The sequence below is a fragment of the Enterobacter sp. HSTU-ASh6 genome, from assembly GCF_026319105.1.
GTDB lineage: Bacteria > Pseudomonadota > Gammaproteobacteria > Enterobacterales > Enterobacteriaceae > Enterobacter > Enterobacter sichuanensis.
This window is the reverse complement of sequence record NZ_WSPD01000008.1, coordinates 1-57,671: the sequence shown is the minus strand read 5'-3', so window position 1 is coordinate 57,671 and position 57,671 is coordinate 1. Positions and strand designations below refer to the sequence as shown.

Sequence of the window (57,671 nt, the reverse complement as noted above, 5' to 3'; positions counted from 1 at the left end):
GCAGCGCGAATCCGCCTTCCGGGAACAGGGTTTTCAGCGGCAGCGTGCTCTGACTAAATGCCTGCAGGTGCTGCGCCCAGTAGACCTGAATCCCACCCTCTACCGCCGCCGGGCCGAAGATAAACGGACCGTAGACGAAGTGGTGCAGCCCGGTTGGGATCAGAATGCGTTCCAGGAAGGTATAGACCCAGACGCCCAGCGCACCGGCAGAGCGCAGGAACGCCTGCAGGGACTCGATGCCCATCTGCACTTTTGGCCAGCCCAGCAGCGTCAGCCAGGCGCAGGGGATCATGACGAAGAACGCGAGGATAACGACAAACGAGCTGCCCTGAAAAATTCCCAGAAACACCGGCAGCGGCTTGTCAAAATAGCGGTTGTGGATGGCGGTAACGATGCCCGAAATGACGATGGCACCGATGATGCTGGTATCGAGCGTTTTAATCCCGGCAATCATCGCCAGCCCGCTGCCTGCCGTCGGTTCGGCGGTGAAATCGACGCCAAAAAAGTGGCCCCAGGTCATGCCCATTGCGTTGATGAAGTAGTTCCAGGTGAGGAAGCTAATCAGCACCGCCAGACAGGCACGGCCCTGCGCCTGCTTCGCCAGGCCAATCGGCAGGCCAACGGCAAAAATCAGCGGCATATTACGAAAGACCGCCCAGCCGCCCTCTTCAATGATGTGAACGATCTGCGCGAAAAGGTTATCAGGGGCCGTTAAGGCTTCGCCGACAAACAGCGGATTGCGAAGCATAATGGCGATTCCCACCACGATCCCGGCGAACGGAAACAGCAACACCGGGGTAAACATGGCACCGCCAAAACGTTGTATTTGACTGAGCATTTTTAAATCCTCGCGTAACAACCTGTAGGGGAGAGAGGCCTTTATGGTTTTTTGCTGGCCTGAGGTGAGCATAAGAACTTACTGATGCGCGAACATGGCGTGCCGCTGCGATTCGTGATCGCATTCATGGTTTTATTTTGACCAATCAGGTCTACTTTTTGCGGTAAATATGGACATATCAGGACGCCAGCCACGCCCTGATAAGGGCAGAGAGGTCTACTGGTGATCTACAAATCTATCGCCGACAGGTTGCGGCTGCGGCTGAATTCGTCGGACTACAACATCGGCAGCCCGTTGCCGGGCGAAAAAGCGCTGGCGCAGGAGTTCGGCGTGGCGCGAATGACCATCCGCAAAGCGCTGGATCTGCTGGTGAGCTGGGGCCTGGTTGAGCGGCGGCACGGCAGCGGAACGTTTGTCGCGCGTAAAGACGTTCACCATGAAACCACAAACCTCACCGGGCTGGTGGAGGTGTTGCGCCAGCAGGGGAAAGAGGTGCAGAGCAAGGTGTTGCAGTTCGAAGTAATGCCCGCGCCGCCCGCCATCGCCAGCCAGTTGCGGATTCAGGTGGATGAGCGGATCTACTTTTCCCGGCGGGTGCGCTACGTGGACGGAAAACCGCTCATGCTGGAGGACAGTTTTATGCCGGTGAAGTTGTTCCGTAACCTCTCTCTGGCGCATCTTGAAGGGTCAAAGTTTGATTACATCGAGAAGGAGTGCGGGATCACCATTAGCGGCAATTACGAGAGCCTGACGCCGGTGCTGGCGGATAAACAGCTGGCGGGTTATCTGAATCTTCCGGAACAGACGCCGCTGCTGCGAATCACGTCCCTTTCCTACAGCGACAGCGGCGAGTTTCTCAACTATTCCGTCATGTTCCGAAACACCAGCGATTACCAGGTGGACTACCATCTGCGGCGCATCCACCCGGACGACCTGTTAGCTCATCCCCCAGAACAGCACCGCCAGTAGCTGCGGGGTGATAATGCGCAGGAACATTACCAGCGGATAAACCGTGGCGTAGGAGAGCGCCGCCGCGCCGCTGGTGGCGTGCAGGTTATTGGCAAAGGCCAGTGCGGGTGGGTCCGTCATCGAGCCCGCAAGCATGCCGCAGAGCGTCAGGTAGTTCATTTTAGCGAACATACGCGCCAGTATGCCTACCGTCAGCAGCGGGATTGCCGTGATGAATATGCCGTAGCCGACCCAGCTCATCCCTTCCCCTCTGACCAGGGTATCGACAAAATCCCCGCCGGACTTCAGCCCGACCACCGCCAGAAACAGCACAATACCCAGCTCGCGCAGCGCCAGGTTGGCGCTCGGCGGCATAAACCAGTAGAGCTTACCGATGCAGCCAATACGTCCGAGGATCAGCGCCATAATCAGCGGTCCGCCCGCCAGGCCGAGCTTGAGCGCCACCGGGAAGCCCGGCACATACAGCGGAATGGAGCCGAGCAGTACACCCAACCCGATACCGATAAACACCGGCAGCATCTGCACCTGCTGCAGTTTTTGCTGGGCGTTACCGACCATATCCGCGACGGCGTCAATGGACGACGGCCGCCCGACCAGGTTAAGGATATCCCCAAACTGCAGGCTGGCCTCCGGGCTGGCGACCAGTTCCACACCCGCCCGGTTAAGGCGGGAGATCACGACGTCATAACGCTCTTTCACCTGCAGATCGCGGATTTTCTTGCCGAGAACGTGCTCGTTTGTTACCACCACGCGCTCCACGCGCATATCGGTGCCGCGGGTGGAGAGCGAGGTGTCTACTTCCTGACCGATCACCAGCCGCGCGTTGTTGAGATCGCCGGGCTGGCCGACCAGGTGCAGCAGATCCCCCTGCTGAATAACGGTGCCCGGCGCGGGCACCATCAGCATATCGTCGCGCTTAAGGCGCGAGCAGATAATGTTGGCGCTGTTCAGGATCGGCACGTCCTGAATCGCCATATTGTTCAGATTGGGGTTATCGACCCGAATATTGATGGTTTTGATCGGCATATGGCCGTTGGTGAGCGTGGTTTCGTGGTCTTTCGCCTCTTTATCGACGTTAATGCGAAACAGGACGCGCACCAGCCACATGGAGAGCAGAATGCCGCAAATGCCAAACGGATAGGCCATGGCATAGCTCATCCCCATCTGATCAACAATGCCAGGTTCGATACCCAAATCACGCAGGATTTGCTGCCCCGCACCGAGCGCAGGCGTGTTGGTCACCGCCCCGGAGAAAATGCCCAGCACCACGGGAAGCGGGATTGCGAAAAGTTTGTGCAGAAGCGCGGTCACCAGCCCGCCCATCACCACAATAGCGAGGGCAAAGAGATTGAGACGCAACCCGGAGACCCGAAGGGAAGCGAAGAAGCCCGGCCCCACCTGAATGCCAATGGTATAGACGAACAGGATCAGGCCAAATTCCTGAATAAAGTGGAGCATTTCGGCGCTGAGGACCAGCCCGAGCTTGTCGGCGAAGTGCCCGACAAAAATACCGCCAAACAGCACCCCGCCAATACCAAACCCAACGCCGCGGATTTTGACGTTGCCAATCCATAGCCCAACGACGGCGACCAGGGCCAATACGCTGACGGTTAACGCGATATCACTCATGATCCCCTTCCTTAGCATAACCTTAGTTATGCTAAGGATTCTCTCAGAGCCGGGGGCGGTTGTATGGGCGATGGCGCACAAAAAAGCCGAAGGTAAAAGCAAAACGGTCACCCTCGGGTGACCGTTTTTAGTGTGTGCACCCTCTCCCTGTGGGCTGAGGGATCCCCAGTAATTTTTTACCTGAAGCGATGAACGTTGCTTCAGCAAAATTAATGACTTACAGCGACACCCTGGTCCGGCTGTAAATCGCCGAAGCGTTTCCGTAAGGCCGGGGCGAGGCGCAGGGATGCGCCGAGAGGGCGTGGCCTGCAGGGATGCAGGCTCATGCCCGACCCGATAGCCTGGAGGAATAAGCTGAGGGTACCGCGAAGCGGCGATTTACCGCCGGGAGCCCGGGTCGCCAGGGCGGTGGCGATTGAGCCGCCCTGGCACGTTCACTGGTCATGTTGTTACAGAGTAGCAATGAACATAAAGTGAACGGAATGTCCACCAGAGCCGTATGTTCCCCCCTCACCCCAGCCCTCTCCCTCAAGGGAGAGGGGGTTGTCTGTGCAGACATTATTTTATGGGGATCCCTCAGCCCTGTGGGAGAGGATCGGGCATCAGCCCGCACAATGCTAACTGTTCAACGCCGGTCGGTCGCTAATGGCGATACGCTGCGGCGCGATAGCTTCCGGCACGTTACGGGTCAGATCAATATGCAGCAGCCCGTTAGTAAACGTTGCGCCGGTTACATCCATATGGTCTGCCAGAGTAAAGCTCAGGCTAAACGGCTGATTAACCAGCCCCTGATGCAGCCATTTGGTCTCGGTCTCTTGTTTTTCCGGCGTACCCTTAACGGTCAGGCGCGTGCCTTCAAGCTGGATATCCAGATCCTCCTGACGGAAGCCGGCCAGCGCCAGGGTGATGCGATAGTGGTTATCGTCGCTTTTTTCGATGTTGTACGGCGGAAACGTCTGTTGCTCAGCGGTGTTTTGCAGGGCATTCGCCAGTTTGTCAAAACCAATCCACTGACGCAGTAAGGGGGATAAATCATAGTTACGCATACTAAATCTCCTTCTGAGAAGCGAGTTCGGCACAGTTTAATTTTGTGCGCAGTTGTTCCTGCAAATCCTGATGGATTCGCATATGCTCCCGTTACGGCAAGCAAGTCTGGGTGGGCCGCTCGGGCGACCCGCAAAATTAGTTAATTTCGATACGACGCGGTTTTTTCTCTTCCGGAATCACACGTTCCAGTTCGATAAACAGCAGGCCGTTAACCAGGTTCGCGCCTTTCACGTGAATGTTCTCGGCTAACTGGAACTTGCGTTCAAAGTTGCGCTCGGCGATGCCCTGGTAGAGGTAGGTACGCTCTTTCTGCTCAGCCGTATGGGAACCTTTCACCACCAGCAGGTTGTCCTGCGCGGTGATCTCCAGTTCGTTTTCTGCAAAACCGGCGACGGCAATGGCGATGCGGTAGTGGTTTTCGTCAACCAGCTCAACATTGTAAGGAGGGTAGCCGTTGCTCTGGCTTTGGTTATTTTCTAAATGGTTAAACAGGCGGTCAAAACCAATTGCAGAACGGTATAGCGGAGAAAGATCGAAGTTACGCATAAATAAAACTCCTGAAATCAGCGAGAAAATAGTGCCTTCCACCATGGACAGGCCTTTGCGCCCCCGAACACCCATCAGGCGTGTTCGTTATCGGGCCACATTCTTAAAATGGGTCTGCAAACAGGCTTTTCAAGCACGACAACTGCACTTTTTTTTGCACTTTTGTGCATCTCGCTTAGACTGGGACAACAGCACAAAGGGTTAAATTGCGATGGCTGCCACAGTGCGGGGTTATCGGGCTATCCATTTTGGATAAGGCTCGCTATAACCCTGAGTTGCAGGTCTATGCAGTGCCATTAACGATGACTGAGTGATGATGAAAAATGTTCTGATAAAGCTGACGACGTTCAGCGGGGTAGTTTTACTTTGCGGGTGTTCGAGCGTGATGTCTCACACCGGCGGTAAAGAAGGAACATATCCGGGGACGCGCGCCAGCGCGGCGATGATCTCCGATGACGATACCAACTGGGGCACCAAATCCCTGGTTATCCTCGATATGCCGTTTACGGCGGTGGCAGATACGCTTCTGCTGCCGTGGGATATATTTCGTAAGGACGACTCCGTGCGCTCACGGGTAGAAAAAAGCGAGCAGGAAAATCTGGCGACAAACGCCGTTATCCCGCCCGCGGAAATGCCTCCACGCTAGTTCTGCGCGGTTTCCGTTAACCAAAGCTGACGGAAACCGCCTGTCTCTTCCATCCACGCAATAAAGCGCCCGTCTGGCGAAAACACCACCGCATCAGCAGACGGTGGATTGCCGTGATCGGACGTCAAAAACGTCACCTCTCCGGTCCGTGCGTCGCAGCAGGCGATACGATCTTCCATGACAAATCCCAGGCGGTTGCCCGAAGGATGCCAGTTAAATGCCGACTGGATACCGTTTTCTGTATGCGTTAACTGGCGCGGCTCGCCGCCCTCGGGGGAGATCAGCCACAGTTGCACGATACCGTTATCATCGCGCATCAGGAACGCAATCTGCGTTCCTTGCGGATTGCTGCGCACCCAGTGACGCGGCACGTTCACCAGTCCCGGATGCCGGTTCTGATGGGTAAAGGTCAGACGACGCTGCTTCACGCCTGCAGGCGGAGCGGGCAGGGTTGCCGACGTACCCTGTAGCGGCGCATCGCCCGCACGCTTCCAGCCCTGTTCGTCTTCTGGCAGATCGACAACAAACAGTTCAGGCACTTTTTCGCCCTGCGCGGAGAGGGTGTCACCGATAAACGCCAGCCTGCCGTTGCCTACCCAGCCCTCTTCGTAGGCGCGGTTGATCTCATCGCTGCCCGGCTGCGGGTTGGGCGTCGTGCGGCTAACCAGCACGCTCCAGAAGGCACCCGAATAGGCCCGAGGATGGTTCCCCTTCGGCTTCACCGGGCCGTAAGGCGCAGCCACGCCGACGTTGCGTAAATCGAGCTTTGGATCGCGCTCATGCAACACATGGTCGTTATAGGTAAAGCTGACGAACTGCCCGTTCGGGCTAAAGACATGAACATGGGTGCCGCCACGCAGCGCGCCTGCGGTGTAGGGCGCGGTGATATCCATCGCATCCAGATTGCTCACCTGGCCGTGATGCGCAATCACCCCCTGGCGATGGTGAAAATCATAGTGCCAGTCTGCGTCCGGGTTTTTCGGGCCGTGGATAAAGACATATTTCTCTTGTGCGGGATGAACGGTCACCACGCCAACGTGTGCGCCGTCTGTGGCGCGATAAATCACCTCCACCTCGCCCGAATGGACGTTAACCCGCTCAATGGTTTCACCGGTGAACGACGCGCCTGACGGGCGCACGTCGTAGACCAGCCACTGGCTGTCCGGCGTCCAGGTATTGATATTGGTGAGCTGGTGGTTACGGGAAGCGAAGGTGATTTGTTTCATGAAGATACCCTGATGCGCGGTTTTCGCATCAGGGTAAAACATCCGGAAGAATTAGCCTACTCGTTTAACATCGCCTACCAGCAGGATGTAGGAGAGCGCACCGATCAATGCCACGGCGGAGATGTAGACCAGCGCCGGGCCAAAACCGTAATCCTGCGCCAGGTAACCGATGACCAGCGGCACGGTGATCCCGCCCAGCCCGCCAACGAAGTTGAACACGCCACCGGTCAGGCCGATCAGACGCATCGGTGCCAGCGACGACACCAGCGACCAGGTAATGGAGGCAAAACCGTTTCCGAAGAACGCCACGGCCATCAGGGTCATAATCCATACCGGATCGTTGGTATAGTTGGCGCCCATGATGCACGTTGAGATCAACAGCCCGCAGATAATCGGTGTTTTACGCGCAGCCCCCAGCGAGAAGCCTTTTTTCACCATTTTGTCCGCCAGCCAGCCCGAAAGCAGTACCCCGAAGAAGGCCGCAAGGAACGGTACGGTGGTCATAAAGCCCGCCTTCAGCGCGGTGATCCCCTTCTCCTGCGTCAGGTAGTTCGGGAACCAGGTGAGAAAGAACCACAGCGTCGACGTGACCGCAAACTGGCCCAGATACACCCCCACAAGCTTACGGTGGAAGACCAGCTTCCAGTCCGCTCTGGTGAGCGGCTGGCGCGCCTCTTTTTTCACCGGCGCATCGCCATCCACCAGACCGCCGCCATCGCGAATGTAGTCCAGCTCGGCTTTAGTAATACTTTTGGTCAGCCGCGGTGGTTGGTAGACCTTAAACCAAATTAGCGACCAGATAATGCCGATCCCGCCGGTGACAATAAACACCCAGTGCCAGCTCAGCAGCTCCTGGATCCAAATGAGCAGCGGCGTCAGGAACGCCAGGCCAACAAACTGCCCGGAGGTATAGAAGCCCACCGCAGAAGCACGCTCATGCTCCGGGAACCAGCTGGTCACCATGCGGTTGTTGGTCGGGAATGCTGGTGCTTCAAAAATACCGGTGATGGCGCGCAGGCCAATCAGCGACATCAGCCCGGTCGCGAAGCCCTGGAACAGGGTCGCCACGGACCAGCCTAAAATGGCGATGAAGTAAGTCAGACGTGACCCCACGCGGTCCAGGAACCAGCCGCCGGGGATCTGGCAGAGCGTATACAGCCAGGCAAACGCCGAGAAGACGTAGCCCATTTCCGCTTTGGTGATACCAAACTCTTCCTGAATATGAGCCGATGCCACGGCAAGGTTGGCGCGGTCGACATAGCAAATGACCACGGTAATAAAGATCATGATCAGCGTCAGGTAGCGGCGACGCCCGATTTTTGCAGCAGTAACTGGAATATCCATCGCAATCTGTCTCCAGATTTTGGGCATAGCGAAGCCGCTCACCATGCCCTGTAATTTACAGAGGGTTATAATTTTGTATGTATGTTTTTTTGCCCGGTGGCGCTTCGCTTACCGGGCCTACGGGAGGGCGATCACCACTCCGCTACGCTGCCGTCCTCATGACGCCACAGCGGGTTACGCCAGTCTGGCGCGTTTTTACTGAGCTCAATGACTTTGGCTTCGTCAATTTCTACGCCCAGGCCCGGCTTCGTTAACGGTTTAAAGAAACCGCCTTCCATGCTGAAGTCTTCTTTGTTTTTCACAAAGTCGAGCAGCTCTGCGCCCTTGTTATAGTGAATGCCCATGCTTTGCTCCTGGAACACGGCATTGCGGGAGACAAAATCCACGTGCAGACAGGCCGCCAGCGCAATCGGCCCGAGCGGACAGTGCGGTGCCAGCGCCACATCGTAGGCTTCCGCCATTCCGGCAATTTTGTAGCATTCGGTGATGCCGCCCGCGTGGGAGAGATCCGGCTGCAGGATCGCAATACCGCCCGCCTCCAGCACACGTTTAAACTCGAAGCGCGAGAACATGCGTTCACCCGCGGCGATGGGAATGTGCGTCTGTTCTGCCAGTTTCGGATAGTACTCAGCCTGCTCGGCCAGCACGGGCTCTTCAATGAACAGCGGGCGATACGGCTCCAGCTCTTTAATCAGCACTTTCGCCATCGGCGCGCTGACGCGTCCGTGGAAATCCAGCCCAAATTCAATCTCGTTGCCGAAGGCTTCACGGATTTGCGCCACGGTATTCACCGCGCGGTCGACCGCTCGCGAGTTGTCAATCACACCCATCTCTTCACAGCCGTTGAGCTTGAAGGTGTCAAAACCAATGTTGCGCAACTGCGTGATGCCGTCGATCACTTCCGCGGGGCGATCGCCGCCCACCCAGCTGTAGGCTTTGATTTTATCGCGCACCAGGCCGCCCATCAGTTGCCAGACCGGGGCATTCAGCACTTTGCCTTTGATATCCCACAGCGCCTGGTCGATACCGGCGATGGCGCTCATCAGGATCGGGCCACCACGGTAGAAACCGGCACGATACATTACCTGCCACAAGTCGTTGATACGCGCAGGATCCTGGCCAATCAGGTATTCTCCCAGCTCGTGCACGGCGGCTTCAACCGTGCGCGCACGGCCTTCGATCACCGGCTCACCCCAGCCGACAACGCCTTCATCGGTTTCGATTTTCAGGAACATCCAGCGCGGGGGTAAACGGTAAGTGGTAAGTTTGGTTATTTTCATTGCACTGCCTCTCGATACGCTTTCACAAATGCTGCCGCCTGCTGCGCGGTACGTTCTACGGACTGCCCGGCGCGATAAAGATCGCTGCCCAGCCCCGCGCCCACACAGCCTGCTTTTATCCACTGCACCAGGTTTTCTGGCGTGACGCCGCCCACGGCAAAGACCGGCACGCTGACGGGTAAGACCGCTTTCAGCGCTTTGATGTAATCCGGGCCAAAGGCCGACGACGGGAAAATTTTGAGCGACTGTGCGCCCGCATCGAGAGCGGCAAAGGCTTCTGTGGCCGTGGCGCATCCCGGGCAGACGGTCATGCCGTAACCCACTGCGCGACGAATCACCTCGGGATGAATGTTGGGGGTGACAATAAGCTTGCAGCCCATCTTTGCCAGCCGATCCACCTGCTCCGGTTTTAGCACGGTCCCCGCGCCAATCAGCGCCTTATCACCAAACGCCTCCACCACTGCCGGGATGCTTTTTTCCCAATCCGGCGAGTTGAGCGGGATTTCTACCGCGTCGAACCCGGCATCGATAACCGCCCCGACATGGGCTAATGCCTCATCGGGCGTGATACCGCGCAAAATCGCGATAAGGGGAAGGTCAGTTTGCCACTGCATGAGCGATGCTCCTTATTCCTGCCTGAAATGCCGTGTCACCGGATACCGTTGAGACGTCGTGCCCTGCGCGGCGTAAAGCCTGCTCGTAGCGTGAAGCCAACGATGACCCTGCAACAATCGTGATGGCCTGCCCCTGCGCAACAAAATCGCGCATGCTGGCGACTTCTGCGCCAATCAGCAGGCCGGAAAGAAACTCGCTGACCTGCTCGCGCGGGAGGGTTCCCAGCACATGCGAGGCGCGGATCTCAAAAAGAGACGGCAGAACATCAGGCGAGGCGAGGCCGCGCTCAAGACCGGCGGTAAAGGCCTCCGGGGACGTTTTCTGCTCGGGTAAGCCAGCACCCACCAGAGAATGATTGAGCAGCAAATGGTGCAACTCGCCGGTCATTACAGTGCGAAAATCGTGGATTTGCTCCGTGTCAGCCTGTACCCATTTGCAGTGCGTACCCGGCATTACGTAGACAGAAGAAGGAGAAAGCGTGCGCGCGCCGAGCAGTTGCGTCTCTTCGCCGCGCATCACGTTGTGGTTATCGTCACGCGAGACGCTCAAACCGGGAATAATCCAGATATTGTCGCCAACGGACGTTAACTGCTCGCCAATAGCGGAGAAATGGGCAGGAACAGGCAGATAAGGCGCAACCTTCCAGCCCACGTTACTGCCGACCATTCCCGCCATCACCACCGGCGTCGCGCCATCGCGCCAGTTTTGTGTCACCTCAGCTAACACCGCCTCGGGGGATTTCCCGTTCAGACGCGTAACGCCTGCTTCTGATTGCCTGCTCTCCAGGCACTGCTCGCCCTGGTATAGCCAGGCGCGCAGATTGGTCGATCCCCAGTCAATTGCGATGTAGCGTGATGTCATGTGATTTCCTTCAGCCTTCGTGTCGAGCTGGCAATCATGGTGAGTGCTGCCTGCTCTGCCGCATCGCCGTCCTGATGCCGTATCGCATCAAACAGCGCTTTATGTTCCTGAAGCGTTTTCGGCATGTTGGCCTCATCGCCCATCCAGGTACGTTCAAATACTGCTCGCTGTAGCGAGCTGATCGCCACGCTAAGCTGCTGTAACACCGGGTTATGCACCGACTGCAATACCGCCTCGTGATAGCGAATATCCGCCTCGTTGAACGCTTCCCGGTTCTGGTTATTGGCGATCATGTCGTTGAGCGCCGACTCAATCTGCGCCAGATCGCCTGACGTTGCGCGCTCTGCTGCCCAGCGGGCGATGGCGGGTTCGACCAGGTTTCGTACTTCACTCATCGCACCGATAAGCCGCGGGTCGTAGTCATTTTCCAGCACCCACTGCAGGACATCGGTATCGAGGTAGTTCCACTGGTTACGTGGTGCAACAAACGCGCCGCGATAGCGTTTCATTTCAATCAACCGCTTCGCCATCAGCGAGCGGAACACTTCCCGGATAATGTTGCGTGAAGTTTCAAACTCCTCGCACAGTTCAGCCTCTGCTGGCAGCGGCGAACCGGGAACGTATTTGCCACCCACAATCTGAGTGCCCAGCGTGATGACAATGCGATCGGTTTTGTTCAGCGTCATGGAGAGTCCTTGTGCTCTGTAAGTCCATCACTACTTTACCGCGACCGCCGAATTTCGCCTCACTTTTGCAGTACAAACGTGAACCCTTTCGCCTTTGCTGTAGTTGTAATGTAGTACAATCAATTAATGTTGTACTACAATCCAGATCACAAAAAGAACAATTCAATAAACTCAGGGCCAAAAAAAGCCCCGGTTGATAACCGAGGCTGATGATTGAGGGCAATGTGTTACCGGGACAGTACAAATTTCTCAATCGCGTAGGCCACACCGTCTTCGAGGTTGGATTTGGTAACAAAGTTAGCCACCTCTTTCACCGACGGAATGGCGTTATCCATCGCCACGCCCAGGCCTGCGAATTCAATCATCGCGATGTCGTTTTCCTGGTCGCCCAGCGCCATGATCTCGTCAGGTTTGATGCCCAACGCGTCGGCCAGCGATTTTACCCCCGTGCCTTTATTGACGCGTTTATCGAGGATTTCGAGGAAGTACGGCGCGCTTTTCAGCACGGTGTACTTCTCTTTCACCTCGGCCGGAATGCGCGCAATCGCTTTATCCAGGATCTCCGGTTCGTCGATCATCATCACTTTCAGGAACTGGGTCGCCGGATCCATCTTCTCGGCTTCGCAGAACACCAGCGGAATGGTCGCAACATAGGATTCATGTACCGTGTAGTAGCTGATATCACGGTTGGCGGTATAGAGCGTATTGCGATCGAGCGCGTGGAAGTGGGAGCCCACTTCACGGGACAATTTTTCCAGGAACAGGTAGTCGTCATAGCTCAGCGCAGTTTGCGCAACCGTACTGCCATCCGCGGCTTTTTGTACCAGCGCGCCGTTATAGGTAATGCAGTAGTCGCCAGGCTGATTCATATGCAACTCTTTCAGGTAGCTGTGTACGCCCGCGTACGGACGCCCCGTGGTCAGGACCACATTCACGCCCTTCGCGCGTGCCGCGGCGATCGCGTTTTTAACGGCTGGAGAGATAGTGTGGTCTGGCAGCAGCAGCGTGCCGTCCATATCGATTGCAATGAGTTTAATAGCCATGAGTTCCCCGGGATAAATGAGTGCTGCCTCATGCTAACGCGATTAAGCACACAAAAATAGAGCTACATTGCGCAACAGGAATACCCCTTTTACGCATCCCGGGGGAACGATGACTTACTCGCGGGTGAGAACGATTTTACCGAACGCGCCGCGATCGAGATGGTCGAGCGCCTGTTCAAGTTCATCAAAGCGGTAGCGGTGCTCAATAACCGGCTTCAGACTCGTGACATCAACAGCCCGGACAAAATCCTCCAGCGCCCGGCGATGTCCCACGCCAATCCCCTGAATGACCGGGGATTTCAGCAACAGCTCGCCAGCAGACAGTGAAATCTCCGCCCCCGCCAGCACACCAATGACCGATATCCGTCCATGAACGGCTACGGCGCGCAGGGAATGCTTCAGGTTCTCCCCGCCCACGGTTTCAATAATATGGTCGATACCGCGATCCTGCGTCAGTGCCAGCGTCGTTTCAGCCCAATCGCCTTTCAGGCGGTTGATGCCCTGGCTGGCCCCCAGATTTTTAGCCCGCGCCAGTTTTTCATCACTTCCCGACGTGACAAACACCTCTGCGCCGTGCGCTTTTGCAATTTGCAGTGCGAAAATCGCCACCCCGCCCGTGCCCTGTACCAGTACCGTTTGCCCGGCGCGCAAGTTTCCACGCTCGATCAGCGCGAACCACGCCGTAAGCCCGGCGCACGGTAAGGTGCTGGCCTCTGCGTCATCCAGGGTTTCCGGCGCGGCCACCAGCGCATCTTCCTTCACAATCACATACTCAGCCAGCATGCCCTGGAAGTAGCCGCCGGACGTTTTATAGGGCAGATTGCGTGCGTCCGCCTGCGGCTTACCGTCGAACCACTCAGGGAAAAAGGTGGATATAACGCGAGCGCCGGGCTGGAAACGGGTCACGCCTTCCCCCGTGCTGTCCACCACCCCCGCCATGTCCGAGGCCGGCGTAAACGGGAAGGAAAGCGGGATCGGCATAGTGCCTTCAATCACCATTTTATCGCGATAGTTGAGCGCAACGGCATTCACCCTTACGCGCACTTCACCCGGGCCAGGCTCGGGAACAGGCTCCTGAATAAGTTTGAGGCTTTCGCGCCCAAGGGCGTTCATGGACCAGCGTTGCATTGTCTCTGTCATTTTTCTCTCCTGCCATCCAATAAGTGTCAGGACTACAGTCTACCGTTGACGAAAGGTCGCCAGTGGCGATAAGTTTTCTCTTAATTGATGACTGAATAGATACAATCTATGACCGATACGCTGAAGGATATTCCTGTTTTTGTGGCCGCCGTTGAGGCGGGAAGTTTTGCGCAGGCCGCTATCCGTCTGCATTTGTCACGCTCAGCGGTCGGAAAAAGCATCGCTCGCCTTGAAGAGCGGCTGGGGGTACGCCTGTTTCAGCGCACGACCCGCAGCCAGAGCCTGACTGATAACGGCGCCCTTTTTTACGAGCGCTGCCTGCGCGCGCTGGAAGAAATCCGCGGCGCAGAATCGCTGCTGGAAACAGGAAAACAGCAGGTCAGCGGCCGCCTGCGTGTTGCTATGCCGGTGCTGTTTGGTCGCCAGTGCGTCGCCCCGCTGCTGATAGACCTGGCGCAGGAACACCCCGGGCTTGAGCTCGAAATGTCATTCAGCGACCGCGTGGTGGATCTTGTCGAGGAAGGATTTGATATGGCGGTACGCAACGGCACGCTGCAGGACAGCAGCGTTCTGGTCGCCAGAAGACTGGGAGAACACCGCATGGTACTGTGCGCCGCACCGGAGTATCTGCAGAAAAGAGGTCAGCCTGAAACGGTGGCTGATTTGCCCCACCATGCGGCCATTAACTATCTGCGGGCAGGCAGAGTGCTACCCTGGCAACTGATGGATAACGCAGGGGCCTCGCACACCTTTACCCCCCGCTCATCACTCAATATGGATGACTTGCAGGCGATCTGCGACGCGGCGCTGGCCGGACACGGCATTGCATGGTTGCCCTGCTGGATGGCCAGCCGGGAAATTCATCAGGGAAAACTCGTCCCGCTGTTAAAGCAGGCACCGGATGTGCGCTTCGACGTGCATGCGGTCTGGCAACAGACGCTGCATCTGCCACTGAGAGTCAGAATTGCCGTCGATACGCTCGCCAGCCGTTTACCGTCAGTGCTGTCGCAGGAAATGCCTGCGCCCATAAAAAAGCCGCGCTAAACGCGCGGCCTGAGTAAACCAGTCTGACAACGATTAAATATCGATATTCGCCGCTTTCAGCGCGTTCTCTTCGATGAAGGCACGACGTGGTTCCACCGCATCGCCCATCAGCGTTGTGAACAGCTGGTCAGCCGCAATCGCGTCTTTGACGGTGACACGCAGCATGCGGCGGCTCTCCGGATCCATGGTGGTTTCCCACAGCTGATCCGGGTTCATTTCGCCCAGACCTTTATAACGCTGAATGGAGAGACCACGGCGGGACTCTTTCACCAGCCAGTCCAGCGCCTGCTCGAAGCTGGCTACCGGCTGACGGCGCTCGCCACGCTCAATGAACGCATCGTCTTCGATCAGCCCACGCAGCTTCTCGCCGAGCGTGCAGATGCGACGGTATTCCGGGCCGGTCACGAACTCGTGCTCCAGCGGGTAGTCGGTGTCGACGCCGTGGGTACGCACGCGAACAATCGGCTCGAACTGCTGAGCGGCGTTCTGCTGAACATCAAATTTCCACTGGCTACCGTGCTGCTCTTTCTCGTTCAGCTCGCTCACCAGGGTGTTCACCCAGCGGGTAACGGCCTGTTCACTGCTCAGATCGGCTTCGGTCAGGGTTGGCTGGTAGACCAGCTCCTTCAGCAGCGCTTTCGGATAACGACGCTCCATACGGCCGATCATTTTCTGCGTGGCGTTGAACTCAGACACCAGACGCTCCAGCGGTTCACCCGCCAGTGCTGGTGCGCTGGAGTTCGCGTGCAGGGTCGCACCATCAAGCGCGATAGCGATTTGGTACTGATCCATCGCATCGTCATCTTTAATGTACTGTTCCTGCTTGCCTTTTTTCACCTTGTACAGCGGCGGCTGAGCAATGTAGACGTGGCCACGCTCAACGATTTCCGGCATCTGGCGGTAGAAGAAGGTCAACAGCAGCGTACGGATGTGAGAGCCGTCGACGTCCGCATCGGTCATGATGATGATGCTGTGATAGCGCAGCTTGTCCGGGTTGTATTCGTCACGGCCAATGCCGCAGCCCAGCGCGGTGATCAGCGTCGCCACTTCCTGAGAAGAGAGCATCTTGTCGAAGCGCGCCTTCTCAACGTTAAGGATTTTACCCTTCAGCGGCAGAATCGCCTGGTTCTTACGGTTACGGCCCTGCTTCGCAGAACCGCCCGCGGAGTCCCCTTCCACAAGGTACAGTTCGGACAGCGCCGGGTCACGTTCCTGACAGTCAGCCAGTTTGCCCGGCAGACCCGCGAGGTCCAGCGCGCCTTTACGACGCGTCATTTCACGGGCTTTACGCGCCGCTTCACGAGCACGTGCTGCATCAATGATTTTACCGACAACGATTTTCGCGTCGTTCGGGTTCTCCTGCAGGTAGTCGCTCAGCAGTTCGTTCATCTGCTGTTCAACCGCCGATTTCACCTCTGAGGAGACCAGCTTGTCTTTGGTCTGAGAGGAGAACTTCGGATCCGGCACTTTCACGGAGACAACAGCAATCAGGCCTTCACGGGCATCGTCACCGGTGGCGCTGACTTTCGCTTTTTTGCTGTAACCTTCTTTGTCCATGTAGGCGTTCAGGGTACGGGTCATCGCCGCACGGAAGCCTGCAAGGTGGGTACCGCCGTCACGCTGTGGAATGTTGTTGGTGAAGCAGTAGATGTTTTCCTGGAAACCGTCGTTCCACTGCAGCGCCACTTCCACGCCAATACCGTCTTTTTCGGTGGAGAAGTAGAAGATATTCGGGTGAATAGGCGTTTTGTTCTTGTTCAGATACTCAACGAACGCCTTAATACCGCCTTCGTAGTGGAAGTGGTCTTCTTTGTTGTCGCGTTTGTCGCGCAGGCGAATTGAGACGCCAGAGTTCAGGAACGACAGTTCACGCAGGCGTTTCGCCAGAATGTCGTACTCGAATTCGGTCACGTTGGTAAAGGTTTCAAGGCTTGGCCAGAAACGCACCATCGTACCGGTTTTTTCGGTCTCGCCGGTCACGGCCAGCGGGGCTTCAGGCACGCCGTGCTGATAGACCTGACGGTGAATTTTGCCTTCGCGCTGGATAACCAGTTCCAGTTTCTGCGACAGGGCGTTTACCACGGAAACACCTACGCCGTGCAGGCCGCCGGAGACTTTATAGGAGTTATCGTCGAACTTACCGCCGGCGTGCAGAACGGTCATGATCACTTCTGCAGCGGACACGCCCTCTTCCGGGTGAATACCGGTCGGGATGCCACGGCCGTCATCCTGTACGGAAACGGAGTTATCGGCGTGGATAGTGACGATAATGTCTTTACAGTGACCCGCGAGCGCTTCGTCGATAGCGTTATCTACCACCTCGAATACCATGTGGTGCAGACCGGTGCCGTCATCCGTGTCGCCGATATACATACCCGGGCGCTTACGCACCGCATCCAGCCCTTTCAGGACTTTGATACTGGAGGAGTCATAAGAATTCGACATCAACGTTTCTCGCTCATTTCAACTTGGGTTAATCCGTTATTTTACCCTTTTCCACGGTAAACATCTTCGAATTTTCGTCCGACATGTCCATAACGTGTTCAGCGCTAATGGCGCTGACGAAAACCTGCGACTGCGTGGCTTTTAAGCGGCTGGCAAGCAGCCCGCGACGCGCGTCGTCAAGTTCCGAGGCAAAATCATCTATCAGGTACAGGCAGCGTCGCCCGCTCTCACGGGTGAGAAACTCCCCCTGCGCCAGGCGCAGCGCGCACATCAGGAGCTTGAGCTGCCCGCGCGACAGCGTGTCTTCCACCGGCGCACCGTCGGCACGAATGCGGAAATCCGCCTTGTGCGGGCCGTGCGCGGTGTAGGTCAACATGCGGTCGCGCTCGAAGTTTCTCTCTAACACCTCGGCATAATCCGTCTCTTTCTCCCAGCCGCGCTGGAAGGAGAAGGTGAGAGAGAATTCGGGTAAAAACTGTTTGCAGGTGTCGGCCATGTCTTCGGCAATACCTGCGCTGTATTCGGCACGCCAGCGGCTGATTTGTTCCGCAAGAGGAATAAGTTCCATGTCCCACGGGCGCAGCTGGGCGTAGCGCGTCACCTGGCGCAATGCGGCGTTACGCTGCTTAAGCAGGCGCTTCAGGTTGCTCCAGGCATTAAAGAAACCGGCTTCGTTGTGAAAGCATCCCCAGTCGAGGAACGCTCTTCTGTATTTGGGGCCGCCGTTGAGCAAAGTAAACCCCTCCGGCGTAATCAGCTGCATCGGCATCAGCAGCGCCAGCTCCGCCACCTTGTGGCCGTCGGTACCGTCGATGCGCACCTTGCTGTCGCCCTGCTTGTCTTTGGTCAGGCCGATGGCGGTCTCCCGCTCCTCACCCTGCAAACGCCCGTGCAGAACAAAAGACTCCTGTTCGTGGCGAATGACGCGCCCAATCTGCAAACTGCGAAACGCCCGACCGTGGCCGAGCGTATAGATGGCCTCAAGCACGCTGGTTTTGCCACTGCCGTTGGCGCCAACCAGGAAGTTAAAGCCAGGGGATAAAGCGAGATCCGCGCTTTCGATATTGCGAAAGTCGCGGATCAACAGACGGGTGAGCGACATTACAGTCTCATTGGCATGACAACATAGGCAGCCGACTGTGATGCGGCATCTTCAATCTGTACGCTCGATACGGAATCGGTCAGCAGGATGCGCACGTTCTCGCATTTCAGCGCATTCAGCACGTCCAGCACGTAGCTGACGTTAAAGCCGATTTCCATCTCTGCGCCGGCGTAGGTGACGTCCAGAATCTCTTCTGCCTCTTCCTGCTCCGGGTTGTTAGCGGTGATTTTGATCTGATTTTCACTGACGTACAGGCGCACGCCGCGGAATTTCTCGTTGGAGAGAATAGCAGCACGGGCAAAGGCCTGCTTGAGGCTGTCGCAACCTGCTTCCAGCGTTTTGTCCGGGTTCTTCGGCAATACGCGGCGATAATCCGGGAAACGACCATCAACCAGCTTCGATGTGAAGACAAAATCACCCACATGCGCGCGGATGTTGTTGCTGCCGATCTGCACGCGCAGCGGCGTATCGCCGCCGTCGAGCATACGCATCAGCTCAATCACCCCTTTACGCGGCACGATCACCGAATGGTTGGGTAGCGCGTCACCAATCGGCATAGAACAGACCGCCAGACGGTGGCCGTCGGTGGCCACGGTACGCAGCTCTTCACCTTCGGTTTCGAACAGCATACCGTTTAAGTAGTAACGAACGTCCTGATGCGCCATAGAGAACTGCGTGGCTTCAATCAGACGCTTCATCGTCGCCTGCGGCAGGGTGAATTCGACTTCACTTTGCCAGTCGTCCAGGTTCGGGAAGTCCGCAGCGGGCAGCGTGGAGAGCGAGAAACGACTGCGGCCAGAGCGCACCAGCATACGGTCGCCTTCAAGCTGCACAGCGATTTCAGCGCCTTCCGGCAGCCCACGGCAGATATCAAAGAATTTACGTGCCGGAACCGTGGTCGCGCCTGCGTCGTGCGGCTGCGTCAACGTAACGCGTGCGATCATTTCCATTTCCAGATCTGTACCGGTCAGCGACAGCGTACCGTCCGCGACCTGAAGCAGCAGGTTTCCGAGAATAGGCAGCGTTGGGCGGCCACCTAATGGGCCACTCACCTGTTGCAGCGGTTTTAATAAATGTTCACGTTCAACGGTAAATTTCATAGCGTCACGATGATAATGTTCTGATTAGATTGGAAAAATCTTCTTTTATGTCGTGGCTTTCTTCGCGTAACTGCTCAATCTTGCGACACGCATGCAGCACGGTCGTATGGTCACGGCCACCAAACGCATCCCCGATTTCCGGCAGACTGTGGTTGGTTAACTCCTTTGCCAGCGCCATCGCCATCTGACGCGGACGCGCCACCGAGCGGGAACGACGTTTAGACAGTAAATCAGCCACTTTGATCTTGTAGTACTCAGCCACCGTCTTTTGAATATTGTCGATGGTGACCAGTTTTTCCTGCAATGCCAGCAAATCGCGCAGCGCTTCACGCACAAAATCGATGGTGATCGCACGACCGGTGAAGTTGGCATTGGCGATAACGCGGTTCAGTGCCCCTTCCAGCTCGCGCACGTTGGAGCGCAGACGCTTGGCAATGAAGAACGCCACTTCACCCGGCAGGCGAATGTCATTTTCATCGGCTTTCTTCATCAGGATCGCGACGCGGGTTTCCAGCTCCGGTGGCTCGATCGCCACGGTCAGGCCCCAGCCGAAGCGGGATTTCAGACGATCTTCAACACCGTTGATCTCTTTTGGATAACGATCCGAGGTCAAAATGATCTGCTGATTGCCTTCCAGCAGGGCGTTGAAGGTGTGGAAAAACTCTTCCTGCGATCGTTCTTTATTGGCAAAGAACTGAATGTCATCGATCAGCAGCGCGTCAACGGAACGATAGTAGCGTTTAAACTCTTCGATCGCATTGTTTTGCAGGGCTTTAACCATGTCCTGAACGAAGCGCTCGGAGTGCATATACACCACTTTGGCGTTGGGCTTGCGCGCCATAATGCCATTACCCACCGCATGCAGCAGGTGGGTTTTACCCAGACCCGTGCCGCCATAAAGGAACAGCGGGTTATAAGCCCCGCCCGGGTTATCAGCAACCTGGCGAGCCGCCGCGCGCGCCAGCTGGTTCGACTTACCTTCAACGAAGTTATCGAACGTGTGTTTCACGTTAACGTTAGAGCGGTAGGTTGGCTCAGCCGGTGCCGGGACGTTATCCCAACCCTGGCGAGCAGGCGCGACACGAGGCGCAGGCGCGGGAGCGGCCTGGGCAGGCGCTGCCACATTGACGGTTTCACGAACGGTTTGGGTAACCGGCTTTGTGCCTACTTCAAAGCGCAGCTGTGGGGCATCTGACCCGCAGAAATCGTTCAGCAGTCCATTGATGTTGTTAAGGTACTTGTCCCTTACCCAATCGAGCACAAAACGGTTTGGCGCATACAAAGCCAGCGTGTTATCGCTCAGTTCCGCCTGCAACGGGCGGATCCACATACTGAATTCTGTGGCTGGTAACTCATCCTGCAATCGGGCAAGACACTGCTGCCAAAGCGAAAGTGACACGGCGGACTCCACTCGAACAATAAAAGAAAACTATTGAATATTCATGATTGTTGGCGCACATCGGCATGACCCTGTGTAAAGGGGGACGTGCGAATTGCTATCTGCAATTTATCCTGACCAGGATCCTGGGATCCCGATCGGGACCGCGGATCATAGCCTAAACTGAGCCAGAGATCTTCTGTTTCTCACAGATTCTTCCCGATTTATCCACAGGAAGATCCGGAACCGGGTAAGTGTAAACGATCCTGGCGCGAGTGCCCCGCGATTTAGGCCGCATATTGGAAAATTTAATGAGCACAGACAATTTATTGCTTAAATGATCTAACGAAGATCCGGGACGATCCTTGCGCTTTATCGGTGAGCCCGTATAATCCTCGACCCGGCGCGTGATGCTCATCTCCTGCGTCGTCCGTTGCTCATTTTCCACGCGAAATCGTGCGGAAATACGCAGGGATTTAAGGAAAGAGAATTGACTCCGGAGTGTACAATTATTACAATCCGGCCTCTTTAATCACCCACGGCTTCGGCGTCCGTCATTCGAATCTCGTTCGGGCATCCGAAAAAAGCCATGAATTTATTCAAGTTTAGGTAGAAATCGCCATGAAACGCACTTTTCAACCGTCTGTACTGAAGCGCAACCGTTCTCACGGCTTCCGTGCTCGTATGGCTACTAAAAATGGTCGTCAGGTTCTGGCACGTCGTCGTGCTAAAGGCCGCGCTCGTCTGACCGTTTCCAAGTAATAAAGCTAACCCCTGAGTGGTTAAGCTAGCATTTCCCAGGGAGTTACGTTTGTTAACTCCCGCTCATTTCACTTTCGTCTTCCAGCAGCCACAACGGGCTGGCACGCCGCAAATCACCATCCTCGGCCGCCAAAATTCGCTGGGGCATCCCCGCATCGGTCTCACAGTCGCCAAAAAAAATGTTAAGCGTGCGCATGAACGCAATCGGATTAAACGTCTGACGCGTGAAAGCTTCCGTTTACGTCAGCACGAACTGCCTTCTATGGATTTCGTGGTGGTGGCTAAAAAAGGGGTTGCCGACCTCGATAACCGTGCTCTCTCGGAAGCGTTGGAAAAATTATGGCGCCGCCACTGTCGCCTGGCTCACGGGTCCTGATAGCCCTCATTCGGGTCTATCAACGCCTGATTAGTCCGCTACTCGGGCCGCACTGCCGTTTCACACCAACATGCTCAAGCTACGGAATTGAGGCATTGCGCAGGTTTGGAGTGATAAAAGGCAGTTGGTTGACGGTGAAACGCGTATTAAAATGCCACCCTTTACACCCAGGTGGAGACGACCCCGTCCCTCCAGGACCTTTTGATACCAGAGAACACTAACGATGGATTCGCAACGCAATCTTCTTATCATCGCTTTGTTGTTCGTGTCTTTCATGATCTGGCAGGCGTGGGAGCAGGATAAAAATCCTCAACCACAACAGCAGGTCACGCAGACAACGACCACCGCAGCGGGTAGCGCCGCCGACCAGGGCGTACCGGCCAGTGGCCAGGGGAAACAGATTACGGTTAAGACCGATGTGCTTGAGCTGACAATCAACACCCGTGGTGGTGATGTTGAGCAGGCGCTGCTGTTGACCTACCCGAAAGAGCTGAAGTCTAACGAACCGTTCCAGTTACTGGAGACCACGCCAGAGTTTATCTACCAGGCGCAGAGCGGCCTGACCGGTCGTGATGGCCCGGATAACCCGGCTAACGGTGCGCGTCCACTGTACAACGTCGAAAAAGACGCTTTTGTGCTGGCTGATGGTCAGAACGAACTTGCTATTCCGATGACCTACACTGACGCCGCGGGCAACACCTTCACCAAAACCTTCACCCTGAAACGCGGTGAGTATGCGGTGAACGTGGGTTATACCGTACAGAACGCCAGTGCGAAACCGCTGGAACTGTCGACCTTCGGCCAGCTGAAGCAGTCCATCAATCTGCCGTCTCACCGTGACACCGGAAGCAGCAACTTTGCGCTGCATACTTTCCGTGGCGCGGCATACTCCACGCCTGACGCGAAGTATGAGAAATACAAATTCGACACTATTGCCGATAACGAAAACCTGAACGTCAGCGCAAAAGGCGGTTGGGTGGCGATGCTGCAGCAGTATTTCGCGACGGCGTGGGTGCCAAATAACGACGGTACCAACAACTTCTACACCGCGAACCTGGGTAACGGTCTTGCAGCCATTGGCTACAAATCTCAGCCGGTTCTGGTTCAGCCGGGTCAAACCGGAAAGATGGCCAGCACCCTGTGGGTCGGCCCGGAAATTCAGGACAAAATGGCCGCTGTTGCGCCGCACCTGGATCTGACCGTTGACTACGGTTGGTTGTGGTTCATCTCTCAGCCGCTGTTTAAGCTGCTGAAGTTCATCCACAGCTTCCTGGGTAACTGGGGCTTCTCCATCATTGTTATTACCTTTATCGTTCGTGGCATCATGTACCCGCTGACTAAAGCGCAGTACACCTCCATGGCGAAGATGCGTATGCTGCAGCCGAAGATTCAGGCAATGCGTGAGCGTCTGGGCGATGACAAACAGCGTCAGAGCCAGGAAATGATGGCCCTGTATAAAGCAGAGAAAGTAAACCCACTGGGTGGCTGCTTCCCGCTGCTGATTCAGATGCCAATCTTCCTTGCGCTGTACTACATGCTGATGGGCTCCGTTGAGCTGCGCCATGCGCCGTTCGCGCTGTGGATCCATGACCTGTCCGCACAGGACCCGTACTACATCCTGCCGATCCTGATGGGCGTGACGATGTTCTTCATTCAGAAGATGTCGCCGACCACCGTGACCGACCCGATGCAGCAGAAGATCATGACCTTTATGCCGGTCATCTTCACCGTGTTCTTCCTGTGGTTCCCGTCAGGTCTGGTGCTGTACTATATCGTCAGCAACCTGGTGACCATCATCCAGCAGCAGCTGATTTACCGTGGTCTGGAAAAACGTGGCCTGCATAGCCGCGAAAAGAAAAAGTCCTGATCCGTTAAGTTAACGCTAAAATAAGGGCGGTCGATTGACCGCCTTTTTTATTTGTATTGAACGAGAACAACCATGAGCCATAACGACACTATCGTCGCCCAGGCAACCCCACCGGGACGCGGTGGTGTAGGCATTCTGCGTATCTCCGGCCTGAAGGCGCGCGAGGTCGCCGAAGCGGTACTGGGTAAGCTGCCAAAGCCGCGCTACGCTGATTATCTGCCGTTTAAAGACACCGACGGCACGCCCCTGGACCAGGGCATTGCGCTGTGGTTCCCCGGCCCAAACTCCTTCACCGGCGAAGACGTGCTGGAGCTGCAGGGTCACGGCGGCCCGGTCATCCTCGACCTGTTGTTAAAACGTATTCTGACCCTGCCGGGTCTGCGCATTGCGAAGCCGGGTGAATTCTCCGAGCGTGCCTTCCTCAACGACAAGCTCGACCTGGCGCAGGCCGAGGCGATTGCGGACCTGATCGACGCCAGTTCTGAACAGGCGGCCCGCTCCGCCCTGAACTCGCTGCAGGGGGCTTTCTCCGCGCGCGTGAATCACCTTGTGGAAGCACTTACTCACCTTCGAATCTACGTCGAAGCGGCGATCGACTTCCCGGATGAGGAGATCGACTTCCTCTCTGACGGCAAAATTGAAGCCCAGCTCAACCAGGTGATGGCCGATCTCGACGCCGTGCGTGCCGAAGCGCGCCAGGGGAGCCTGCTGCGTGAAGGGATGAAGGTGGTCATCGCCGGGCGTCCCAATGCCGGCAAATCGAGCCTGCTGAACGCCCTGGCGGGCCGTGAAGCGGCGATCGTGACCGACATTGCCGGAACCACCCGCGACGTGCTGCGCGAACACATCCACATCGACGGCATGCCGCTGCACATCATCGACACCGCCGGTCTGCGCGATGCCAGCGACGAAGTTGAGCGCATCGGTATCGAACGTGCCTGGCAGGAGATCGAGCAGGCCGACCGCGTGCTGTTTATGGTGGACGGCACCACCACCGACGCCGTTGACCCGGCAGAGATCTGGCCGGACTTTATCGCCCGTCTGCCGGCGAAGCTACCGATCACCGTGGTGCGTAACAAAGCAGACGTCACCGGTGAAACGCTGGGCATCAGCGATGTAAATGGTCACTCACTTATTCGCCTGTCGGCCCGTACCGGCGAGGGCGTGGACGACCTGCGTAACCATCTCAAGCAGAGCATGGGCTTTGACACCAGCATGGAAGGCGGCTTCCTGGCGCGGCGTCGCCACCTGCAGGCGCTGGAAGAGGCGGCGAACCACCTTGTTCAGGGTAAAGCGCAGCTGATAGGCGCCTGGGCGGGTGAACTGCTGGCGGAAGAGCTGCGCCTGGCGCAGCAGAATCTGAGCGAGATCACCGGGGAGTTCACGTCGGACGATCTGCTGGGAAGGATCTTCTCGAGCTTCTGTATTGGTAAGTGACCTACCCTGATCGATGGTGATTTCCTCCAGGGAAATCACCATTGTCCAAATGGCAACTCGCTTCAACCCCATTCACCCCTTATCCTGCTTGCCTTCACCTTTGGGGGGGTTTATGGCGCGTTTTCTGTTTTGTAGTTTTGCACTGGTTCTGCTTTATCCATCGGGCATTGATATGTATCTGGTGGGATTACCGCACATCGCCCGCGATCTGGGTGCCAGCGAAGCGCAGCTGCATATTGCGTTTTCGGCCTATCTCGCGGGGATGGCGTCGTCGATGGTCTTTGCCGGGAAAATAGCGGACAAAGCCGGACGTCAGCCTGTCGCGATAACCGGTGCCATCATCTTTGCACTGGCCTCCATACTCTGTTCGCAGGCACAGAACAGCACGCTGTTCCTGTCAGGACGCTTTATCCAGGGCATTGGTGCCGGCGGTTGCTACGTCGTCGCCTTTGCGATTTTACGTGATACGTTAAGCGCCCAACGTCGCGCTAAGGTGCTGTCGATGCTGAACGGCATTACCTGCATTATCCCGGTGCTGGCCCCGGTCGTGGGCTATATGATCATGCTGAAATTCCCGTGGCAGAGCCTCTTCTGGACGATGGCGGCGATGGGTGCGCTGGTGTTTATCCTGTCGATCGCCGTGCTAAAAGAGACCCATCCAGGCTCGCAGAATAGCGGTCATACCGCGACGATTCACCCTGCCGAGAAACTGTTTAACCGCTTCTTCCTCAGCCGTCTGGCCGTGACCACGTTAAGCGTGGCGGTGATCCTGACCTATGTAAACGTTTCCCCGGTTTTGCTGATGGAGACCATGGGCTTCGATCGCGGTGAGTATTCAACGGTGATGGCGTTAACCGCGATGGTGAGTATGGCCGTTTCATTTTCGACGCCGTTTGCGCTGAACGTCTTTCGTCAGCGCACGCTGATGCTGACCTCACAGGTTTTATTCCTCACCGCAGGCATCATCCTGGCGACCGCCAGCACACATGCGGTAATGCTGGTGGGCATTACCCTCATTTGCGCCGGGTTCTCGGTGGGTTTTGGCGTGGCGATGAGTCAGGCGCTCGGCCCGTTCTCGCTGCGGGCAGGCGTGGCAAGCTCGGTGCTGGGTATCGCCCAGGTCTGCGGCTCGTCCCTGTGGATATGGCTGGCGGCGGTCATCGGACTTAACGCGCTCAATATGCTGATCGGGATTCTGATTGGCTGTAGCATGCTCTGCATCATCTTACTTATGGTCATCCAGCCCGCGGCGCATTATGAAGAAGCCCATCAGCAGTCTCGATCTTAACCTGTTGCTTTGCCTGCAGCTTTTGCTGCAGGAGCGCAGCGTCACCAAAGCGGCGAAGCGGATGAACGTGACGCCGTCGGCGGTGAGTAAATCACTGGCCAAACTGCGTGACTGGTTTGACGACCCGCTGTTTGTCAAAACGCCGTTAGGGCTGCTGCCAACGCCGCTGACGGTGAGCCTGGAGCAGGATCTGGCCGACTGGATGCAAATCGGCAACCAGATCCTCGATAAATTCCACCATGACGCCCCGGGCGGGCTGACGTTCGTGCTGGCTGCCGAAACGCCGTTGATGCTGATCCGCTTTAATGCCCTGCTGGAGCAGGTGAACCTGCGCTACCCGCAGGCTACGGTGAAGATGCGCCACTGGGATTACGACTCACTGGACGCCATTACGCGTGGAGAAGTGGATCTGGGCTTCACCGGCCGTGAAACGCATCCACGCTCACGTGAATTGCTGAAGCTGATGCCGTGGTTTATCGACTATGAGATCCTGTTCAGCGACCGTCCGTGCGTGTATCTGCGTGAGGATCACCCTGCGCTGCAGGATGAGTGGAACCTCGAGACCTTCCTGCGCTATCCGCATATCAGCATCTTCTGGGAACGCAGCGACACCTGGGCGCTGGACGAGGTGCTAAAAGAGATGGGGCGGGAGAGAAACATTGCCATGAGCGTACCGGGCTTTGAGCAGTCAATGTTTATGGCGGCGCAGCCCGGCCATAACTATATCGCTACGGCTCCCCACTACTGCCATCACTACAATCAACTCCACCAGCGGAAGCTGATCGCCCTTCCCATTCCCATTGACGAAGCGCAGGCCGAAAAGCTTACCGTTCCCTTCACGCTGATCTGGCATAAACGTAACAGCCACAATCCGAAAATTCTCTGGTTACGGGAGACCATTAAGGCGCTGTACGGTGCGAGCGATCCAATTTTTGCCTAAGAAAATGTAAAGTTCGGTCCTGAGGCTTCTCATACGCACATTTACTGATTAAAACAGGAGTCAAGTTAAGCGATAATCATGTAACCGTTTAACAGAATACGACCATTATCAAGGAGCGAAAAATGGCAACGCACTTTGCAAGAGGGATACTTACTGAAGGACGTCTCGTATCGGCCAGACTCTCTTCTTCCTGCCTCAGTGAAGCAGGCAAACTTCCGGAACACCGCAGGTCGCGCTTTTTAGCCTCCCGGGCGCTTCTCGCCGAACTGCTGTTTATGCTGTACGGCACCAGCGAACTGCCGGAGATCATCACCCAACCAGAAGGTCGCCCGGTTTTTGCCGACCCGGAACTCCCTCGTTTTTCCATTGCCTACACGGGCAATATCATTGGCGTCGCACTGACCACCGAAGGGGACTGCGGGCTGGATATGGAACTGCAGCGCGCGACGCGTGGCTTCCACGGTGCCAACCCGCACGATGACTATCCGCTCTCAAGTAATGAGCAGCTTTGGGTGCGCAACCAGAACGATCCCAGTGAGGCCAGAACCCAGCTCATCACCCTGCGCCAGAGCATTCGCAAGCTCTGTGGATGCGCCTCAGACGACGCCAGCCAACTGCAACTGCTGCCCGGCTCCGGACGCCTGCGTGCCACTAAAGCCGCGCTGGTAGAAGCGCTCTGTGACGCAGAGGATGTGCTTATTTGGTCCATTGCGGTTACCCCCGCCATCGAGCGCATGAAAATCTGGGAATTTGACAGTCAGCAGGGATGGCGTAGCCTTCCTGATGTGCCCGAGCGCGCCAACGAGCCCGCCGCACGCCTGATGCGATTAACCAGTTTACCGGCAGAAAAAGCATACACTCTTAGCTGATCCATTCAGGGTCATCATGATGAAACAGGAGTAATCATGTCTGATACGTTGAAAGTCGTTACGTTACTGGGAAGCCTGCGCAAAGGTTCGTTTAATGGGATGGTTGCCCGCACGCTGCCGCAACTGGCACCCGCTGGTATGGAGATAAGCGCCCTGCCGTCTATCGGCGATATCCCGCTTTATGATGCAGACGTACAGCAGGAGGAGGGTTTCCCGCAGAGCGTGGAAGCGCTGGCGGATCAGATCCGCCAGGCCGACGGTGTGGTCATCGTCACCCCGGAGTATAACTACTCGGTTCCGGGTGGTCTGAAAAACGCCATTGACTGGTTATCCCGTCTGCCGGAACAGCCGCTTTCAGGTAAGCCGGTACTGATCCAGACCAGCTCTATGGGGGCGATTGGCGGCGCACGTTGCCAGTATCATCTGCGTCAGATCCTGGTTTTCCTGGATGCAATGGTGATGAACAAGCCGGAATTTATGGGCGGAGTGATTCAGAACAAGGTCGACCCGCAGACGGGTGAAGTGGTGGATCAGAGCACGCGTGACCATCTCTCTGGCCAGCTGACGGCGTTCGGAGATTATATTAAGCGGGTGAAGGCGTAAGGTGAAGTGCGGGCTGATGCCCTCACCCTGTCCCTCTCCCACCGGGAGAGGGTACAAACACTAAAGCCCTTTTCTTCGAAAAGGGCTTGCTGTTTATTTCGCGTCAATAAACACAATCTTCAGTACAAACAGCAGCGCGACAACGATAACGCACGGGCTGAGATCGCGGAAACGGCCGGTACCGATCTTCATTACGCAGTAAGAGATAAAGCCCAGCGCGATACCTTCGGTAATCGAGAAGCTGAATGGCATCATCACGGCGGTAATAAACGCCGGCACCGCTTCGGTTAAATCATCCCACTTCACGCGCGACAGGCTGGAGGTCATCAGCACCCCTACGTAGATCAGCGCACCCGCCGCCGCGTACGGAGGAACCATACCCGCCAGTGGCGAGAGGAAGATCACCAGCAGGAACAGAATACCCACCACAACCGCCGTCAGACCGGTACGGCCACCCACAGACACCCCGGAAGAGGATTCGATGTAAGCGGTAACAGACGAGGTCCCGATAAATGAGCCGGTCACAGAGGAGATACTGTCCACAAACAGCGCCTGCTTCATGCGCGGGAATTTGCCTTTTTCATCTGCCAGACCCGCCTTGTCAGTCACGCCGATCAGCGTACCGGAGGAGTCGAACAGGTTCACCAGCATGAAGGAGAAAATCACGCCCGCCAGGCCCAGGTTCAGGGAACCCGCCAGATCGACATGGCCAACAACGGTTGAGACACTCGGTGGCGCGGAGACGATGCCGTTATAGTGAACGTCACCCAGCATCCAGCCCAGCAGCGTGGTCACCACGATGGAGACCAGCACCGCCGCATGAATATTGCGGGACGCAAGGATAGCGATGATAAAGAAGCCCAGCACGCCCAGCAGGACGTTATGAGAGGTCAGGTGACCAATGCTCACCAGCGTTTCCGGGTTCGCCACGATGACACCGGCGTTTTTCAACCCCATCATCCCGATAAACAGACCGATACCGCTGGTGATGCCCACGCGCAGGCTCACAGGAATGTTCGCAATCATCCAGTAACGCACGCGGAAAATGGTCAGCAGCAGCAGGCCAACCGCGCCCCAGAAGATGGCGCCCATACCCACCTGCCACGGCAGCCCCATCGCCTGAACAACGACGAAGGCGAAGAAGGCGTTCAGACCCATCGCCGGGGCCAGTGCGACCGGCAGGTTAGCGAACACGCCCATCAGAATGCTGCCCAGTGCTGCGATCAGACAGGTAGTGACGAAGACGGCGCTGGTATCCATGCCAGCAACGCCCAGAATTTGTGGGTTAACAAAAACGATATAAACCATCGTCAGGAAGGTGGTGAAACCGGCGATCACTTCGGTGCGTGCCGTCGTGCCGTGCTCGCGCAGTTTAAACACGCGCTCAAGCAGACCCTGACCAGATGTCTGGGTAGTGTGTTGTTGACTCATCATCAATTTCCGAACAAGGAGGGAAAATTCGTCGCTATCCTATACCAAAATGCGACAATAGTGGCGGTTACGTGATACTTTTTTCATTGATTTTGCTTATACGGCAACGATTGCGTTCCGGTAAACGGCGGTACGTAAACGTTAAACTTGTTAAAAGGGAAAGGCATGTCCGGAATTGAAGCGGTATTTTTCGACTGCGACGGTACGCTGGTCGACAGTGAGGTCATTTGTTCCCGCGCGTATGTCACCATGTTCCAGGAATTTGGCATTACGCTGGCGCTCGAAGAGGTGTTTAAACGCTTTAAGGGCGTGAAGCTCTACGAGATCATCGACATCATTAACGAAGAACACGATGTCGACCTGGCGAAAGCGGATCTGGAACCGGTGTACCGCGCCGAGGTCGCTCGCCTGTTCGATTCAGAGCTGGAAGTCATTCCGGGGGCAAACGCACTGCTGGATGCCATGACGGTACCGATCTGCGTGGTGTCTAACGGACCGGTCAGCAAAATGCAGCACTCGCTCGGCAAGCTTGAGATGTTGCACCATTTCCCGGAAAAGCTGTTCAGCGGCTACGATATCCAGCGCTGGAAGCCCGATCCGGCGCTGATGTTCCATGCGGCAAAAGCGATGAACGTGAATGTAGAAAACTGCATTCTGGTGGACGACTCCTCTGCGGGGGCGCAGTCGGGGATTGATGCGGGGATGGAGGTGTTTTACTTCTGCGCCGACCCGCACAACAAGCCGATCGATCATCCAAAAGTGACCACCTTTACCGATCTGGCGCAGTTGCCGGCGTTGTGGAAGGCACGCGGTTGGAATATTACTCGCTGAAAAAACAAAGCCGGATGGCGCTAACGCTTATCCGGCCTACAGGGTTCGCAGGCCCGGTAAGCGCAGTGCCACCGGGCATATTCACCTGTATTACTCTTTCGGATCTTTACCCGCCAGCAGCTTGTCCAGCTCGTCGCCGCCCACGTGACGGAAGTCCTGACCTTTCACGAAGTAGAAAATGTATTCGCAAATGTTCTGGCAGCGGTCACCGATACGCTCGATAGAGCGCGCGCAGAACAGGGCCGTCAGTACACTTGGAATCGTGCGTGAATCTTCCATCATGTAGGTCATCAGCTGGCGCACGATGCCTTCATACTCCTGGTCGACTTTCTTGTCTTCACGGTAGATACGCACCGCTTCGTCAAGATCCATACGCGCAAAGGCATCCAGCACGTCGTGCAGCATCTGCACGGTGTGGCGACCCAGCGACTCCAGGCTCACCAGCAGCGGCTGGTGCTGCTGAGAGAACTTCTCCAGCGCCGTGCGGCAGATTTTATCCGCCACGTCACCAATACGTTCCAGCTCGGCGATGGTTTTGATGATGGCCATCACCAGACGCAGATCGCTCGCCGTCGGCTGACGTTTCGCGATAATGCGCACGCAGGCTTCATCGATAGCCACTTCCATCATGTTGACGTTTTTGTCGCCTTCAATGACGCGCTTCGCCAGCTCGCTGTCCTGGTTATGCATTGCCGTAATCGCATCCGAAAGCTGCTGCTCAACCATGCCACCCATGGTCATCACCTGCGTGCGAATACTTTCCAGCTCTGCGTTGAACTGGCCTGAAATGTGTTTATTAAGATTGAGGTTGTCCATGGTTTCTCCACATGCACTGAGGCAAATCAACCGTAGCGGCCAGTAATATAATCTTCGGTTTGTTTCTTCGCGGGCTTGGTGAACAGATCGTCCGTGTTACTGAACTCAATCAGCTCGCCCAGATACATAAATGCCGTGTGATCGGAACAACGCGCAGCCTGCTGCATGTTATGGGTCACGATAACCACGGTGTAATCCTGCTTCAGCTCAGTAATGAGTTCTTCAATACGACCGGTTGAGATCGGGTCCAGCGCTGAACATGGCTCATCCAGCAACAGCACTTCCGGGCGAATCGCGATACCACGCGCAATGCACAGACGCTGCTGCTGACCACCGGAGAGAGAGTAACCGCTCTGGTGCAACTTATCTTTGGTTTCGTTCCATAATGCGGCCTTGGTCAAAGCCCACTGCACGCGCTCGTCCATATCGGCACGGGAGAGTTTTTCAAACAGGCGCACGCCAAAGGCGATGTTGTCATAAATGGACATCGGGAACGGCGTGGGTTTCTGGAACACCATCCCCACTTTGGCGCGCAGCAGGGCGATATCCTGAGCCTGGGTCAGAATATTTTCCCCATCCAGGATGATTTCACCTTCAGCGCGCTGCTCCGGATAGAGTGAATACATTTTGTTAAAGGTACGCAGCAGCGTGGATTTTCCACATCCAGACGGACCGATAAATGCCGTGACCTGGTTCTTCGCGATATCCAGGTTGATGTTCTTCAGGGCATGGAATTTGCCGTAGTAGAAGTTCAAATCACGAACCTGAATCTTACCCGGGGCAGTATCAACCATACTCATTGACTCATTTCCTCATTCGGCGCCGCGATCTGCCGCGCCGTAAAAAATTAACCGTGTTTCTTCTTCGCGAAAATGACGCGCGCCAGAATGTTCAGCAACAGTACGCAAAGGGTAATGATCAGCACCCCGGCCCAGGCCAGCTGCTGCCATTCCGCGAATGGGCTCATCGCAAATTTAAAGATCGTCACCGGAAGGTTGGCGATCGGCTGCATCATGTCCGTGCTCCAGAACTGGTTGGAGAGAGACGTAAACAGCAGCGGCGCCGTTTCACCCGCAATACGAGCCACCGCCAGCAGGATACCGGTCATGATCCCGGAGACGGACGCTTTTAATGTAATCGCCGAGATCATCTTCCATTTCGGCGTACCCAGCGCGTAAGCCGCTTCACGCAGGCTGTCCGGCACCAGTTTCAGCATGTTCTCGGTGGTACGGATAACAATCGGTACCTGCAGCAGCGCAAGGGCAATCACACCCGCCCAGCCGGAGAAGTGTTCCATCTGCGCCACCACGACGGTGTACACAAACAGGCCCACCACGATAGACGGGGCCGAGAGCAGGATATCGTTAATGAAACGAATGACTTCCGCCAGCAAGGATTTACGACCGTATTCCGCCAGGTAGATACCCGCCATGATGCCGAGCGGCGTACCAAAGACCGTCGCCCACAGGATCAGCAAACCGCTACCCGCCAGGGCATTCGCCAGACCACCACCCGCCGTGTTCGGCGGCGGCGTCATTTCGGTGAACAGCGACAGTGACATCCCGTCAATTCCGCGCACGACGGTGGAGAACAGGATCCAGACCAGCCAGAACAGACCGAACGCCATCGTCGCCATTGAGAGCGTCAGCGCAATGCGGTTTTTCATGCGGCGTCTGGCCTGCATTTTACGGCGGGATTCCGCCAGCTCAGCGGTAGCTTGCATTTCGAGAGTTGCCATTAGCGTGCCCCCTCATTTTTAGCGAGGCGCATAATCATCAGCTTGGAAATCGCCAGAACGATGAAGGTGATAACGAACAGAATCAGCCCCAGTTCCATCAGCGCTGCGACGTGCAGACCTGATTCCGCTTCGGCAAATTCATTCGCCAGCGCAGAGGTAATGCTGTTACCCGGCATATAGAGCGAAGCGCTGTCGAGCTGATAGGTGTTACCGATAATAAAGGTGACCGCCATGGTTTCACCCAGCGCACGACCTAAGCCCAGCATCACGCCCCCGATCACCCCATTTTTGGTGAACGGAAGGACAATGCGCCAGATCACTTCCCAGGTAGTGCAGCCGATGCCATAGGCCGACTCTTTCATCATCACCGGCGTTTGTTCGAAGACATCGCGCATGACCGCCGCAATGTACGGAATAATCATGATGGCGAGGATCACACCTGCCGCCAGAATACCAATACCGAAAGCCGGGCCAGAAAACAGGGCCCCCACAAACGGAATGGCAGAGAGGACATTACCCACCGGCTCCTGGAAGTAAGTGGCGAACAGCGGCGCAAAGATAAACAGGCCCCACATGCCGTATACGATACTTGGAATGGCCGCCAGCAGTTCGATGGCGATCCCCAGTGGACGACGCAGCCAGCCCGGCGCCAGCTCCGTCAGGAACAGGGCAATACCGAAGCTTACCGGAACCGCAATCAGCAGGGCGATGAACGAGGTCACCAGCGTACCGTAAATCGGCACCAGTGCACCGTAGATATCGTTCGGCGCATCCCACTCTTTACTCCACAGGAAGGAGAAACCGAATTTCTGAATGCTCGGCCAGGAGGAGAAAATCAGGGACACGATAATGCCGCCCAGCAGCAATAGCACAATCAGCGCAGCCAGTTTGACCAGCGCGCTGAAAATCATGTCACCTTTTTTACCCGGAGGGTTAAATGCAGGCTTGGTTGCAGCCATAAATTACTCTTCTGTTTGAGACGTTTTTACGAATATGCCCGGTGGCGTTGACGCTTACCGGGCCTACAGAGTAAACCGTAGGGCGGGTAAGCGCAGCGCCACCCGCCATCTTCGTTAAATATATCCTGTTAGTACAGCGCTTTACCGCTGCTGTCTTTGACGTTGGTCTTCCATGCAGCACGGATCTGCTCAACCACGTTGTCCGGCAGGGTAGCGTAGTCCAGAGCGTTAGCCTGTTTGCCACCGTTTTTGTACGCCCAGTCGAAGAACTTCAGCACTTCAGCGCCCTGCTCAGGTTTCTTCTGCTCTTTGTGGACCAGAATGAAGGTGGTAGAGGTGATTGGCCACGCACCTTCGCCTTTCTGGTTAGTCAGGTCCTGAGCGAAAGATTTGCTCCAGTCAGCGCCTTTCGCGGCGTTGGCAAAGTTCTCTTCAGTCGGGCTAACCGGTTTGCCGTCGGCAGAAACCAGTTTGGTGTAGGACAGGTTGTTCTGCTTCGCGTACGCATACTCTACGTAGCCAATTGAACCTGGCAGACGCTGTACGAACGCAGCGATGCCGTCGTTCCCTTTACCGCCCAGACCGGTTGGCCAGTTAACAGTAGAGCCGGAACCAACTTTAGATTTCCACTCTTCGTTCACTTTTGCCAGGTAGCTGGTAAAGACGAAAGAGGTACCGGAACCGTCCGCGCGGCGAACCACAGCGATGTTCTGAGAAGGCAGCTTCAGGCCAGGGTTGAGTTTAGCGATCGCTTCGTCATCCCATTTTTTGATTTTGCCCAGGTAGATGTCACCCAGCGTTTTGCCGTCCAGCACCAGCTCACCTGACTTCACGCCCGGCAGGTTGATAGCCAGAACCACACCACCGATCACGGTAGGGAACTGGAACAGGCCTTCCTGAGCCAGTTTGTCATCAGACAGCGGAGCATCTGATGCGCCGAAATCAACCGTGTTAGCGGTAATTTGTTTCACGCCACCGGAGGAGCCGATACCCTGATAGTTAACCTTATTACCGGTTTCTTTCTGGTAGGTATCCGCCCATTTGGCATACACCGGCGCAGGGAAGGTTGCACCAGCGCCAGTCAGGCTTGCTTCTGCAAATACAGAGAACGCGCTCAGAGATAAGGTCGCGGCGACAACAGTTGCGACAGTGGTACGCATAACTTTCATAATGTCTCCTGCAAGATTTTCGTAAATCGTTGTTTAGTGGCTACGATGAGCAAAATAGGACAAACAGGTGACAGATAAATGTACGAATTATGACAGTTTTATGACAATGGAAATTTCACTTAAAGACCAGCAAAATAAAGCTTAATTTTCATCGTGTTAGCCGCATTTATGACAAGACATTTTCAGAAGTATTTTCTTTATGTGACACTGAAAAAGTAGCTGAAGATGACAAATTGTCATCAATAAAAACGCGAAAGGATTGATTAAAAACAAACCAGGCGGGGTAAAAAGCTCCACCCGAAGGTGGAGCCTGGAGGGATTATTCTACGGTGACAGATTTCGCCAGGTTACGCGGCTGGTCAACGTCAGTGCCTTTGATCAGCGCAACGTGATAGGCCAGCAGCTGCAGCGGAACGGTGTAGAAGATCGGGGCAATGACCTCTTCTACATGCGGCATCTCGATGATGTGCATGTTGTCGTTGCTGACAAAACCGGCATCTTTGTCGGCGAAGACGTACAGGACACCACCGCGGGCGCGCACTTCTTCGATGTTAGATTTCAGTTTTTCCAGCAGTTCGTTGTTAGGGGCTACAACGATGACCGGCATATCAGCATCAATCAGCGCCAGCGGACCGTGTTTCAGCTCGCCTGCCGCATAGGCTTCAGCGTGGATGTAAGAGATCTCTTTCAGTTTCAGCGCGCCTTCCAGCGCAATCGGATACTGATCGCCACGGCCCAGGAACAGGGCGTGATGTTTGTCAGAGAAATCTTCCGAAAGCCGCTCAATGCGTTTGTCCTGGGAGAGCATCTGCTCAATACGGCTCGGCAACGCCTGCAGACCATGAACGATGTCATGCTCAACAGAGGCATCTTCACCTTTCAGACGCGCCAGTTTCGCCACCAGCATCAGCAGAACCGTCAGCTGAGTAGTAAACGCTTTGGTAGAGGCCACGCCGATTTCAGTGCCGGCTTTAGTCATCAGCGCCAGATCGGATTCACGCACCAGCGAAGAACCCGGAACGTTACAGATGGCCAGAGAGCCCAGGTAACCCAGCTCTTTTGAGAGACGCAGCGCGGCCAGAGTATCTGCCGTTTCACCAGACTGAGAAAGGGTGATCATCAGGCTGTTGCGACGCACCGCGGATTTGCGGTAGCGGAATTCCGAGGCGATTTCGACGTCGCACGGCACGCCCGCCAGGGATTCAAACCAGTAACGAGAGACCATACCGGAGTTGTAGGAGGTGCCGCAGGCTACGATCTGAATGTGCTCAACCTTGCTGAGCAGTTCGTTCGCGTTAGCACCCAGCTCGCTCAGATCCACTTCACCGTGGCTAATGCGCCCGGTCAGGGTATTTTTGATGGCGTTTGGCTGCTCGTAAATCTCTTTCTGCATGTAGTGACGATAAGCGCCTTTGTCGCCCGCGTCGTACTGCAGGTTAGATTCGATCTCCTGGCGTTTCACCTGCTCGCCTTTGGTATCGAATACGGTCACGCTGCGGCGGGTCACTTCCGCGATATCGCCCTCTTCCAGGAAGATAAAGCGACGGGTCACCGGCAGCAGTGCCAGCTGGTCAGAAGCGATAAAGTTTTCACCCATGCCCAGACCGATAACCATTGGACTACCGGAACGCGCGGCCAGCAGCGTGGACGGGTCGCGGGAGTCCATGATCACCGTACCGTACGCACCGCGCAGCTGAGGGATAGCACGCAGCACCGCGTCACGCAGTGTACCGCCCTGCTCCAGCTCCCAGTGCACCAGGTGAGCAATCACTTCGGTGTCGGTTTCAGAGACGAAAGTATAGCCGCGCGCTTTCAGTTCTTCGCGCAGCGGTTCGTGGTTTTCGATAATGCCGTTATGCACCACCACGATGTGTTCAGACACATGCGGGTGCGCGTTGCCTTCTGACGGTTCGCCGTGCGTCGCCCAGCGGGTGTGCGCAATACCGGTACCACCGTGCAGCGGATGTTCTTCCGCGGCCTGGGCCAGCTTCTGCACTTTACCGAGACGGCGCAGACGGGTCATATGACCTTCTGCATCGACAACAGCCAGACCGGCAGAGTCGTAACCACGGTATTCCAGACGACGTAAACCTTCGAGAAGGATTTCAGCAATATCACGCTGCGCAACTGCGCCAACAATTCCACACATAATTTTAGATTCCGAATTTAGGCATGATGCCTGCGTTGTCGCTGACCTGTATTTGCCCTTTCCGGGCGCCCCGAGCCTTGTAGAGAGTGGGGTTATTTTTATGGGTACTGCCTGTGGGGGGAGATATATATTTACCTCCTCACCCGGGTTTGCCTGATGACGGCTACGCCTTATCAGGCCTACTCAATCGTAGGGCGGGTAAGCGTAGCGCCACCCGCCTTGTTGTTACTTTTTCTTCACCGGGCGTTTCCAGCCCTGCTTGTGTACCTGCGGTACGCGGCTTAATACCAGCTCGTTATCCGCGACGTCACGTGTCACCGTCGTTCCGGCAGCAATCGTTACGCCGTTACCCACGGTCACCGGTGCCACCAGCTGAGTGTCTGAGCCAACGAACACATCATTACCGATGATGGTTTTAAACTTATTCGCGCCGTCATAATTACAGGTGATTGTGCCTGCGCCAATATTGACGTTGTCACCAATTTCCGCGTCGCCCAGATAGGTTAAATGACCGGCTTTTGAGCCTTTACCCAGACGCGCTTTTTTCATCTCAACGAAGTTACCCACGTGAGCGCCTTCCAGCAGCTCAGCGCCAGGACGCAGACGTGCAAATGGTCCAATGGTACAAGCCGCATCCAGACGGGCATCTTCCACCACGCTGTAGGGGCTAATTTCGCAATCGTCACCGATGACGCTGTTTTTAATCACGCAGCCAGCACCAATTTTGACGCGGTTGCCCAGCGTGACATGACCTTCCAGGATAACGTTAGTATCAATTTCAACGTCGCGCCCGTGAGATAACGTGCCACGCAGGTCGAAACGTGCCGGATCGCGCAGCATCACGCCAGCCAGAAGGAGTTTCTCGGCCTGTTCGGACTGATAAACGCGCTCAAGGCGGGAAAGTTGAAGACGGTTGTTCACCCCTTCGGTTTCGCTGATACGTGCCGGTTGTACCGCCACAATCTCGCGCCCTTCCTGGTACGCCATCGCAATGATGTCGGTGATGTAGTATTCACCCTGCGCGTTGTTGTTGTTGAGTTTCGACAACCAGCGTTTTAAATCAGCACCATTAGCAATCAGGATACCGGTGTTGATCTCCTGAATCTCGCGCTGTTCGTCGCTGGCATCTTTGTGTTCAACGATCCCCGTTACGTTGCCGTTTTCACGGGTAATTCGACCGTAACCGGTTGGATCGTCCAGCACGACGGTTAACAAACCAATACCGCCTTGCGGTTTGGCATCGCGCAGACGCGTCAGCGTATCGGTAGCGATCAGCGGGACGTCGCCGTACAGCATCAGAATGTCTTCGTCATCCGCAAAGAAAGGTGCGGCCTGCTGCATTGCATGACCAGTACCCAGCTGTTCAGCCTGAAGTACCCAGTTGAGCTTGTCGTCGCTTAGCGTCTTTTTAAGCAGATCGCCACCGTGGCCGTAGACCAGGTGAACCTGACGGGCGCCCAATTCATTAGCGGCATCAATAACATGCTGCACCATTGGCTTTCCTGCCAGTGTATGAAGCACTTTAGGCAGATCGGAATACATGCGGGTACCTTTGCCTGCGGCAAGGATCACCACGCTCATCGCACTGTTTGACATACGCATCCTGACGGTAGTTTGAGTGAGAAGTAAAAACGTTTGATGCTTAAAATTCTACATCTTTTTCATCATGAATTAAGCGCCAAAAAAAAAGCCAGCCTGGTATCCAGACTGGCTTTTGTGCTTTTCAAGCCGGTGTTACATCGCTTTTTTGGTCAACTCGATAACGCGCAGTTTCGCGATCGCTTTGGCCAGCTCCGCAGACGCCTGAGCGTAATCCACGTCACCATGAGAGCTGCTAATGTGCTCTTCAGCCTTACGCTTCGATTCCAGGGCTCGCGCTTCGTCGAGATCCTGGCCACGAATAGCGGTATCGGCCAGAACGGTCACACTGCCAGGCTGCACTTCAAGAATGCCGCCGGACAGATAGATAAACTCTTCGTGACCGAACTGTTTAACGATGCGGATCATACCAGGCTTAATGGCGGTGAGCAGCGGTGCGTGACCCGGGAAAATACCCAGCTCACCTTCACTACCCGTTACCTGGATTTTCTCGACCAGACCAGAGAACATTTGTTGCTCTGCGCTGACGACGTCCAGGTGGTAAGTCATTGCCATATCACCCTCCGATTAAGGCGTTAAAGTTTTTTGGCTTTTTCCACAGCTTCTTCGATGGAACCAACCATGTAGAACGCCTGCTCTGGCAGGTGATCGTATTCGCCTTCCATGATGCCTTTAAAGCCACGGATGGTGTCTTTCAGGGAAACGTATTTACCTGGAGAACCGGTGAATACTTCCGCAACGAAGAACGGCTGGGACAGGAAGCGCTGGATCTTACGCGCACGAGCTACCACCAGTTTGTCTTCTTCAGACAGTTCATCCATACCCAGGATGGCGATGATGTCTTTCAGTTCCTGGTAACGCTGCAGCAGGGACTGTACGCCACGCGCGGTGTCGTAGTGTTCCTGACCAACAACCAGTGGATCCAGCTGACGGCTGGTGGAGTCCAGCGGGTCAACGGCCGGGTAGATACCCAGAGACGCGATCTGACGGCTCAGTACCACGGTTGCATCTAAGTGCGCAAAGGTGGTGGCTGGAGATGGGTCAGTCAAGTCATCCGCAGGTACGTATACCGCCTGAACGGAGGTGATAGAACCGGTTTTGGTAGAGGTGATACGTTCCTGAAGAACACCCATCTCTTCCGCCAGAGTCGGCTGATAACCTACCGCTGAAGGCATACGACCCAGCAGTGCAGATACTTCCGTACCGGCCAGGGTGTAACGATAGATGTTATCGACGAACAGCAGAACGTCACGGCCTTCGTCACGGAACTTCTCAGCCATCGTCAGGCCAGTCAGCGCAACGCGCAGACGGTTTCCTGGTGGCTCGTTCATCTGACCGTAAACCAGGGATACTTTGTCCAGAACGTTGGAGTCGGTCATTTCGTGGTAGAAGTCGTTACCCTCACGAGTACGTTCACCTACGCCCGCAAATACGGAGTAACCGGAGTGCTCGATCGCGATGTTACGGATCAGCTCCATCATGTTTACGGTTTTACCTACACCCGCACCACCGAACAGACCCACTTTACCGCCCTTCGCAAACGGACACATCAGGTCGATAACTTTGATGCCGGTTTCCAGCAGTTCCTGAGAGCTGGACAGCTCTTCGTAGGAAGGTGCCGCGCGGTGGATAGCCCAACGCTCTTCTTCACCGATGTCGCCTTTCATGTCGATTGGTTGACCCAATACGTTCATGATACGACCCAGTGTTGCTTTACCTACCGGGACTTCGATCGGATGCTCAAGGTCTTTTACTTCCAGACCACGACGCAGACCGTCGGAAGAACCCATCGCGATGGTACGCACGATACCGCCGCCGAGCTGCTGCTGAACTTCCAGCACCAGGCTCTCGTTACCATTCTGTACCTCAAGCGCGTCGTACACGCGTGGTACGGCGTCCTGAGGGAACTCGACGTCCACCACGGCGCCGATTACCTGGACAATCTTTCCAGTAGCCATCTTGAATCCTCTACGTAATTCGTAAACCTGGTTAAACCGCGGCGGCCCCCGAGACGATCTCGGTGAGTTCCTGAGTAATGCTGGCCTGACGAGCTTTGTTGTAAACCAACTGCAGCTCTTTAATCAGGCTGCCGCCATTATCGGTCGCGGCTTTCATCGCCACCATTCGTGCGGCCTGCTCGCTGGCCAGGTTTTCTACAACGCCCTGATAAACCTGTGATTCAACGTAACGGCGCAGCAGGGTATCCAGCAGCGGTTTCGGATCGGGTTCATACAGGTAATCCCAGGCTTTTTGCTTCAGCTCGTCATCTTCTGATGCCGGTAACGGCAGCATCTGAGTGAGCGTTGGAACCTGAGACATGGTGTTAATGAATTTGTTGCTGACAACGTACAGTCTGTCCAGACGGCCTTCATCATAAGCCTGCAACATCACTTTAACCGGGCCGATCAGTTCGGACAGGGACGGGTTATCACCCATACCGGTCACCTGAGCGACAATGTTGCCACCAACGGAGTTAAAGAAAGAGACGCCTTTAGAGCCGATCAATGCGAGATCGCACTGAACGCCTTTTTCAGACCATGCTTTCATATCCGCCAGCAGTTTTTTGAACAGGTTAATGTTCAAGCCGCCACACAGACCACGGTCGGTCGACACCACCAGGTAGCCCACGCGCTTAACGTCGCGTTCTTCCAGGTAAGGGTGCTTATATTCCAGATTACCGTTTGCAAGGTGACCAATCACTTTGCGCATGGTTTCTGCATAAGGACGGCTGGCCGCCATGCGATCCTGCGATTTACGCATTTTGGAAGCGGCGACCATCTCCATCGCTTTAGTGATCTTTTGCGTGTTCTGGACGCTTGCGATCTTACTACGTATCTCTTTTGCGCCGGCCATGAGCTTCTCCTCAATGCCAGGCGGCTTGTCCTGAGACAAGCCGCCGGACGATTACCAGGATTGGGTTGCTTTGAAGGAATCGAGGATAGCTTTCAGCTTGCCTTCGATTTCGTCGTTATAGCCACCGGTCTGGTTGATCTCTTGCATCAGCGGAGCGTGATCACGGTCAGCGTAAGCCAGCAGAGCGGCTTCGAAGCTACCGATTTTCGCCAGTTCCACATCTTCGAGGTAACCGCGTTCAGCCGCGAACAGTACCAGGCCTTGCTGAGCAACAGACATTGGTGCGTACTGTTTCTGCTTCAGCAGCTCGGTCACTTTCTGACCGTGGCTCAGCTGTTTACGGGTTGCTTCGTCCAGATCGGATGCGAACTGAGAGAACGCAGCCAGTTCACGATACTGTGCCAGCGCGGTACGGATACCACCGGACAGTTTCTTGATGATCTTGGTCTGAGCAGCACCACCAACACGGGATACGGAGATACCCGGGTTAACTGCCGGACGAATACCGGAGTTAAACAGGTTGGTTTCCAGGAAGATCTGACCATCGGTAATGGAGATTACGTTGGTCGGAACGAACGCAGAAACGTCACCCGCCTGGGTTTCAATGATCGGCAGCGCGGTCAGAGAGCCCGTTTTACCCTTCACTTCACCTTTGGTGAAGTTCTCGACGTATTCCGCGTTAACGCGGGAAGCACGCTCCAGCAGACGAGAGTGGAGGTAGAATACGTCGCCAGGGAACGCTTCACGTCCAGGTGGACGACGGAGCAGCAGGGAAACCTGACGATAAGCAACAGCCTGTTTAGACAGGTCATCGTATACGATCAGCGCATCTTCACCGCGGTCACGGAAGTATTCGCCCATTGCGCAACCGGCGTATGGTGCCAGGTATTGCAGTGCAGCAGATTCAGAAGCAGTCGCCACAACAACAATGGTGTTAGCCAGTGCGCCGTGCTCTTCCAGTTTACGAACCACGTTAGAAATGGTGGACGCTTTCTGGCCGATGGCCACGTACACACATTTGATGCCGGAATCACGCTGGTTGATGATGGCGTCGATTGCCATCGCGGTTTTACCGGTCTGACGGTCACCGATGATCAGTTCACGCTGACCACGACCGATTGGGATCATGGCATCAACGGACTTATAACCTGTCTGAACAGGCTGATCTACGGACTGACGGTCGATAACGCCTGGTGCGATAACTTCGATTGGGGAGAAGCCATCGTGCTCAACCGGACCTTTACCGTCGATTGGCGCACCCAGGGTGTTAACAACGCGACCCAGCAGGCCACGGCCAACCGGCACTTCCAGAATACGGCCAGTACACTTAACCTTCATGCCTTCGGCGAGGTCAGCGTATGGACCCATCACAACGGCACCTACAGAGTCGCGCTCCAGGTTCAGTGCGATAGCGTAACGGTTACCCGGCAGGGAAATCATCTCACCCTGCATACAATCGGCCAGGCCGTGGATGCGGATAACACCGTCACTTACAGAAACAATAGTACCTTCGTTGTGAGCTTCGCTCACAACATTGAACTGAGCAATGCGCTGCTTGATCAGTTCGCTGATTTCGGTGGAATTCAGTTGCATGCTCCAGTCCCCTTAAGACTGCAAGACGTCTGCAAGGCGCTCAAGACGGCCGCGTACGCTGCCATCAATGACCATATCACCCGAGCGGATGATTACGCCTGCCATTACAGACTTATCGATTTTGCAATTCAGCTTAACTTTGCGTGACAGACGTTTTTCCATCGCGGCGGTAATTTTCGCAAGCTGTTCATGACTCAGTTCAGTCGCAGAAGTGACTTCAACTTCAGCGGTAGCTTCACTAAGGGCACGTAAGTGCTCAAACTGCTCGAGAACATCCGGGAGCACACGGAGACGACCATTTTCTGCCATCACCTTGATCAGGTTCTGGCCGTTGGCATCCAGTTGCTCTCCGCACACGGCGATAAACGACGCGGCGAGAGTTTCAGGTGCTAACGCACCGGAAAGCAACTCGGCCATTTGTTCGTTTTTCGTCACCTCAGCGGCAAACGCCAGCATATTCTGCCAGCGATCGACATTTTGGTGTTCGACAGCAAAGTCAAAAGCTGCTTTGGCGTAGGGGCGAGCTACCGTAACAAATTCAGACATCAGCCCCTCCCTCCTTACAGTTCAGCGACAAGTTTGTCCACGATGTCGCTGTTAGCAGCTTCATCCACGGAACGTTCGATGATCTTCTCGGCGCCAGCAACAGCCAGAATCGCAACCTGCTTACGCAGTTCTTCACGAGCACGTTTACGCTCAGCTTCAATTTCAGCCTGAGCCTGTGTCACGATCTTAGTACGTTCCTGTTCTGCTTCAGCTTTGGCTTCGTCCAGGATCTGCGAACGGCGTTTGTTAGCCTGTTCGATGATAACCTGAGCTTCCGCTTTCGCTTTTTTCAGCTGGTCTGTCGCGTTGGCCTGTGCAAGGTCCAAATCTTTCTTAGCGCGTTCTGCAGAAGCCAGACCGTCAGCAATTTCTTTCTGACGTTTTTCGATGGCAGCCATTAAAGGCGGCCATACATACTTCATGCAGAACCAGACAAAGAGAATAAACGCGATGGCCTGGCCGAGGATTGTTGCGTTCATGTTCACAGCACAATACCTCTTTAATTTCTGTGGCTTAGGGTTTTAAAACTACTACTACGCGACAGCAAACATCACGTACAGACCCAGACCTACAGCGATCATTGGGATAGCATCCACCAGACCCATAACGATAAAGAACTGAGTACGCAGCAGAGGAATCAGATCAGGTTGACGCGCAGCGCCTTCCAGGAATTTGCCCCCGAGGATGCCGATACCGATCGCAGCACCGATAGCCGCCAGACCCATCATCACAGCGGCAGCCATGTACAGCAGATCCATATTCAGGTTTTCCATGACAGTCTCCAGTTTGTTTCAATTAAAACGTAGTAGTGTTGGTAAAAAATCAGTGCTCTTCAGACGCCATCGACAGATAGACGATCGTCAGAACCATGAAGATAAAGGCTTGCAGCGTAATGATCAGGATGTGGAAAATGGCCCACGGCACATTCAGAACCCACTGTGACCACCACGGCAGAAGACCCGCGATCAGAATGAAAATCAGCTCACCCGCATACATGTTGCCGAACAGTCGCAGACCCAGTGAAACAGGTTTGGACAGCAGGCTAACGCCTTCCAGAATCAGGTTGACCGGAATAAACGCCCAGTGGTTGAACGGCTGCAAGGTAAGCTCTTTCACAAAGCCGCTTACGCCTTTCATTTTGATGCTGTAGAAAAGAATCAGGATAAACACGCCCAGCGCCATCGACAGGGTGATGTTCACGTCAGCAGACGGAACCACGCGCAGCGCAGGCAGGCCGAAGATGTGCTCGCCGATAAACGGCAGCAGATCGATAGGCAGCAGGTCCATCAGGTTCATCAGGAAGACCCAAACGAACACGGTCAGGGCCAGCGGAGCAATCAGCTTGCTCTTACCATGGTACATGTCTTTCACGCTGCCATGGACGAAGCCGATGATCATTTCGATGAATGTCTGGAATTTCCCTGGTACACCGCTGGTCGCTCTTTTAGCAACACCGCGGAACATGGCCAGGAACAGAAGACCCAAAACCACCGAGAAGAACATGGAGTCGATGTTGATCGTCCAGAAGGTGGCCGGGGGGTTATGTGGATCCACCAGCGAGAATGTACGCAGGTCCAGCTGAAGGTTATTCAGATGGTGACCTATGTAATCCTGCGGCGTCATATTTTCTGAAGCCATGATGCCTTTTACCCTTTGTTATTGATTACAGCTGGAGCCAGAACTTGTACCACCAGCACCAAAACCCACGTTGCTATCAGCGGCATGAAGACCACTTTCAAAACCGCCAGCGCCATCACCAGTAGAGCAAAGGTCAGCAACACCTTACACACTTCGCCGAGGGCGAAGGACCAGGCCACGCGGCCTTTGGCGGGTGTATGCGCCTGATGACGCCAGGCAAAAATCATAAACAACACGTTTGGCAGCACAACCGCCAAACCCCCGCACACGGCGGAGATGCCCCAGAAGGGGTCTTTGAGGCTAAACAGCAGTCCACTTGCTATCACAGCCAGAAACTGAATGAACAGAAGCTTACGAGCAACGTTTCTACTCAAGAGCGACACAGACATCACGTTTTTACTCCTGCTCCCTTCGAGGTATGCCGCGTGTCGTATAAAACGTCCTTTAAGGCTCAGAGTCAAGCATCAAAAAGCGGTCAAATTATACGGTGCGCACCCGTGATTTCAAACATTAAGTAGCGAAAAGGTGAATAAATGTTTAAATATTTTTCCCCACCGCTATTTTTTAACTTTCGCGCAAAGCACCAACCTTCGACCAAAACTGCAAACAGCGCGAAAACGTTGGCGATAAAGCGTGCACGGGATCACAAAACACACATTTGCGATAAGGTTGTATTTATCAAAGGCGCAAATCGTGAAAATTTATCTTTATGAAATTAAACGCAAAACACCGTAACTATTTTCAAAACAGCCCGGTACACAATAAAAACCTTTTATTGACATTCTTAATAAATAATTAACATTGCGTTCTGGTTACTGCCTTCCACTTTTAGCAGACTTATATTTTCACAGATGACTATCTTCACGGAAAATAACCGCCGCCACGTTAACCGTAAGAAAAACCTTAGTGAAAAAGAGGTTAACGGCTCACCGATAAATCCCCATGAGTTGTGCTGTTTTTTAACATGGTCAGAACAGCACAAATTCCACATTTTTTATTAATTTTTTAAAAATTGTTTGGCTTAATTATCACCAGATGACGCTCACCTTCGAGCTGAGGAATGTGTAATTTCTCAATAGACTCGACCGCAAAACCGTCCGGAAGCTGTTCAATTTCCTCGCCAGGTAACTGTCCTTTCAGCGCATAAAAACGGCCATGCTCTGCCGGTAAATGCTTACACCAGCTCACCATGTCATTAAGAGAAGCAAAGGCACGGCTGATAACCCCGTCAAACGGCGGCTCCGCCGGGAACTCCTCTACCCTGCTCTGCACGGGCGTGATGTTCTCAAGCTTCAGCTCATGCTGTACCTGACGTAAAAAGCGCACGCGCTTGCCAAGGCTGTCCAGTAGCGTGAAATGGCTATCAGGACGAACAATCGACAGCGGAATCCCCGGCAGACCCGGGCCCGTGCCCACATCGATAAAACGCTCACCGTTCAGATACGGCGCCACCACGATGCTGTCGAGAATATGGCGAACCAGCATCTCGTTAGGGTCCCGAACAGACGTCAGATTGTACGCTTTGTTCCATTTGTTCAGCATATCGACATAGGCCACCAACTGAGTTTTCTGGTGATCGGTGAGCGAAATACCTGCCTGATCCAGCAGACGAGAGAGTTTATTGAGCACGGTGAATACCTGTTGAGATGCTAACTGGCGGGTGGCGCTTCGCTAACCCGCCCTACGGGTTCAGTAGGCCCGGTAAGCGCAGCGCCACCGGGCGATGTTCAAACATTACGCGCTGCGGCGCAGCATGCCCTGCTTTTTCAGCCACACCAGCAGGATCGAAATTGCGGCGGGGGTGACACCGGAGATACGGGATGCCTGGCCGATCGACACCGGCTTATGATCGTTCAGCTTGGCGATCACTTCGTTGGAAAGGCCTGTCACCTGACGGTAGTCCAGCATTTCCGGCAGAAGCGTATTTTCGTTACGCTGCTGTTTTTCAATCTCATCCTGCTGACGCGCGATGTAACCTTCGTATTTCACCTGGATTTCAACCTGCTCTGCCGCTTCAGCGTCTTCCAGGCCTGGCGCAAACGCGGTGAGTTTCACCAGATTTTCATAGGTCACTTCCGGGCGACGCAGCAGATCTTCGCCGCTGGCTTCGCGAGAGAGCGGCGCAGTTAAGTGAGCGTTCACTTCAGCTGCTGTTTCCGCCTGCGGATTAACCCATGTCGTTTTCAGGCGCTGACGTTCCTGCTCGATACGCTCCAGTTTCTCGTTGAAGCGTGCCCAGCGTTCGTCATCCACCAGACCCAGCTCACGGCCGATTTCGGTCAGACGCAGGTCGGCGTTATCTTCACGCAGCATCAGGCGATATTCCGCGCGAGAAGTAAACATACGGTACGGCTCTTTGGTACCCAGGGTGCAGAGGTCGTCAACCAGCACGCCCAGATAGGCCTGAGAACGGCCTGGCGCCCAACCCTCTTTCTCGGCTGAGAAACGTGCAGCGTTCAGACCGGCAAGCAGGCCCTGTGCCGCCGCTTCTTCGTAACCGGTGGTACCGTTAATCTGGCCCGCGAAGAACAGACCGTGGATGAATTTGCTCTCCAGGGTTGGCTTCAGGTCACGTGGATCGAAGAAATCGTACTCAATAGCGTAGCCAGGGCGAACGATTTTTGCGTTCTCCATCCCCTGCATTGAACGAACAATTTGCATCTGAACATCGAATGGCAGGCTGGTGGAGATACCGTTCGGGTAAATTTCGTTCGAGGTGAGCCCTTCAGGCTCAAGGAAGATCTGATGCTGGTTACGATCGGCGAAGCGCATCACTTTGTCTTCGATCGACGGGCAGTAGCGCGGGCCGATCCCTTCGATCACGCCGGCATACATTGGGCTGCGATCGAGGTTATTGCGGATTACATCGTGGGTTTTCTCGTTGGTGTGCGTGATGTAGCACGGGACCTGTTGCGGATGCTGCGCCGCATTGCCCATAAACGAGAAGACCGGCATTGGGTTATCACCGTGCTGTTGCGCCAGCACGCTAAAATCAATGGTGCGCGCATCAATACGCGGAGGCGTACCGGTTTTCAGGCGACTGACACGCAGCGGCAGTTCACGCAGACGGCGAGACAGCGGGATAGAGGGCGGATCGCCGGCACGGCCACCGCTGTAGTTATCCAGACCGATATGTATTTTACCATCAAGGAATGTCCCCACGGTCAACACCACGGCCTTCGCACGGAATTTGAGGCCCATCTGGGTCACCGCGCCAACGACGCGATCGTTCTCGACGATAAGATCTTCAACAGCCTGCTGGAAGATCATCAGATTCGGCTGGTTCTCCAGGGCAGTTCGTACCGCCTGACGGTAGAGCACGCGGTCTGCCTGCGCACGGGTCGCGCGCACAGCGGGACCTTTGCTCGCGTTTAGTATCCTAAACTGGATGCCTGCATGATCGATCGCTTTCGCCATCAGGCCGCCAAGTGCATCCACTTCTTTTACCAGGTGTCCTTTCCCAATGCCGCCAATCGCCGGATTACAGGACATTTGTCCCAGCGTGTCGATATTGTGTGTCAAAAGCAGGGTCTGCTGACCCATACGCGCTGCGGCCATTGCGGCCTCAGTGCCTGCGTGACCCCCGCCAATGATGATGACGTCAAAAGGATCCTGATAAAACATGGTGGTCTGCCTCGCGTAAAGCGGTATGAAAATGGATTGAAGCCCGGGCCGTGGATTCTACTCAACTTTAGTCTTTCGAGAAAGCATTGGGATCCTGGGCTATTAAAAAGAAGATCTTTTTATTTAGAGATCTGTTCTATTGTGATCTCTTATTAGGATCGCGAACCTGTGTGGATAAGTCCGATCTCATAAAGAAGATCATGCAGTTAGAAAGGATCGTTTGCTGTGAATGATCGGTGATCCTGGCCAGTATAAGCTGGGATCAGATCGCGACTTTATACACAGGTCAAAATCGACGCTACGGTTGTTCTTTGGATAACTACGGGTTAATACGAGCTTTTAACCAGAGTTACCCACATCCGTTCGCACGATCTTTAATCGTTTTTGAGTAAATTTTTCCATTCCGCGAGCCAGATCTCTGCCGGATCTTCCGGAATGTCATGATCGAGGATGTTGATCTTGAGGGTTTCACCCAACTGTTTTGCCCCACAAGCGGTAACAGCGGCTTCAACTTTCTCGATAGCCCCGCAGAAAGTGTCATATTCACGGCTGCCGATCCCCACTGCGCCAAAACGGACGTTTGACAGGTCAGGCTGTTGTTCCAGCAGTTCGTCATATAAAGGTTGCAGGTTATCCGGCAGATCGCCCGCGCCGTGCGTGGAGGTAATCAGCAGCCAGACACCGTCAGTCGGGAGATCTTCAAGCAACGGGCCGTGCAGGGTTTGTGTGGAAAAGCCCGCATCTTCCAGCTTTTCAGCCAGATGTTCCGCTACGTATTCCGCACCACCAAGGGTGCTGCCGCTGATAAGGGTAATGTCCGCCATTGATCGCTCGCTCAGATAAAGAGACGGCCATTGTACGCTGTGAACGAGCTGGGATCTACCTGTGGAAAATGTGGGAATGAATTTGCCCGATCACGGGCGGATGGTACGCATGATCGGGTTTTGCAGGGAGATCAGTGTCTCGGTGGACTGAATTTCATCGATTGTTTGGATCTTGTTGATAAGTACCTGCTGGAGGGCATCGATGGATCGGCACATGACTTTAATAAAGATGCTGTAGTGCCCGGTGGTGTAGTAGGCCTCGGTGACTTCATCCAACGCGTTCAGCTTCGCCAGTGCAGAAGGATAGTCTTTGGCGCTTTTAAGAATAATGCCAATGAAACAGCACACGTCATAACCCAGCTGCTTAGGGCTGACGTCAATACGCGCACCGGTAATGATCCCCGCCTGCTTCATCTTTTCTACGCGAACGTGAATGGTGCCGGGGCTGACGCCAAACTGTTTCGCCAGTTCGGCGTAGGCGGTACGGGCATTAGCCATTAACGCCTCCAGAATGCCGCGGTCGAGATTGTCGATCTGATAATTTTCCATAGCTTTTTCTTATGAAGATTAATGATTCCCTCTATTCTAGCGTCTTATTTTGACGAATCAAAAGTGAAGTGGGCTTTTTGTTGATGGGTTATTGAATAAGGTGGCATTTCTGTTGCTTAATCAATACCAACAGGACGCAGGAGTATAAATAATGAAAACCGCTTATATCGCAAAACAACGCCAGATCAGTTTCGTTAAATCCCATTTTTCCCGCCAGCTGGAAGAGAAGCTTGGGCTGATTGAAGTCCAGGCTCCAATCCTTAGCCGCGTGGGTGACGGGACCCAGGATAACCTCTCTGGATGCGAAAAAGCGGTACAGGTAAAAGTGAAAACACTGCCAGATGCCCAGTTCGAAGTGGTTCATTCCCTTGCGAAATGGAAGCGTCAAACCCTGGGACAACACGACTTCAGCGCGGGCGAAGGGCTCTACACGCATATGAAAGCCCTTCGTCCCGATGAAGACCGCCTGTCTCCCATTCATTCCGTGTACGTTGACCAGTGGGACTGGGAACTCGTCATGGGGGATGGCGAGCGTCACGTGGGGACGCTGAAATCTACCGTTGAAGCGATCTATGCCGGGATCAAAGCCACCGAAGCGGCCGTAAGCAAAGAGTTTGGTCTGGCACCGTTTCTGCCGGAGTCGATCCACTTTGTTCACAGCCAGGAACTGCTGAGTCGTTTCCCGGATCTGGATGCCAAAGGCCGTGAACGGGCGATCGCCAAAGAGCTGGGCGCGGTGTTCCTTATCGGTATCGGTGGCAAATTGTCTGATGGTAAACGCCACGACGTGCGTGCGCCGGATTATGATGACTGGAGCACCCCGGGCGAGCGCGACTATGCTGGTCTGAACGGCGATATTCTGGTCTGGAACCCGGTGCTGGAAGACGCGTTCGAGCTCTCTTCTATGGGGATCCGCGTGGATGCTGACGCGCTCAAGCGCCAGCTGGCGGTGACCGGTGATGAAGATCGTCTCACATTAGAGTGGCATCAGGCGCTGCTGCGTGGCGAAATGCCGCAGACCATAGGCGGCGGTATTGGCCAGTCCCGCCTGACTATGCTGCTGCTTCAGTTGCCGCATATCGGTCAGGTTCAGTGCGGGGTCTGGCCGCAGCAGGTACGCGAAAGCGTCGGCTCTCTTCTGTAATTAACGCTGCCAGCGTCTGAGCAGGCGGCTACGTAACCCGGTATCAAAGCGCCAGATATGATCGAAGATGCGCATGATGCCGGGTTTTCCATGGGCGGACATAGCCACCGCGTGGAAACGATGCTGATGTACCCGCTGCAACTCCTTCACTTTACTGACCACATCATCCGGCAGCCGCTGGGCAATAAAATCAGAAATCACCACCGCGTCAGCGTCGTACCAGTCGCCACCCTGCATGCGTTCCACAATGCTGCGAAAACAGCTGGCCAGATCGGTACCGCCGCGAAAACGCTGGCTTAAAAAGCGGATCGCCTGTTCGAGCCCCTGCTGGTTCGTCAGTTCATAACCCACCACTTCGCTGGAGAAAAGCATGATGAAGCAGCGACGGCGATCGGCCAGCGCCACGCGCATCAGTGCCAGACAGAACGCCTTCGCACACTGCTCGTTAAACCCGCCCATCGATCCGGATGTATCCACGCAAACAATGAATGGCCCGCGCGGCTGTTCATCAAAATCCTGATGAACGACCGGCCGCTGGCTGACTTTCTCACGCCAGGCTTCGCCGTGCAGGCGATAGGTAAGCAGCTGCTTTTCCACCAGCCGACGGTAAAATTCATACTCCAGCTCGGTCATCCCGAGTGTGCTCAGCTCCGTCGGCAGCAGACGTAAAATGTCATCGCTCTGCTGGAGCCCGTCAACCTGTTCGGGCACGGTAGCCGGTTCGCGCACCAGGGTGCGGAAAGTTTCCATTGGGGCATCTTTCTTTGGGACCGATTTTGCCTCCCTGGAGCGGCCCAGCTGTTCTGCAAGCTTCATCAGCTCGGGCTGCTGCGCCAGAAAATCCCCGTACCTGACGATCAGCTGATAGTCCCCGCGCCGCAGCTGACCGGCGCTCATATCCCAGAGTCGTCCGGCGGCGTTCTCATTTTCCACCAGCACCTGCTCCAGCTGGCCGCTTAAGGTCATGCGTTCCTGCACTTCGCTGAGCAGTTGCTCACGCTCTTCATCCAGCAACTGCTGGTTGAGGGTTGTGGCCTGCACCACCAGGCTGAGGCGCCAGCGCTGTAAAAAGAGCGTGTGCAGCGCAGGGGTAAAGGTGGCGTTATCCGTGACCAGCGCCCGGGCCTGGCTGGCGAACGGCGAGTGAACGTTATCGAGCAGCGTCAGGGTTTGCGGGAGCTGAACGATAAACTGCGACGTGGAGAGCCGCTGGCACTGCTGGTAACAGGCTACCTCTTCCGTTAACTCAGGAGGCACTTCGGTCTCTTTAAACCGCTGACGCAGGTTTTCCCGCCAGCGTGGGAGATCGTCCGTCATCGCTTTTTTAAGCTTCGGAAATTTTTCAAAGAAGGCTGCCAGCTGCGGCGAAGCAAGAAGGGTAATCACCACCTCTTCGATCAACCCTTCCTCGCTGACGGCCAGCATGACGTTAAGCGTATCCAGAGTTAGCATTGACGCGCCTGTTTGATCTGCGCGCTGACATCCTGCAGGCTGGCTTCGATGCGACCTAACCAGTCGCTATGAATAAAGAGGCATTTTTGCTGCTCGCTGAAGCGGGTGTGCTGGTGGTGCCATTCTGTATCCAGCGCTTCCAGCTGTTGCTTAATCTCTTCGGGAACGCTGTCTGAGGCGGTGCCAGGAAGCGCAAGACGCGATCCCTGCAGGCTGACGTCGCGGATCACCAGATGCTGGCTACTGTCCACTTCCATATTAAGCGGCTGCGCGAAACCGATGCCGTTGAGTTTTCCCCGGATCTCTCCGCCCTTATCCAGCCACTGGGCCAGCGCCTCACGCTCAAGCGTAATGTGCACGACCTGCATGTCATGCAGCTTGAGCGGCTGCTGAAGCAACAGCGTCAGCGTCGGGCTGGTCAGTTCAGCGGGTAACTCATAGTGCGGTTTACGGGCGAACATTCCCCCCAGACGATTCACTTTCAGCGCGGTTTTATCGCTTTGTTGCTGCTGGAGCTGAATGCGCCGCTGGGCGATGGCCCCCAGCTGGTTGAGCATCGCCTGCTGCCCCCAGGCGTGTCCGGTCATCAAAACCTCAAGCTGCTGCTGCATCAGGTTCATGCCTTCTGCATCGTGCCAGAGGCAATCTTTCAGCAGGATCAGGTCGATGGGCGCAACGGCATCACGCCCGCTGAACAGGGCGCTGGCCTGCAGAAGGCGGATTGCTTTTTTCCAGCGACGATCGGAGACGTAGGGCGCCGAGGGAAGGAGATCGAGCTGCTGACGCAGGAGGTAGATCAGCTCAAAGACCGCGTCCGGCAGTTTGATTTTGCCAATGTCCTGCTGCCACTGGTGATACTCCTCATCCGTCACCTGCAGTGAAGGGGCAACCGGGTTTTCATTCTCATCCTGCTGGCTGACCAGCATGGAACGGAAATTGGATTTATCCTGCACTTTGTCCAGCCACAGGCGGATCAGCATACGGTCATACAGCGCTTCCAGGCTGCTGTCGGCTTCAGGCAGTTCGTTTGAGGCGGCCACCAGCAGGCGCATCGGGATTTTCTCTTCGCTGGCGCCGTTGCGGAACCGACGTTCGTTTATCGCTGTGAGAAGGGTGTTCAGAATCGCCGGTCCCGCTTTCCAGATCTCATCGAGGAAAACAATCTCCGCCTCCGGAAGATACCCCTCGGTCAAACGCTGATAACGCCCCTCATCTTTCAGCGCCTGGATGGAAAGCGGGCCGAAAACTTCTTCAGGGGTAGAGAATCGGGTCATCAGGTATTCGAAGGCGCGGGCATTCTGAAAAGCAAACTTTAACCTGCGGGCTATCAGGCTCTTGGCAATGCCTGGGGGGCCGAGCAGAAACACGCTTTCCCCGCTCAACGCCGCCAGCAAACAGAGGCGGATGGCGTGGCTACGCTCGAAAAGGCCTTTCTCCAGCGCGCTGCTGAGGCGGGAAATTCTTTCTGCTAATAAATGTGAGTGAGCCATAATAGTTTTGCATCCTTTCGCCGTCGTGGCGGCCAATTGAAGCGAGTATAGACGTTTCAGTCAGGGCTGGTAATAGACTGAAGTGCGGCGCAATTTTCTTTGCGCTACATTAATGCGGTTGCATTTAGGGGTTCGATTTTGCAACGAATCGTGCATACTGTGCGCTTTTTGTGGACCAAGGGACCAGGAACACATTTGTTATTCAAACGAAAAGACTAGTCTATGAGCACTGATAATAAGCAATCATTACCCGCAATAACGCTTGCGGCGATCGGGGTTGTCTACGGTGATATCGGCACCAGCCCGCTTTATACGCTTCGTGAATGTTTGTCCGGCCAGTTTGGCTTTGGTGTTGAACGCGATGCCGTATTTGGCTTCCTGTCCCTCATCTTCTGGCTGCTGATCCTGGTGGTTTCTGTTAAATATCTCTCCTTCGTGATGCGGGCGGATAACGCAGGTGAAGGTGGGATCCTGACGTTGATGTCGCTGGCCGGGCGTAACACCTCGGCCAGAATGACCTCTGTGCTGGTCATTATCGGTCTGATTGGCGGCAGCTTCTTCTACGGGGAAGTGGTGATAACGCCGGCTATTTCGGTGCTCTCGGCAATAGAGGGGCTGGAGATTATCGCGCCGCAGCTCGATACGTGGGTGGTTCCGCTGGCAATCATCGTTCTGACGCTGCTGTTTGTGATCCAGAAGCACGGTACCGGGCTGGTAGGGAAACTGTTCGCACCGATTATGCTGGCCTGGTTCCTGATCCTGGCAGCGCTTGGTTTACGCAGCATTATCGCTAACCCGGAAGTGCTGCATGCGCTGAACCCCTACTGGGCGGTGCATTTCTTCCTCGAGTATAAAGTGGTCTCCTTCGTTGCGCTGGGGGCGGTCGTGCTCTCCATCACCGGCGTTGAAGCGCTGTATGCCGACATGGGGCACTTTGGGAAACTGCCTATCCGTGTGGCATGGTTTATCGTGGTGCTGCCGTCGCTGGTGCTGAACTATTTCGGTCAGGGGGCGCTGTTGCTCAAAAACCCGGAAGCGATTAAGAACCCGTTCTTCCTGCTGGCGCCAGACTGGGCGCTGGTACCGATGCTGATCCTGGCGACGCTGGCGACAGTCATTGCCTCTCAGGCGGTGATTTCCGGGGTGTTCTCGCTGACGCGCCAGGCTGTGCGTCTGGGGTACCTCTCACCGATGCGCATTATCCATACCTCAGAGATGGAGTCGGGTCAGATCTACATCCCGTTCGTTAACTGGCTGCTCTATTTCGCGGTAGTAATTGTGATCGTCAGCTTCGAGCACTCCAGCAACCTGGCGGCGGCGTACGGTATCGCCGTAACGGGAACCATGGTGCTGACGTCCCTGCTCTCCACCACGGTGGCGTACCGAAACTGGCACTGGAATAAATTCCTTGTGGCAATGATTCTGGTGGGCTTCCTCTGTATCGACGTGCCGCTGTTCTCGGCAAACCTCGACAAGATTGTTTCTGGTGGCTGGCTGCCGCTGACGCTGGGTCTGGTGATGTTCATCGTTATGACCACATGGAAGAGCGAGCGTTTCCGTCTGCTGCGCCGTATGCATGAGCACGGAAATTCTCTTGAGGCGATGATTGCTTCACTGGAAAAATCACCGCCGGTTCGCGTGCCGGGTACGGCGGTATACATGTCTCGAGCCCTGAACGTGATTCCGTTTGCGTTGATGCATAACCTCAAGCACAACAAGGTCCTGCATGAACGCGTCATTCTGCTGACGCTGCGCACCGAAGATGCGCCGTATGTACACAACGTTCGCCGGGTGCAGATCGAGCAGTTGTCACCGACCTTCTGGCGCGTGGTGGCGAGCTACGGCTGGCGTGAAACGCCAAACGTGGAAGAGGTATTCCACCGCTGTGGTCTGGAAGGGCTGAGTTGCCGGATGATGGAGACGTCATTCTTTATGTCGCACGAGTCGCTGATCATCGGCAAACGCCCGTGGTATCTGCGCCTGCGCGGCAAGCTGTACCTTATCCTGCAGCGTAACGCCCTGCGTGCGCCTGACCAGTTCGAGATCCCGCCTAACCGCGTGATTGAGCTGGGAACGCAGGTCGAGATTTAAGTCTCCGTGCGGCCTGATGCCCTTGTATGTTTAAAGTCACTTCAGTTACCCGTCAACAGACGGGTAAACTGTCACTGAGTTTGACCTGATGCCA

Annotated in this window: 54 protein-coding genes and 1 other annotated feature (1 of these 55 running past the window's edge); of the genes, 15 read left to right on the top strand and 39 right to left on the bottom strand. The window is 55.3% G+C overall.

All coding sequences use genetic code 11. From position 1 onward, the window contains the following. Positions 1–838, bottom strand: the 5' portion of a protein-coding gene (locus GM298_RS11660; protein ID WP_266154138.1) for an alpha-glucoside-specific PTS transporter subunit IIBC. Its footprint begins 785 nt before the window's first position; 838 of the gene's 1,623 nt are visible here — the first part of the coding sequence; it begins with the start codon at positions 836–838; the stop codon falls past the left edge of the window. A 222-nt stretch (positions 839–1,060) separates the two neighbouring features. Between GM298_RS11660 and GM298_RS11655 the strand changes: the two genes are divergently transcribed. Next, positions 1,061–1,807, top strand: coding sequence for a GntR family transcriptional regulator (locus tag GM298_RS11655; RefSeq protein WP_025756982.1), 747 nt, complete (start codon positions 1,061–1,063; stop codon positions 1,805–1,807). Here GM298_RS11655 and GM298_RS11650 read toward each other — a convergent pair. From GM298_RS11650 to ibpA, 3 genes are all read right to left on the bottom strand, one after another. Further along, positions 1,775–3,436 carry a putative transporter gene (locus GM298_RS11650; protein WP_045285332.1) on the bottom strand — a complete coding sequence of 554 codons (1,662 nt, stop codon included), beginning with the start codon at positions 3,434–3,436 and terminating at the stop codon, positions 1,775–1,777. The two genes, GM298_RS11655 and GM298_RS11650, sit on opposite strands and share 33 nt — an antisense overlap. 617 nt (positions 3,437–4,053) lie before the next feature. Beyond that, positions 4,054–4,482 (bottom strand): small heat shock chaperone IbpB, encoded by a 429-nt coding sequence (gene ibpB, locus GM298_RS11645; protein WP_047957402.1) that lies wholly within the window; start codon positions 4,480–4,482, stop codon positions 4,054–4,056. Between the two features lie 136 nt (positions 4,483–4,618). Beyond that, positions 4,619–5,029, bottom strand: coding sequence for a small heat shock chaperone IbpA (gene ibpA, locus GM298_RS11640; RefSeq protein WP_008500162.1), 411 nt, complete (start codon positions 5,027–5,029; stop codon positions 4,619–4,621). Continuing rightward, positions 5,023–5,094: a sequence feature (ROSE (Repression Of Heat Shock gene Expression) occurs in the 5'-region of heat shock genes and acts as an RNA thermometer to modulate expression.), on the bottom strand. It overlaps the preceding gene by 7 nt. Positions 5,095–5,342: 248 nt before the next feature. On the opposite strand from ibpA, the gene GM298_RS11635 reads away from it, so the two are divergent. Further along, positions 5,343–5,675, top strand: a complete 333-nt coding sequence (locus GM298_RS11635; protein WP_025756979.1) for a YceK/YidQ family lipoprotein — start codon at positions 5,343–5,345, stop codon at positions 5,673–5,675. Here GM298_RS11635 and GM298_RS11630 read toward each other — a convergent pair. The 8 genes from GM298_RS11630 to GM298_RS11595 form a co-directional block, all read right to left on the bottom strand. Continuing rightward, the gene (locus GM298_RS11630; protein WP_266154137.1) at positions 5,672–6,901 is read right to left on the bottom strand and encodes a DUF3748 domain-containing protein; all 1,230 of its coding nucleotides are present in this window, start codon (positions 6,899–6,901) and stop codon (positions 5,672–5,674) included. The genes GM298_RS11635 and GM298_RS11630 overlap by 4 nt on opposite strands. Before the next feature lie 51 nt (positions 6,902–6,952). Further along, complete coding sequence (locus GM298_RS11625; RefSeq protein WP_266154136.1) at positions 6,953–8,290, bottom strand: MFS transporter; 1,338 nt, start codon at positions 8,288–8,290, stop codon at positions 6,953–6,955. An 86-nt stretch (positions 8,291–8,376) separates the two neighbouring features. After that, complete coding sequence (gene dgoD / locus GM298_RS11620) at positions 8,377–9,525, bottom strand: galactonate dehydratase (RefSeq protein ID WP_047957400.1); 1,149 nt, start codon at positions 9,523–9,525, stop codon at positions 8,377–8,379. Further along, complete coding sequence (locus GM298_RS11615) at positions 9,522–10,139, bottom strand: 2-dehydro-3-deoxy-6-phosphogalactonate aldolase (RefSeq protein WP_025756975.1); 618 nt, start codon at positions 10,137–10,139, stop codon at positions 9,522–9,524. The genes dgoD and GM298_RS11615 overlap by 4 nt, the downstream gene beginning before the upstream one ends. Further along, positions 10,123–11,001 (bottom strand): 2-dehydro-3-deoxygalactonokinase, encoded by an 879-nt coding sequence (locus tag GM298_RS11610; protein ID WP_252088172.1) that lies wholly within the window; start codon positions 10,999–11,001, stop codon positions 10,123–10,125. Before GM298_RS11610 ends, GM298_RS11615 begins: the two co-directional genes overlap by 17 nt. Further along, positions 10,998–11,687 carry a D-galactonate utilization transcriptional regulator DgoR gene (dgoR, locus tag GM298_RS11605; RefSeq protein ID WP_003861109.1) on the bottom strand — a complete coding sequence of 230 codons (690 nt, stop codon included), beginning with the start codon at positions 11,685–11,687 and terminating at the stop codon, positions 10,998–11,000. Before dgoR ends, GM298_RS11610 begins: the two co-directional genes overlap by 4 nt. A gap of 227 nt (positions 11,688–11,914) precedes the next feature. Next, positions 11,915–12,730 (bottom strand): sugar-phosphatase, encoded by an 816-nt coding sequence (gene yidA, locus GM298_RS11600; protein ID WP_266154135.1) that lies wholly within the window; start codon positions 12,728–12,730, stop codon positions 11,915–11,917. A 114-nt stretch (positions 12,731–12,844) separates the two neighbouring features. After that, positions 12,845–13,870 (bottom strand): zinc-dependent alcohol dehydrogenase family protein, encoded by a 1,026-nt coding sequence (locus GM298_RS11595; protein ID WP_266154134.1) that lies wholly within the window; start codon positions 13,868–13,870, stop codon positions 12,845–12,847. Positions 13,871–13,978: 108 nt separating this feature from the next. Here GM298_RS11595 and GM298_RS11590 point away from each other — a divergent pair, with 108 nt between their 5' ends. Beyond that, a complete protein-coding gene (locus GM298_RS11590; protein WP_266154133.1) occupies positions 13,979–14,914 on the top strand; it encodes a LysR family transcriptional regulator in 936 nt (311 codons plus the stop codon). Between the two features lie 33 nt (positions 14,915–14,947). Here GM298_RS11590 and gyrB read toward each other — a convergent pair whose 3' ends face one another. The 4 genes from gyrB to dnaA are packed head-to-tail and all read right to left on the bottom strand — an operon-like array spanning position 14,948 to position 20,960. Beyond that, positions 14,948–17,359, bottom strand: a complete 2,412-nt coding sequence (gene gyrB, locus GM298_RS11585; protein WP_025756970.1) for a DNA topoisomerase (ATP-hydrolyzing) subunit B — start codon at positions 17,357–17,359, stop codon at positions 14,948–14,950. 28 nt (positions 17,360–17,387) lie between these two features. Further along, the gene (recF, locus tag GM298_RS11580; protein ID WP_013094779.1) at positions 17,388–18,461 is read right to left on the bottom strand and encodes a DNA replication/repair protein RecF; all 1,074 of its coding nucleotides are present in this window, start codon (positions 18,459–18,461) and stop codon (positions 17,388–17,390) included. Further along, positions 18,461–19,561, bottom strand: coding sequence for a DNA polymerase III subunit beta (gene dnaN / locus GM298_RS11575; RefSeq protein ID WP_014830028.1), 1,101 nt, complete (start codon positions 19,559–19,561; stop codon positions 18,461–18,463). The genes recF and dnaN overlap by 1 nt, the downstream gene beginning before the upstream one ends. Positions 19,562–19,565: 4 nt before the next feature. Beyond that, positions 19,566–20,960 (bottom strand): chromosomal replication initiator protein DnaA, encoded by a 1,395-nt coding sequence (gene dnaA / locus GM298_RS11570; protein WP_010426558.1) that lies wholly within the window; start codon positions 20,958–20,960, stop codon positions 19,566–19,568. A 600-nt stretch (positions 20,961–21,560) separates the two neighbouring features. Between dnaA and rpmH the strand changes: the two genes are divergently transcribed. The 9 genes from rpmH (at position 21,561) to GM298_RS11525 (ending at position 29,081) form a co-directional block, all read left to right on the top strand. Further along, positions 21,561–21,701: a 50S ribosomal protein L34 gene (gene rpmH, locus GM298_RS11565; RefSeq protein ID WP_000831330.1), complete on the top strand. Its 141-nt coding sequence runs from the start codon at positions 21,561–21,563 to the stop codon at positions 21,699–21,701. Positions 21,702–21,717: 16 nt separating this feature from the next. Next, the gene (gene rnpA, locus GM298_RS11560; protein ID WP_024907873.1) at positions 21,718–22,077 is read left to right on the top strand and encodes a ribonuclease P protein component; all 360 of its coding nucleotides are present in this window, start codon (positions 21,718–21,720) and stop codon (positions 22,075–22,077) included. After that, positions 22,041–22,298, top strand: a complete 258-nt coding sequence (yidD, locus tag GM298_RS11555) for a membrane protein insertion efficiency factor YidD (RefSeq protein WP_001307474.1) — start codon at positions 22,041–22,043, stop codon at positions 22,296–22,298. Before rnpA ends, yidD begins: the two co-directional genes overlap by 37 nt. A 2-nt stretch (positions 22,299–22,300) precedes the next feature. Beyond that, complete coding sequence (yidC, locus tag GM298_RS11550) at positions 22,301–23,944, top strand: membrane protein insertase YidC (protein ID WP_025756968.1); 1,644 nt, start codon at positions 22,301–22,303, stop codon at positions 23,942–23,944. A 72-nt stretch (positions 23,945–24,016) separates the two neighbouring features. After that, complete coding sequence (gene mnmE, locus GM298_RS11545; RefSeq protein ID WP_021242672.1) at positions 24,017–25,381, top strand: tRNA uridine-5-carboxymethylaminomethyl(34) synthesis GTPase MnmE; 1,365 nt, start codon at positions 24,017–24,019, stop codon at positions 25,379–25,381. Between the two features lie 112 nt (positions 25,382–25,493). Beyond that, positions 25,494–26,669: an MFS transporter gene (locus GM298_RS11540; protein ID WP_104556733.1), complete on the top strand. Its 1,176-nt coding sequence runs from the start codon at positions 25,494–25,496 to the stop codon at positions 26,667–26,669. After that, positions 26,638–27,609 carry an HTH-type transcriptional regulator YidZ gene (gene yidZ, locus GM298_RS11535; RefSeq protein ID WP_047959745.1) on the top strand — a complete coding sequence of 324 codons (972 nt, stop codon included), beginning with the start codon at positions 26,638–26,640 and terminating at the stop codon, positions 27,607–27,609. The genes GM298_RS11540 and yidZ overlap by 32 nt, the downstream gene beginning before the upstream one ends. A 122-nt stretch (positions 27,610–27,731) precedes the next feature. Next, positions 27,732–28,478 carry a 4'-phosphopantetheinyl transferase family protein gene (locus tag GM298_RS11530; protein WP_126801245.1) on the top strand — a complete coding sequence of 249 codons (747 nt, stop codon included), beginning with the start codon at positions 27,732–27,734 and terminating at the stop codon, positions 28,476–28,478. Positions 28,479–28,514: 36 nt separating this feature from the next. Then, a complete protein-coding gene (locus GM298_RS11525) occupies positions 28,515–29,081 on the top strand; it encodes an NADPH-dependent FMN reductase (protein WP_025756964.1) in 567 nt (188 codons plus the stop codon). 93 nt (positions 29,082–29,174) lie between these two features. Here GM298_RS11525 and adeP read toward each other — a convergent pair whose 3' ends face one another. Further along, complete coding sequence (adeP, locus tag GM298_RS11520; RefSeq protein WP_025756963.1) at positions 29,175–30,512, bottom strand: adenine permease AdeP; 1,338 nt, start codon at positions 30,510–30,512, stop codon at positions 29,175–29,177. Positions 30,513–30,677: 165 nt separating this feature from the next. On the opposite strand from adeP, the gene yieH reads away from it, so the two are divergent. Then, the gene (gene yieH, locus GM298_RS11515) at positions 30,678–31,343 is read left to right on the top strand and encodes a 6-phosphogluconate phosphatase (RefSeq protein WP_025756962.1); all 666 of its coding nucleotides are present in this window, start codon (positions 30,678–30,680) and stop codon (positions 31,341–31,343) included. A 90-nt stretch (positions 31,344–31,433) separates the two neighbouring features. On the opposite strand, the gene phoU is transcribed toward yieH, so the two are convergent. From phoU to asnC, 20 genes are all read right to left on the bottom strand, one after another. After that, positions 31,434–32,159: a phosphate signaling complex protein PhoU gene (gene phoU, locus GM298_RS11510; RefSeq protein WP_008500182.1), complete on the bottom strand. Its 726-nt coding sequence runs from the start codon at positions 32,157–32,159 to the stop codon at positions 31,434–31,436. Positions 32,160–32,185: 26 nt separating this feature from the next. Beyond that, positions 32,186–32,959 (bottom strand): phosphate ABC transporter ATP-binding protein PstB, encoded by a 774-nt coding sequence (gene pstB / locus GM298_RS11505; RefSeq protein ID WP_008500183.1) that lies wholly within the window; start codon positions 32,957–32,959, stop codon positions 32,186–32,188. A 47-nt stretch (positions 32,960–33,006) separates the two neighbouring features. Next, complete coding sequence (gene pstA, locus GM298_RS11500) at positions 33,007–33,897, bottom strand: phosphate ABC transporter permease PstA (protein ID WP_008500184.1); 891 nt, start codon at positions 33,895–33,897, stop codon at positions 33,007–33,009. Then, a complete protein-coding gene (gene pstC, locus GM298_RS11495; RefSeq protein ID WP_008500185.1) occupies positions 33,897–34,856 on the bottom strand; it encodes a phosphate ABC transporter permease PstC in 960 nt (319 codons plus the stop codon). Before pstC ends, pstA begins: the two co-directional genes overlap by 1 nt. A gap of 128 nt (positions 34,857–34,984) precedes the next feature. Next, the gene (gene pstS, locus GM298_RS11490; protein WP_008500186.1) at positions 34,985–36,025 is read right to left on the bottom strand and encodes a phosphate ABC transporter substrate-binding protein PstS; all 1,041 of its coding nucleotides are present in this window, start codon (positions 36,023–36,025) and stop codon (positions 34,985–34,987) included. Positions 36,026–36,344: 319 nt separating this feature from the next. Further along, positions 36,345–38,174, bottom strand: a complete 1,830-nt coding sequence (gene glmS, locus GM298_RS11485) for a glutamine--fructose-6-phosphate transaminase (isomerizing) (RefSeq protein ID WP_266154132.1) — start codon at positions 38,172–38,174, stop codon at positions 36,345–36,347. Between the two features lie 225 nt (positions 38,175–38,399). Continuing rightward, the gene (gene glmU, locus GM298_RS11480) at positions 38,400–39,770 is read right to left on the bottom strand and encodes a bifunctional UDP-N-acetylglucosamine diphosphorylase/glucosamine-1-phosphate N-acetyltransferase GlmU (protein ID WP_025756960.1); all 1,371 of its coding nucleotides are present in this window, start codon (positions 39,768–39,770) and stop codon (positions 38,400–38,402) included. A 138-nt stretch (positions 39,771–39,908) separates the two neighbouring features. After that, positions 39,909–40,328 (bottom strand): F0F1 ATP synthase subunit epsilon, encoded by a 420-nt coding sequence (locus tag GM298_RS11475; protein ID WP_006177560.1) that lies wholly within the window; start codon positions 40,326–40,328, stop codon positions 39,909–39,911. Between the two features lie 20 nt (positions 40,329–40,348). Continuing rightward, complete coding sequence (atpD, locus tag GM298_RS11470) at positions 40,349–41,731, bottom strand: F0F1 ATP synthase subunit beta (protein WP_003862362.1); 1,383 nt, start codon at positions 41,729–41,731, stop codon at positions 40,349–40,351. 31 nt (positions 41,732–41,762) lie between these two features. Continuing rightward, on the bottom strand, positions 41,763–42,626 hold the full coding sequence (gene atpG, locus GM298_RS11465; protein ID WP_025756959.1) for a F0F1 ATP synthase subunit gamma: 864 nt from the start codon (positions 42,624–42,626) through the stop codon (positions 41,763–41,765). A 51-nt stretch (positions 42,627–42,677) separates the two neighbouring features. Next, positions 42,678–44,219 (bottom strand): F0F1 ATP synthase subunit alpha, encoded by a 1,542-nt coding sequence (atpA, locus tag GM298_RS11460; RefSeq protein WP_025756958.1) that lies wholly within the window; start codon positions 44,217–44,219, stop codon positions 42,678–42,680. A gap of 12 nt (positions 44,220–44,231) precedes the next feature. Further along, complete coding sequence (gene atpH, locus GM298_RS11455; RefSeq protein WP_013099407.1) at positions 44,232–44,765, bottom strand: F0F1 ATP synthase subunit delta; 534 nt, start codon at positions 44,763–44,765, stop codon at positions 44,232–44,234. 14 nt (positions 44,766–44,779) lie between these two features. Continuing rightward, positions 44,780–45,250: a F0F1 ATP synthase subunit B gene (atpF, locus tag GM298_RS11450; protein WP_003862370.1), complete on the bottom strand. Its 471-nt coding sequence runs from the start codon at positions 45,248–45,250 to the stop codon at positions 44,780–44,782. A gap of 48 nt (positions 45,251–45,298) precedes the next feature. Next, positions 45,299–45,538, bottom strand: coding sequence for a F0F1 ATP synthase subunit C (gene atpE / locus GM298_RS11445; protein ID WP_000429386.1), 240 nt, complete (start codon positions 45,536–45,538; stop codon positions 45,299–45,301). 49 nt (positions 45,539–45,587) lie between these two features. Next, entirely contained in the window at positions 45,588–46,403 is an 816-nt protein-coding gene (gene atpB, locus GM298_RS11440) for a F0F1 ATP synthase subunit A (RefSeq protein WP_008500193.1), read from the bottom strand. Between the two features lie 8 nt (positions 46,404–46,411). Next, positions 46,412–46,792 (bottom strand): F0F1 ATP synthase subunit I, encoded by a 381-nt coding sequence (gene atpI, locus GM298_RS11435; RefSeq protein ID WP_008500194.1) that lies wholly within the window; start codon positions 46,790–46,792, stop codon positions 46,412–46,414. Between the two features lie 616 nt (positions 46,793–47,408). Further along, a complete protein-coding gene (gene rsmG, locus GM298_RS11430) occupies positions 47,409–48,032 on the bottom strand; it encodes a 16S rRNA (guanine(527)-N(7))-methyltransferase RsmG (protein ID WP_025756957.1) in 624 nt (207 codons plus the stop codon). A 105-nt stretch (positions 48,033–48,137) separates the two neighbouring features. Then, a complete protein-coding gene (mnmG, locus tag GM298_RS11425; protein ID WP_045285347.1) occupies positions 48,138–50,027 on the bottom strand; it encodes a tRNA uridine-5-carboxymethylaminomethyl(34) synthesis enzyme MnmG in 1,890 nt (629 codons plus the stop codon). A 374-nt stretch (positions 50,028–50,401) separates the two neighbouring features. After that, positions 50,402–50,851, bottom strand: coding sequence for an FMN-binding protein MioC (gene mioC, locus GM298_RS11420; RefSeq protein ID WP_003862381.1), 450 nt, complete (start codon positions 50,849–50,851; stop codon positions 50,402–50,404). 90 nt (positions 50,852–50,941) lie between these two features. Next, positions 50,942–51,400, bottom strand: a complete 459-nt coding sequence (asnC, locus tag GM298_RS11415; protein ID WP_008500198.1) for a transcriptional regulator AsnC — start codon at positions 51,398–51,400, stop codon at positions 50,942–50,944. 151 nt (positions 51,401–51,551) lie between these two features. On the opposite strand from asnC, the gene asnA reads away from it, so the two are divergent. Then, the gene (gene asnA, locus GM298_RS11410) at positions 51,552–52,544 is read left to right on the top strand and encodes an aspartate--ammonia ligase (protein ID WP_266154131.1); all 993 of its coding nucleotides are present in this window, start codon (positions 51,552–51,554) and stop codon (positions 52,542–52,544) included. Here asnA and viaA read toward each other — a convergent pair whose 3' ends face one another. Further along, a complete protein-coding gene (gene viaA, locus GM298_RS11405) occupies positions 52,545–53,996 on the bottom strand; it encodes an ATPase RavA stimulator ViaA (RefSeq protein WP_025756954.1) in 1,452 nt (483 codons plus the stop codon). Then, on the bottom strand, positions 53,990–55,486 hold the full coding sequence (ravA, locus tag GM298_RS11400; protein ID WP_266154130.1) for an ATPase RavA: 1,497 nt from the start codon (positions 55,484–55,486) through the stop codon (positions 53,990–53,992). The genes viaA and ravA overlap by 7 nt, the downstream gene beginning before the upstream one ends. Before the next feature lie 222 nt (positions 55,487–55,708). Here ravA and kup point away from each other — a divergent pair, with 222 nt between their 5' ends. Next, positions 55,709–57,577 (top strand): low affinity potassium transporter Kup, encoded by a 1,869-nt coding sequence (gene kup, locus GM298_RS11395; RefSeq protein ID WP_008500202.1) that lies wholly within the window; start codon positions 55,709–55,711, stop codon positions 57,575–57,577. Positions 57,578–57,671: the final 94 nt, after the last annotated feature.

Bases quoted from the DNA above. Each gene is read 5' to 3' on its own strand.
- GM298_RS11650 (WP_045285332.1), bottom strand. From the start codon at position 3,436: ATGAGTGATATCGCGTTAACCGTCAGCGTATTGGCCCTGGTCGCCGTC.
- ibpB (WP_047957402.1), bottom strand. From the start codon at position 4,482: ATGCGTAACTATGATTTATCCCCCTTACTGCGTCAGTGGATTGGTTTT.
- ibpA (WP_008500162.1), bottom strand. From the start codon at position 5,029: ATGCGTAACTTCGATCTTTCTCCGCTATACCGTTCTGCAATTGGTTTT.
- GM298_RS11635 (WP_025756979.1), top strand. From the start codon at position 5,343: ATGATGAAAAATGTTCTGATAAAGCTGACGACGTTCAGCGGGGTAGTT.
- GM298_RS11630 (WP_266154137.1), bottom strand. From the start codon at position 6,901: ATGAAACAAATCACCTTCGCTTCCCGTAACCACCAGCTCACCAATATC.
- GM298_RS11625 (WP_266154136.1), bottom strand. From the start codon at position 8,290: ATGGTGAGCGGCTTCGCTATGCCCAAAATCTGGAGACAGATTGCGATG.
- dgoD (WP_047957400.1), bottom strand. From the start codon at position 9,525: ATGAAAATAACCAAACTTACCACTTACCGTTTACCCCCGCGCTGGATG.
- GM298_RS11615 (WP_025756975.1), bottom strand. From the start codon at position 10,139: ATGCAGTGGCAAACTGACCTTCCCCTTATCGCGATTTTGCGCGGTATC.
- GM298_RS11610 (WP_252088172.1), bottom strand. From the start codon at position 11,001: ATGACATCACGCTACATCGCAATTGACTGGGGATCGACCAATCTGCGC.
- dgoR (WP_003861109.1), bottom strand. From the start codon at position 11,687: ATGACGCTGAACAAAACCGATCGCATTGTCATCACGCTGGGCACTCAG.
- yidA (WP_266154135.1), bottom strand. From the start codon at position 12,730: ATGGCTATTAAACTCATTGCAATCGATATGGACGGCACGCTGCTGCTG.
- GM298_RS11595 (WP_266154134.1), bottom strand. From the start codon at position 13,870: ATGACAGAGACAATGCAACGCTGGTCCATGAACGCCCTTGGGCGCGAA.
- GM298_RS11590 (WP_266154133.1), top strand. From the start codon at position 13,979: ATGACCGATACGCTGAAGGATATTCCTGTTTTTGTGGCCGCCGTTGAG.
- gyrB (WP_025756970.1), bottom strand. From the start codon at position 17,359: ATGTCGAATTCTTATGACTCCTCCAGTATCAAAGTCCTGAAAGGGCTG.
- recF (WP_013094779.1), bottom strand. From the start codon at position 18,461: ATGTCGCTCACCCGTCTGTTGATCCGCGACTTTCGCAATATCGAAAGC.
- dnaN (WP_014830028.1), bottom strand. From the start codon at position 19,561: ATGAAATTTACCGTTGAACGTGAACATTTATTAAAACCGCTGCAACAG.
- rpmH (WP_000831330.1), top strand. From the start codon at position 21,561: ATGAAACGCACTTTTCAACCGTCTGTACTGAAGCGCAACCGTTCTCAC.
- yidD (WP_001307474.1), top strand. From the start codon at position 22,041: ATGGCGCCGCCACTGTCGCCTGGCTCACGGGTCCTGATAGCCCTCATT.
- yidC (WP_025756968.1), top strand. From the start codon at position 22,301: ATGGATTCGCAACGCAATCTTCTTATCATCGCTTTGTTGTTCGTGTCT.
- mnmE (WP_021242672.1), top strand. From the start codon at position 24,017: ATGAGCCATAACGACACTATCGTCGCCCAGGCAACCCCACCGGGACGC.
- GM298_RS11540 (WP_104556733.1), top strand. From the start codon at position 25,494: ATGGCGCGTTTTCTGTTTTGTAGTTTTGCACTGGTTCTGCTTTATCCA.
- yidZ (WP_047959745.1), top strand. From the start codon at position 26,638: ATGAAGAAGCCCATCAGCAGTCTCGATCTTAACCTGTTGCTTTGCCTG.
- GM298_RS11530 (WP_126801245.1), top strand. From the start codon at position 27,732: ATGGCAACGCACTTTGCAAGAGGGATACTTACTGAAGGACGTCTCGTA.
- GM298_RS11525 (WP_025756964.1), top strand. From the start codon at position 28,515: ATGTCTGATACGTTGAAAGTCGTTACGTTACTGGGAAGCCTGCGCAAA.
- adeP (WP_025756963.1), bottom strand. From the start codon at position 30,512: ATGAGTCAACAACACACTACCCAGACATCTGGTCAGGGTCTGCTTGAG.
- yieH (WP_025756962.1), top strand. From the start codon at position 30,678: ATGTCCGGAATTGAAGCGGTATTTTTCGACTGCGACGGTACGCTGGTC.
- phoU (WP_008500182.1), bottom strand. From the start codon at position 32,159: ATGGACAACCTCAATCTTAATAAACACATTTCAGGCCAGTTCAACGCA.
- pstB (WP_008500183.1), bottom strand. From the start codon at position 32,959: ATGAGTATGGTTGATACTGCCCCGGGTAAGATTCAGGTTCGTGATTTG.
- pstA (WP_008500184.1), bottom strand. From the start codon at position 33,897: ATGGCAACTCTCGAAATGCAAGCTACCGCTGAGCTGGCGGAATCCCGC.
- pstC (WP_008500185.1), bottom strand. From the start codon at position 34,856: ATGGCTGCAACCAAGCCTGCATTTAACCCTCCGGGTAAAAAAGGTGAC.
- pstS (WP_008500186.1), bottom strand. From the start codon at position 36,025: ATGAAAGTTATGCGTACCACTGTCGCAACTGTTGTCGCCGCGACCTTA.
- glmS (WP_266154132.1), bottom strand. From the start codon at position 38,174: ATGTGTGGAATTGTTGGCGCAGTTGCGCAGCGTGATATTGCTGAAATC.
- glmU (WP_025756960.1), bottom strand. From the start codon at position 39,770: ATGTCAAACAGTGCGATGAGCGTGGTGATCCTTGCCGCAGGCAAAGGT.
- GM298_RS11475 (WP_006177560.1), bottom strand. From the start codon at position 40,328: ATGGCAATGACTTACCACCTGGACGTCGTCAGCGCAGAGCAACAAATG.
- atpD (WP_003862362.1), bottom strand. From the start codon at position 41,731: ATGGCTACTGGAAAGATTGTCCAGGTAATCGGCGCCGTGGTGGACGTC.
- atpG (WP_025756959.1), bottom strand. From the start codon at position 42,626: ATGGCCGGCGCAAAAGAGATACGTAGTAAGATCGCAAGCGTCCAGAAC.
- atpA (WP_025756958.1), bottom strand. From the start codon at position 44,219: ATGCAACTGAATTCCACCGAAATCAGCGAACTGATCAAGCAGCGCATT.
- atpH (WP_013099407.1), bottom strand. From the start codon at position 44,765: ATGTCTGAATTTGTTACGGTAGCTCGCCCCTACGCCAAAGCAGCTTTT.
- atpE (WP_000429386.1), bottom strand. From the start codon at position 45,538: ATGGAAAACCTGAATATGGATCTGCTGTACATGGCTGCCGCTGTGATG.
- atpB (WP_008500193.1), bottom strand. From the start codon at position 46,403: ATGGCTTCAGAAAATATGACGCCGCAGGATTACATAGGTCACCATCTG.
- atpI (WP_008500194.1), bottom strand. From the start codon at position 46,792: ATGTCTGTGTCGCTCTTGAGTAGAAACGTTGCTCGTAAGCTTCTGTTC.
- mnmG (WP_045285347.1), bottom strand. From the start codon at position 50,027: ATGTTTTATCAGGATCCTTTTGACGTCATCATCATTGGCGGGGGTCAC.
- mioC (WP_003862381.1), bottom strand. From the start codon at position 50,851: ATGGCGGACATTACCCTTATCAGCGGCAGCACCCTTGGTGGTGCGGAA.
- asnC (WP_008500198.1), bottom strand. From the start codon at position 51,400: ATGGAAAATTATCAGATCGACAATCTCGACCGCGGCATTCTGGAGGCG.
- asnA (WP_266154131.1), top strand. From the start codon at position 51,552: ATGAAAACCGCTTATATCGCAAAACAACGCCAGATCAGTTTCGTTAAA.
- viaA (WP_025756954.1), bottom strand. From the start codon at position 53,996: ATGCTAACTCTGGATACGCTTAACGTCATGCTGGCCGTCAGCGAGGAA.
- ravA (WP_266154130.1), bottom strand. From the start codon at position 55,486: ATGGCTCACTCACATTTATTAGCAGAAAGAATTTCCCGCCTCAGCAGC.
- kup (WP_008500202.1), top strand. From the start codon at position 55,709: ATGAGCACTGATAATAAGCAATCATTACCCGCAATAACGCTTGCGGCG.